The sequence below is a fragment of the Methylomonas sp. MS20 genome, assembly GCF_050275925.1.
Classification (GTDB): Bacteria; Pseudomonadota; Gammaproteobacteria; order Methylococcales; family Methylomonadaceae; genus Methylomonas; species Methylomonas koyamae_A.
Map to the genome: position 1 here is coordinate 1 of NZ_CP189962.1, position 57671 is coordinate 57671.

Annotated in this window: 45 protein-coding genes (1 of these 45 running past the window's edge); 39 read left to right on the top strand and 6 right to left on the bottom strand. The window is 49.5% G+C overall.

All coding sequences use genetic code 11. The features are described 5' to 3' along the window. From dnaA to ACQE3D_RS00100, 20 genes are all read left to right on the top strand, one after another. Positions 1-1317, top strand: coding sequence for a chromosomal replication initiator protein DnaA (gene dnaA / locus ACQE3D_RS00005; RefSeq protein ID WP_168033534.1), 1317 nt, complete (start codon positions 1-3; stop codon positions 1315-1317). A 918-nt stretch (positions 1318-2235) separates the two neighbouring features. Continuing rightward, positions 2236-3339, top strand: a complete 1104-nt coding sequence (gene dnaN / locus ACQE3D_RS00010) for a DNA polymerase III subunit beta (protein WP_313730906.1) — start codon at positions 2236-2238, stop codon at positions 3337-3339. A gap of 8 nt (positions 3340-3347) precedes the next feature. Next, a complete protein-coding gene (recF, locus tag ACQE3D_RS00015; RefSeq protein WP_313730905.1) occupies positions 3348-4421 on the top strand; it encodes a DNA replication/repair protein RecF in 1074 nt (357 codons plus the stop codon). Positions 4422-4536: 115 nt separating this feature from the next. Then, positions 4537-6942 carry a DNA topoisomerase (ATP-hydrolyzing) subunit B gene (gene gyrB, locus ACQE3D_RS00020; RefSeq protein ID WP_313730904.1) on the top strand — a complete coding sequence of 802 codons (2406 nt, stop codon included), beginning with the start codon at positions 4537-4539 and terminating at the stop codon, positions 6940-6942. A 268-nt stretch (positions 6943-7210) separates the two neighbouring features. After that, positions 7211-8707 (top strand): type I restriction-modification system subunit M, encoded by a 1497-nt coding sequence (locus tag ACQE3D_RS00025; RefSeq protein WP_313729490.1) that lies wholly within the window; start codon positions 7211-7213, stop codon positions 8705-8707. After that, positions 8704-8913, top strand: coding sequence for a hypothetical protein (locus ACQE3D_RS00030; protein WP_313729489.1), 210 nt, complete (start codon positions 8704-8706; stop codon positions 8911-8913). The genes ACQE3D_RS00025 and ACQE3D_RS00030 overlap by 4 nt, the downstream gene beginning before the upstream one ends. After that, the gene (locus ACQE3D_RS00035) at positions 8910-10430 is read left to right on the top strand and encodes a type I restriction-modification system subunit M (RefSeq protein ID WP_313729488.1); all 1521 of its coding nucleotides are present in this window, start codon (positions 8910-8912) and stop codon (positions 10428-10430) included. The genes ACQE3D_RS00030 and ACQE3D_RS00035 overlap by 4 nt, the downstream gene beginning before the upstream one ends. Continuing rightward, complete coding sequence (locus tag ACQE3D_RS00040; RefSeq protein ID WP_313729487.1) at positions 10423-12306, top strand: ATP-binding protein; 1884 nt, start codon at positions 10423-10425, stop codon at positions 12304-12306. The genes ACQE3D_RS00035 and ACQE3D_RS00040 overlap by 8 nt, the downstream gene beginning before the upstream one ends. Next, entirely contained in the window at positions 12290-12706 is a 417-nt protein-coding gene (locus tag ACQE3D_RS00045; RefSeq protein WP_313729486.1) for a hypothetical protein, read from the top strand. Before ACQE3D_RS00040 ends, ACQE3D_RS00045 begins: the two co-directional genes overlap by 17 nt. Continuing rightward, positions 12699-13856 carry a restriction endonuclease subunit S gene (locus tag ACQE3D_RS00050; protein ID WP_313729485.1) on the top strand — a complete coding sequence of 386 codons (1158 nt, stop codon included), beginning with the start codon at positions 12699-12701 and terminating at the stop codon, positions 13854-13856. Before ACQE3D_RS00045 ends, ACQE3D_RS00050 begins: the two co-directional genes overlap by 8 nt. Beyond that, complete coding sequence (locus tag ACQE3D_RS00055; protein WP_313729484.1) at positions 13853-16837, top strand: type I restriction endonuclease subunit R; 2985 nt, start codon at positions 13853-13855, stop codon at positions 16835-16837. The genes ACQE3D_RS00050 and ACQE3D_RS00055 overlap by 4 nt, the downstream gene beginning before the upstream one ends. A gap of 181 nt (positions 16838-17018) precedes the next feature. Then, positions 17019-17441, top strand: coding sequence for a helix-turn-helix domain-containing protein (locus ACQE3D_RS00060; protein ID WP_313729483.1), 423 nt, complete (start codon positions 17019-17021; stop codon positions 17439-17441). Positions 17442-17682: 241 nt separating this feature from the next. Beyond that, positions 17683-18465, top strand: a complete 783-nt coding sequence (locus ACQE3D_RS00065; RefSeq protein WP_313729482.1) for a TnsA endonuclease N-terminal domain-containing protein — start codon at positions 17683-17685, stop codon at positions 18463-18465. After that, positions 18389-20332 (top strand): Mu transposase C-terminal domain-containing protein, encoded by a 1944-nt coding sequence (locus tag ACQE3D_RS00070; protein ID WP_313729481.1) that lies wholly within the window; start codon positions 18389-18391, stop codon positions 20330-20332. The genes ACQE3D_RS00065 and ACQE3D_RS00070 overlap by 77 nt, the downstream gene beginning before the upstream one ends. Continuing rightward, positions 20325-21299: a TniB family NTP-binding protein gene (locus tag ACQE3D_RS00075; RefSeq protein WP_427551351.1), complete on the top strand. Its 975-nt coding sequence runs from the start codon at positions 20325-20327 to the stop codon at positions 21297-21299. Before ACQE3D_RS00070 ends, ACQE3D_RS00075 begins: the two co-directional genes overlap by 8 nt. Next, the gene (locus ACQE3D_RS00080) at positions 21296-23302 is read left to right on the top strand and encodes a TniQ family protein (RefSeq protein WP_313729479.1); all 2007 of its coding nucleotides are present in this window, start codon (positions 21296-21298) and stop codon (positions 23300-23302) included. The genes ACQE3D_RS00075 and ACQE3D_RS00080 overlap by 4 nt, the downstream gene beginning before the upstream one ends. After that, entirely contained in the window at positions 23296-23958 is a 663-nt protein-coding gene (locus tag ACQE3D_RS00085) for a TniQ family protein (RefSeq protein ID WP_409521107.1), read from the top strand. Before ACQE3D_RS00080 ends, ACQE3D_RS00085 begins: the two co-directional genes overlap by 7 nt. Before the next feature lie 515 nt (positions 23959-24473). Beyond that, positions 24474-25301, top strand: coding sequence for a BglII/BstYI family type II restriction endonuclease (locus tag ACQE3D_RS00090; RefSeq protein ID WP_313729478.1), 828 nt, complete (start codon positions 24474-24476; stop codon positions 25299-25301). Between the two features lie 330 nt (positions 25302-25631). Then, positions 25632-26222, top strand: coding sequence for an excalibur calcium-binding domain-containing protein (locus ACQE3D_RS00095; protein ID WP_313729477.1), 591 nt, complete (start codon positions 25632-25634; stop codon positions 26220-26222). Positions 26223-26246: 24 nt separating this feature from the next. After that, on the top strand, positions 26247-26546 hold the full coding sequence (locus tag ACQE3D_RS00100; RefSeq protein ID WP_409521106.1) for a YceK/YidQ family lipoprotein: 300 nt from the start codon (positions 26247-26249) through the stop codon (positions 26544-26546). Positions 26547-26913: 367 nt separating this feature from the next. Here the strand turns inward: ACQE3D_RS00100 and tnpC are convergent, their stop codons facing one another. Genes tnpC through ACQE3D_RS00115 form a run of 3 tightly spaced genes read right to left on the bottom strand, consistent with a single transcriptional unit; the run spans position 26914 to position 29247 of the window. Then, positions 26914-28479, bottom strand: a complete 1566-nt coding sequence (tnpC, locus tag ACQE3D_RS00105) for an IS66 family transposase (protein ID WP_313728783.1) — start codon at positions 28477-28479, stop codon at positions 26914-26916. A gap of 31 nt (positions 28480-28510) precedes the next feature. Further along, entirely contained in the window at positions 28511-28861 is a 351-nt protein-coding gene (gene tnpB / locus ACQE3D_RS00110; protein ID WP_313728782.1) for an IS66 family insertion sequence element accessory protein TnpB, read from the bottom strand. Beyond that, positions 28837-29247 carry a transposase gene (locus tag ACQE3D_RS00115; RefSeq protein WP_313728781.1) on the bottom strand — a complete coding sequence of 137 codons (411 nt, stop codon included), beginning with the start codon at positions 29245-29247 and terminating at the stop codon, positions 28837-28839. Before ACQE3D_RS00115 ends, tnpB begins: the two co-directional genes overlap by 25 nt. A gap of 195 nt (positions 29248-29442) precedes the next feature. On the opposite strand from ACQE3D_RS00115, the gene ACQE3D_RS00120 reads away from it, so the two are divergent. Further along, positions 29443-29733, top strand: a complete 291-nt coding sequence (locus ACQE3D_RS00120) for a nucleotidyltransferase family protein (protein WP_313730903.1) — start codon at positions 29443-29445, stop codon at positions 29731-29733. 97 nt (positions 29734-29830) lie between these two features. Here ACQE3D_RS00120 and ACQE3D_RS00125 read toward each other — a convergent pair whose 3' ends face one another. Next, the gene (locus ACQE3D_RS00125; RefSeq protein ID WP_427551355.1) at positions 29831-29956 is read right to left on the bottom strand and encodes a hypothetical protein; all 126 of its coding nucleotides are present in this window, start codon (positions 29954-29956) and stop codon (positions 29831-29833) included. 262 nt (positions 29957-30218) lie between these two features. Further along, positions 30219-31688 carry a metallophosphoesterase family protein gene (locus ACQE3D_RS00130; protein ID WP_313730902.1) on the bottom strand — a complete coding sequence of 490 codons (1470 nt, stop codon included), beginning with the start codon at positions 31686-31688 and terminating at the stop codon, positions 30219-30221. 671 nt (positions 31689-32359) lie between these two features. Between ACQE3D_RS00130 and ACQE3D_RS00135 the strand changes: the two genes are divergently transcribed. The 9 genes from ACQE3D_RS00135 to ACQE3D_RS00175 all read left to right on the top strand — a co-directional run bounded on the left by ACQE3D_RS00135 (position 32360) and on the right by ACQE3D_RS00175 (position 44587). Then, complete coding sequence (locus tag ACQE3D_RS00135; RefSeq protein WP_313730901.1) at positions 32360-32494, top strand: hypothetical protein; 135 nt, start codon at positions 32360-32362, stop codon at positions 32492-32494. 233 nt (positions 32495-32727) lie between these two features. Further along, complete coding sequence (locus tag ACQE3D_RS00140; protein ID WP_313730900.1) at positions 32728-33642, top strand: hypothetical protein; 915 nt, start codon at positions 32728-32730, stop codon at positions 33640-33642. Between the two features lie 100 nt (positions 33643-33742). Further along, on the top strand, positions 33743-34681 hold the full coding sequence (locus ACQE3D_RS00145) for a lipase family protein (RefSeq protein ID WP_313730899.1): 939 nt from the start codon (positions 33743-33745) through the stop codon (positions 34679-34681). Positions 34682-34695: 14 nt separating this feature from the next. Next, entirely contained in the window at positions 34696-35907 is a 1212-nt protein-coding gene (locus ACQE3D_RS00150; RefSeq protein ID WP_313730898.1) for a hypothetical protein, read from the top strand. A 452-nt stretch (positions 35908-36359) separates the two neighbouring features. Next, positions 36360-37235 carry a tyrosine-type recombinase/integrase gene (locus tag ACQE3D_RS00155; protein WP_313729441.1) on the top strand — a complete coding sequence of 292 codons (876 nt, stop codon included), beginning with the start codon at positions 36360-36362 and terminating at the stop codon, positions 37233-37235. Positions 37236-37247: 12 nt separating this feature from the next. Next, complete coding sequence (locus ACQE3D_RS00160; RefSeq protein ID WP_313729440.1) at positions 37248-38447, top strand: IS91 family transposase; 1200 nt, start codon at positions 37248-37250, stop codon at positions 38445-38447. Positions 38448-39303: 856 nt separating this feature from the next. Continuing rightward, the gene (locus ACQE3D_RS00165) at positions 39304-42003 is read left to right on the top strand and encodes an ATP-dependent DNA helicase (protein ID WP_313729439.1); all 2700 of its coding nucleotides are present in this window, start codon (positions 39304-39306) and stop codon (positions 42001-42003) included. A gap of 214 nt (positions 42004-42217) precedes the next feature. After that, the gene (locus ACQE3D_RS00170; RefSeq protein ID WP_313729438.1) at positions 42218-43285 is read left to right on the top strand and encodes a nucleoid-associated protein; all 1068 of its coding nucleotides are present in this window, start codon (positions 42218-42220) and stop codon (positions 43283-43285) included. Beyond that, a complete protein-coding gene (locus ACQE3D_RS00175) occupies positions 43286-44587 on the top strand; it encodes a hypothetical protein (RefSeq protein ID WP_313729437.1) in 1302 nt (433 codons plus the stop codon). Positions 44588-44971: 384 nt separating this feature from the next. Here ACQE3D_RS00175 and ACQE3D_RS00180 read toward each other — a convergent pair whose 3' ends face one another. Next, on the bottom strand, positions 44972-45862 hold the full coding sequence (locus tag ACQE3D_RS00180; protein ID WP_313729436.1) for a LysR family transcriptional regulator: 891 nt from the start codon (positions 45860-45862) through the stop codon (positions 44972-44974). 165 nt (positions 45863-46027) lie between these two features. On the opposite strand from ACQE3D_RS00180, the gene ACQE3D_RS00185 reads away from it, so the two are divergent. From ACQE3D_RS00185 to ACQE3D_RS00225, 9 genes are all read left to right on the top strand, one after another. Next, positions 46028-46747, top strand: coding sequence for a pirin family protein (locus tag ACQE3D_RS00185; protein ID WP_313729435.1), 720 nt, complete (start codon positions 46028-46030; stop codon positions 46745-46747). A gap of 6 nt (positions 46748-46753) precedes the next feature. Continuing rightward, positions 46754-47332, top strand: a complete 579-nt coding sequence (locus tag ACQE3D_RS00190; protein WP_313729434.1) for an antibiotic biosynthesis monooxygenase — start codon at positions 46754-46756, stop codon at positions 47330-47332. Positions 47333-47442: 110 nt separating this feature from the next. Further along, positions 47443-48267, top strand: a complete 825-nt coding sequence (locus tag ACQE3D_RS00195; RefSeq protein ID WP_313729433.1) for a helix-turn-helix transcriptional regulator — start codon at positions 47443-47445, stop codon at positions 48265-48267. A gap of 251 nt (positions 48268-48518) precedes the next feature. Next, positions 48519-49184, top strand: coding sequence for a hydrolase (locus ACQE3D_RS00200; RefSeq protein WP_313729432.1), 666 nt, complete (start codon positions 48519-48521; stop codon positions 49182-49184). A 57-nt stretch (positions 49185-49241) separates the two neighbouring features. After that, entirely contained in the window at positions 49242-51119 is a 1878-nt protein-coding gene (locus tag ACQE3D_RS00205; RefSeq protein ID WP_313729431.1) for an amidohydrolase, read from the top strand. 44 nt (positions 51120-51163) lie between these two features. Continuing rightward, entirely contained in the window at positions 51164-52522 is a 1359-nt protein-coding gene (locus ACQE3D_RS00210) for an alginate export family protein (protein WP_313729430.1), read from the top strand. Between the two features lie 93 nt (positions 52523-52615). Beyond that, on the top strand, positions 52616-54037 hold the full coding sequence (locus ACQE3D_RS00215; RefSeq protein WP_313729429.1) for a mechanosensitive ion channel domain-containing protein: 1422 nt from the start codon (positions 52616-52618) through the stop codon (positions 54035-54037). A gap of 945 nt (positions 54038-54982) precedes the next feature. Next, positions 54983-56998 carry an AIPR family protein gene (locus tag ACQE3D_RS00220; protein ID WP_313729428.1) on the top strand — a complete coding sequence of 672 codons (2016 nt, stop codon included), beginning with the start codon at positions 54983-54985 and terminating at the stop codon, positions 56996-56998. A 219-nt stretch (positions 56999-57217) separates the two neighbouring features. Continuing rightward, on the top strand, positions 57218-57671 hold the 5' portion of the coding sequence (locus ACQE3D_RS00225) for a hypothetical protein (protein ID WP_313729427.1). 347 nt of this gene lie beyond the right edge of the window; 454 of the gene's 801 nt are visible here — the first part of the coding sequence; its start codon is at positions 57218-57220; its stop codon lies off the right edge, out of view.

The window sequence follows — 57671 nt, forward strand, 5'->3', positions numbered from 1 at the left end:
ATGAGTGTGATTTGGAACAACTGCCTGGCCAAGCTGGAACATGAAATTCCCGGCGCCGACCTGAATACGTGGATCCGGCCACTGCAAGCGGTGGAAACCGACAGCCAGTTAAAACTGCTCGCGCCCAATCGCTTCATCATTGATCATATCAAGCAACATTTTCTGACCCGCATCGAAGACGCGGTCAACGAATTTTCCAACGCCACGCTAGCGGTGCATTTCGAAATCGGCAGCAAGAAAGCGTCGGCGATCAAAACGCAAACGCTGAACAAAAGTCCGGTTCAGAAAAAAAACCAGCCCAACTTTTTAAATAAGGCGTTCACCTTCGAAAGCTTCGTCGAGGGTAAATCCAACCAATTGGCGCGCGCCGCGTCGGTCACGGTTTCCGACAACATCGGCAAGGTATACAACCCGCTCTTTGTTTACGGCAGTTCCGGCTTGGGCAAAACCCATTTGATGCACGCTATCGGCAATGCAGTGCTGCAGAAAAAACCGGACGCCAACATCGTCTACCTGCACTCGGAAAAATTCGTGCAGGATATGGTCAAGGCCTTGCAACAAAACCAGATCAATCATTTCAAGGATTACTATCGCAACATCGATGTTTTGTTGATGGACGATATTCAATTTCTGGCCGGCAAGGAACGTTCGCAGGAAGAGTTTTTCCACACCTTTAATAATCTGCTCGACCAAAAACATCAGGTGGTACTAACTTGCGATAAGTACCCAAAAGAAATCGAGGGCCTGGAAGACCGTTTGAAGTCCCGCTTCAGTTGGGGTTTGCCGGTGGCGATAGAACCGCCCGATTTGGAAACGCGCACCGCTATTTTAATCAAGAAAGCCCAACAGGTTGGCGTGGATCTTAGCCACGACGTGGCGTTTTTCATCGCCAAGCGCATTCCGTCCAATGTTCGAGATTTAGAAGGCGCATTGCGCCGGGTGGTCGCGAATTCGCAATTCACCGGCCGCGACATCACCGTCGAATTTACCAAGGAAGCCTTGCACGATTTGATCAGCTTGCAGGATAAACTGGTCAGCATCGACAACATCCAAAAAACCGTCGCCGAATACTTCAAAATCCGGGTCGCCGACTTATCGTCGAAAAACCGCAAGCAGTCGATTACCCGCCCTAGACAAATCGCCATGACTTTAGCCAGGGAACTGACTTCGCACAGCTACCCGGAAATCGGCGATGCTTTCGGCGGCCGCGACCACACCACCGTCATCAATGCTTGCAAACGGGTCGCCGAACTCAAGGACGAAGACGTCAAAATGGCGGAAGATTACAAAAACCTGCTGCGCACGCTGTCGCACTAAGCCTTGCAGCGGGCGATATCGCTCGCTGCCGCCAATTCCGGGCGCTTTCCGCCCAAAGCCACCACGCCGGCTCAAACACTAAACCTCGAAGTTCAGGCATCGACCGCTCTTCCTGTTACTCGGTCGTATCCCCATTCGCGCGGAAAGACCGGTCATTCCGACATCAATCTTTCGAATTACCCGCTTGACCGAAACGCGAACGATGTTTGTCGCAAACTTCTTATTTCTCCAATCCCTAAAAATTAGTCCTTCCCGCTCGAACAGCCGCCAATCAAACGGGTATCTTAGGCCTAATTCATTGCCTACACCGTCGATTCGCGCGTCGAGAAACCGTCATTTCTGCTGTTGACTATCCTGTCTTTATCCCACCGAGTAGATTGTGGTTCAGCTGTGCATAACTTCAAGACTCGAAGTTGTCCACAATTGCCGCACAGGCGTTACCTACCCGAAAAGACAAGATTCGCCAGACACTAAGACTATGAAAGCACTTCTAAAATTGGGCTTACCCACAACCAAAGGGCTTGCTAATAGCAGTAATAAACTATATTTCTTTTACATTGTTATTGATTAATTCGACGCGAGACGGTCGAAACGAAAAGTCGGTAAACAGACAGACAAAGCCCGTGGAACTCGTTTTTCGAGATTTGCGCGGGTGACGAAAACCGTCAAGCACGCACTAGCTTTTTCCACGATAATACGCCGACCAATTGTGGAAAACCCTGTCATTAGGACCTGGCGCTCTTGGCACGAAACTTGTGGATAAAGTTGCCATCTCTCGTTGTCCACAAATCGTCAACAGGCTATGGGCCGGGATCGCCGCCTTGTTACGTACAAGACAATCGTTTGTTTTATATTACGTAAATCGGGTTTTCCACAGCTTTGCGACTTGTTAATAGTAAAAATAAAAAATAGATATCTATGAAATTTGTTATTAGCCGAGATCTGATTCTGCCATCGTTGCAGCAAATCGTCAGTGTTATAGAAAAGCGCCAGACCATGCCTATTCTTTCCAACGTGCTGTTGTGGGCGGATGAAAGTTCTCTGGTGATGACCGGTACCGATACCGAAATCCAAATCGTCAGCAAGGTCTATTGTGAATCGATAGAAAACCCTGGCGTCATCACGGTACCGGCTCGCAAGTTTTTAGATATTTGCCGGTTGTTGCCTGGCGGTGCGGAGCTCAAGTTCGAGTTGCACGAAGACAAGGTAAAACTATCATCGGGCCGTAGCCGATTTTCGTTGAGCACCTTGCCGGCGGAGCATTATCCGGAGTTCAACGAATCGGAATACGAATACCGGTTTGCGTTAAATGCCGGCAAATTTAAGAAGGGCCTGGATAAAACCCTGTTTTGCATGGCCAACCAGGATGTCAGGTATTACCTGAACGGTTTATTGCTTCACGTCAGTAATTCGAAGATGAAACTGGTGGCGTCCGACGGCCATCGCTTGGCGATTTTCGAGGACGACATCGGTTTCGCCACCGGCTACGAATCGCGCATCATCATTCCCCGCAAAGCGGTTCAAGAGCTAAACCGTTTGCTGGACGATCCCGAAGCGGAATTGGATGTACAGTTCTCGGCCAACCATATCAAGGTCCAATTCAAAGATGTGGTATTCTCCTCAAAGCTGATAGATGCCAAGTTTCCCGACTTCAGTAAAGTCTTCAACCAATCTTTCATGACGCCGTTGCTGATTCAAAAGCAGGTGTTGCGCGACGCCCTGACTCGGGTGGCGATCTTGTCCAACGAAAAATACAAAGGCGTGACCTTCGATATCGGCGGCGACGTTCTTAAACTGAGCACGCATAACCCGGAACACGACGAAGCGGAAGAAGAACTGATCATCGATTATCACGGTCAGACGCTGAGTATTTCCTTCAACTCGCAATACATGCTGGATGCGGTTTCGAATCTTGATTCCGAATTGGCGGTGCTGACGATAGCGGGCAATGCCAGCAGTTGTTTTATCGAAGAACCCGAACAACCCTTATTTAAATTCATTGTCATGCCGATGCGCCTGTAAGCGGGACAATGACCTTGATCGCACTGGATGTTTTTTCGGTTCGAAACATCCGTGAAGCCAGCCTTACTCCTTCGCCGGCAATCAACCTGATTACCGGCGCCAATGCCAGCGGCAAAAGTTCGTTGCTGGAAGCCATTTTCATTCTTGGGCGCGCCCGGTCCTTTCGCACCACGCATATCAAGCAAGCCATTGCCTTCGACCAAACCCACCTGGTGGTGTCCGCGCAAAATCGCCAGCAAGGCCAATCGCTAAGTCGGATTGGGATTCAAATCGACGTCAAGCAATGCGAAATTCGCATCGACGGCGAGAATCGGCAAAAGTCGGATTTGGCCTATGCACTGCCGGTACAGTTGATCGACCCAAAGAGTTACCGCCTGCTTGATGCCGGTCCGCAAGTTCGCCGCGAGTTTTTGGACTGGGGGATTTTTAATCAACACAAACAGTTTCTGGGTCATTGGCGGAAATACGCCAAGGCACTGCAGCAACGTAATAGTCTGTTGAAGTCTCGCCAACTCAGGCAAATTCCGGCGTGGGACCGAGAGTTGGCCGAGCACGGCAAGGTCATCAACCAATTTCGACAAGCCTATGTTGACGAACTGTTGCCGGTGTTTAACGAAACCGCACGGCAATTTTTAACGGACGTTCAAGCGGATGTTCGTTTTCATCCGGGATGGCCTGATGAAAACGAATTGGAACATTACCTGAAACAGGATTTGGATAGAGATCTGCGTTACGGATTTACCCATAGCGGGCCGCATCGCGCAGACTTCATTTGTTATTGCGACAAACGCCCAGCCAAGGACTTCCTATCCAGAGGACAGCAAAAGCTCTATGTACTGGCTTTACTGATGGCGCAAGTAACGTTGTTGAACCGGATTAGCCCGAATGCCTGCTGCATTTTGATCGACGACTTGGCGGCGGAATTGGATACAGAAAACAAGGCAAAATTGTTAAAATATCTGGCTGAACTGAACTGCCAAGTCTTTATCACCAGTACCGATTTTTCCGACTTCGGCGATTTGGCGCCTCTCAAAACTTATAAAAGGTTTCACGTGGAACACGGAAGAATTCAAACGCCGTGATCGCAACGCGAACAAGACAACACAATAACTATAACTCTCACCAGCAGAAGCAACGATGCAGGAATAGATCCCCTCTGGCGTCAATGCGGCAAAACCCTACATTACGGAACACACCATGAGTGAACAATACGACAGTTCGAACATCACAGTACTGAAAGGCCTGGATGCGGTCAGAAAACGTCCCGGCATGTACATAGGCGATACCGACGACGGTTCCGGCTTGCATCACATGGTGTTCGAAGTAGTCGACAATTCCATTGACGAAGCCTTGGCCGGCTACTGTAAAGGTGTCGATGTGGTGATACACGAAAACGGTTCGGTATCGGTCTACGACGACGGTCGCGGTATCCCGGTCGATATTCACAAGGAAGAAGGCCGTTCCGCCGCCGAAGTCATCATGACCGTCTTGCACGCCGGCGGTAAATTCGACGACAACGCCTACAAGGTGTCAGGCGGCTTGCACGGCGTCGGGGTTTCGGTCGTGAATGCGTTATCCGAAGAGCTGACATTGAAGGTGCGCAAGAACGGTAAATTGCACATGCAAAAATATGTGCTCGGCGAACCGGTCGCACCGCTGGCCATCGTTGGTGATGCCGAAGGTAGCGGCACCTACATCAACTTCAAGCCCAGCCCGACCATCTTCACCAACATCGAATTCCACTACGACATACTCGCCAAACGGCTGCGCGAATTATCCTTCCTCAACTCCGGCGTCAGAATCTCGCTACGCGACGAACGCAGCGGCAAGGAAGACGTGTTCGAATTCGAAGGCGGCATCAGCGCCTTTGTTCAACACTTGAACAAGAACAAAACCCCGCTGTTCGAAAAAGTGTTTCACTTCCAGGCCGAGAAAGAAGGCGTCACTGTTGAAGTTGCGATGCAATGGAACGATTCCTATCAGGAAAATGTGTTCTGCTACACCAACAATATTCCGCAACGCGATGGCGGTACCCACTTGGCCGGCTTCCGGGCCGCGCTGACTCGCACCATCAACCAATACATCGAAAGCAACGGTCTGGCTAAAAAGGAAAAGGTCGCCACCACCGGCGACGATGCTCGCGAAGGTTTGACCGCCGTATTGTCGGTGAAAGTCCCCGATCCCAAGTTCTCGTCGCAAACCAAGGACAAACTGGTGTCCTCGGAAGTCAAACCGCTGGTCGAATCGACGATGAACGAGAAACTCCAGGAATTTCTGCTGGAGCAGCCTCAAGTTGCTAAAGCAATCGCCGGCAAGATTATCGACGCCGCCCGCGCCCGCGAAGCGGCCCGCAAGGCCCGCGAAATGACTCGCCGCAAAACCACGCTGGATATCGCCGGCCTGCCCGGTAAATTGGCCGACTGTCAGGAAAAAGACCCGGCCTTGTCCGAACTGTTCATCGTGGAAGGGGACTCGGCCGGCGGTTCCGCCAAACAAGGCCGCGACCGCCGCACCCAGGCCATCCTGCCGCTGAAAGGTAAAATTCTGAACGTGGAACGCGCCCGCTTCGACAGAATGATTTCATCGGAAGAAGTCGGCACCTTGATTACCGCGCTGGGCTGCGGCATCGGCAAGGACGAATACAACGTCGACAAACTGCGCTACCACCGCATCATCATCATGACCGACGCCGACGTCGACGGCTCGCACATCCGCACCCTGCTGCTGACCTTCTTCTATCGGCAATTGCCGGAGCTGGTCGAACGCGGCCATATCTACATCGCCCAACCGCCGCTGTATAAAGTCAAAAAAGGCAAACAAGAACATTACGTCAAGGACGACAGCGCCTTGAATCAATACCTGATCCAATTGGCGCTGGACAAGGCCCAACTGCAAACCGACGCCGATACGCCGATCATCCAGGGCCAGGGCCTGGAAAAGCTGGCAACCGAATTCGCCGAGGTCATGGCGGTCATAAATCGCCTGTCCAGACGCTACGACGATCTGTACCTGGAACAAATGACCTATTTACAGCCCCTGGACGCCACCGCCAAGGCCGACGAAGCGAAACTAAGCGCCTGGTTTGTCGATTTGGAGCAGAAGCTCAACAGCGGCGACCACAAGGCCGTATTCAGCACCGAGGTTAAATATCACGGTGCCGACGACTTCGACATCACCGTCAACAAGCGCCTGCACGGCATCACCAAAAGCTTCGTGCTGCACTCCACCTTCTTTACAGGCATGGACTATCAAAAAATAGCCCGCTACGCCGAGCAAACCCTGAGCCTGTTCGGTCCGGATTCAGTGATGCGGATGGGCGAGCGCGAGCAAAGCGTCGCCAATTTCAAGGAAGCCTTCGAATGGATGATGAAGGAAGTCAAAAAAGGCCAACACATCCAGCGCTACAAAGGTCTAGGCGAAATGAACCCCGAGCAACTCTGGGAAACCACGCTGGACAGCAACAGCCGCCGCCTGCTGCAAGTCACCATCAACGACGTGATCGCCGCCGACGAAATCTTCACCACGCTAATGGGCGACGTCGTTGAACCGCGGCGGGATTTCATCGTCAAGAACGCGCTGGATGTGGCGAATTTGGATGTGTAGAGATGTATCGGTGTCAGATCTCAAAATAGATGAAAAAAATCTCATAATTGTGAAATGAAATCTCATAAATCATGAAATGGGCTATTGGGATATGTATTTGAGAAATATTCTTATTTAATCGTGATTAGCTAACGGGAGAGTAAAAATTACTGCTCCCGTGGCTAAACAGTTTTTGAATAGCCGATGCACTTTTGATCCAGTTCTATCAATGAAGCGGGACAAAAAGTAGTAGCCGTCAACAATAACTATATTCAGTGTGGATGAATGCTTGGACGCAAAACTTACAACTCTGAACCAGCTTGAAAGCCACCTCTGGGAATCCGCCAATATTTTGCGCGGCCCGGTGGATGCGGCAGATTTCAAGACCTACATCTTCCCGCTACTGTTCTTCAAACGCATTTGTGATGTGTGGGACGAAGAGTATGCCGACATCGTGGCCGAAACCGGTGATGCGGAATTAGCGCTATTTCCGGAATCTCACCGCTTCCAGATCCCCAATGATTGTCATTGGAACGATGTCCGATCAGTTGCCAGCAATGTCGGCACCGCCTTGCAGCGCGCGATGCGTGAGATCGAAAAAGCCAACCCCGATACCTTGTATGGCGTTTTCGGTGATGCCCAATGGACCAACAAAGAACGCTTGTCGGATGCGCTGCTCAAGGATTTGATCGAGCACTTTTCCAAACTCCCCTTGGGCAATCACAGTGCCACCTCCGATGTGGTCGGCGATGCCTACGAATACCTGATCAAGAAATTCGCCGACGCCACCAACAAGAAAGCCGGTGAGTTCTATACCCCGCGCAGTGTCGTGCGTTTGATGATCGATATGCTTGATCCGAAAGAAGGCGAAACCATTTACGACCCGGCTTGCGGCACCGGTGGTATGTTGCTCGCAGCCGTGCAACATGTCAGCGAAATGCACGGTGACGTCAAACGCTTATGGGGTAAGTTGTTCGGTCAGGAGAAGAATCTGACTACCTCGTCCATCGCGCGCATGAACCTGTTTCTGCACGGTATTGAAGATTTTCAGATCGTGCGTGGTGACACGTTACGCAGTCCCGCTTTTTTCGACGGCGACCGGCTGGCGACGTTCGATTGCGTGATCGCCAATCCGCCATTCTCTTTAGAAAAATGGGGCGAAGAGCTTTGGCTTAACGATCCCTTCGGTCGGAACTTTGCTGGCTTGCCGCCCTCAAGTTCTGGCGACTTTGCCTGGGTCCAGCACATGGTCAAGTCTATGGCGGATGTCAGCGGTCGGATGGCTGTGGTTCTGCCGCAGGGCGCACTGTTTCGCAAAGGCGCGGAGGGTTCAATCCGGCAAAAGCTGCTTGAATTGGATTTGATAGAAGCCGTGATTGGCTTGGCGCCGAATCTGTTTTACGGCACCGGTTTGGCGGCCTGTATTCTGGTGCTTCGTAAGAAGAAGCCGGCAGAGCGTCAACACAAGGTCCTGATTGCCGATGCCTCGCGGCTATTCCGTCGCAGTCGGGCTCAAAACTATCTGGAACCCGAACATGCCCAGCAAATTCAGGGTTGGTTCCAGAACTACCAGGATGTGCAGGACGCCGTCCGTATTGTCAGTCTGGACGAAATCAAAGCTGAAGACTGGACCCTCAACATCTCGCGTTACGTGTTGCCACCACTCACGGAAGACATTCCACCGTTACCAGAAGCCATCGCGGCTTTCAAAGATGCGTTAGCCCGTTGCCGAGAAGCCGAAGAACGACTGGCTAACGTCATGAGTGAGGGCGGCTGGTTACAATGAGTTCTAGAAAATACATCTGTCCAAACTGCCGGCAGAAAGCCGGGGTGGATATTCTTTACGGTGAGCCGACCGAACTGGCTTTTGAAATGGCGGGTCGTGGTGAAGTTGTGCTTGGTGGTTGTTGTGTCGATTTGGAAGGTCCTGAGAGGGAATGCACCGCTTGCGGTTATCAATGGCGCATTAAACGCCAGGGAGATGAAGCTTGATTAGTCGCATCAGCCAACAAGAACTCGAATCCTACCTCTGGGGTGCCGCCGTCCTGTTGCGCGGCCTAATCGACGCCGGCGATTACAAGCAATTCATTTTCCCGTTGCTGTTTTTCAAACGGATCTCAGATGTCTGGGATGAAGAATACTACTTGGCTATAGCCGATTCGGATGGTGATTTGTCCTATGCCGAGTTTGCCGAAAATCACCGCTTCCAGATTCCCGACGGTGCTCACTGGAACGATGTACGGCAAACGCCCAAAAATGTCGGCATGGTAATTCAAACCGCCTTGCGTCAACTGGAAGCCGCCAATCCTGATTTGCTGACCGGCATTTTCGGTGATGCGCCCTGGACCAATCGCGAGCGCCTGCCGGACGAAACACTGAAAAACCTGATCGAGCATTTCTCGACCCAAACCCTATCGGTCGCCAACGTTCCCGAGGACGAGCTGGGCAACGCCTATGAGTTTCTGATCAAAAAGTTCGCCGATGATTCCGGTCATACCGCCGCCGAGTTTTACACTAACCGTACCGTCGTGCATCTGATGACGCAATTGCTGGCACCGCAGGCCGGCGAGTCGATCTACGATCCTACTTGCGGCACCGGTGGCATGCTGATTTCGGCCTTGACCGAGGTCAAACGTAGCGGCGGCGAATATCGCACCCTCAAACTTTATGGGCAGGAACGCAATCTGATCACCTCCGGTATCGCCCGGATGAATCTGTTCCTGCATGGTGTCGAGGACTTTCAAATCATTCGCGGCGACACGCTGGCCGATCCCAAACACATCGAAGGTGATCGCTTGCGCCAGTTCGATGTGATCCTTGCCAATCCGCCGTATTCCATCAAACAATGGGATCGCACGGCCTTCGAGCAGGACAAATGGGGGCGTAACTTTCTCGGCACGCCGCCGCAAGGTCGCGCCGACTATGCCTTCCAGCAACATATTCTCGCCAGCCTCAGTAATAAGGGTCGTTGCGCCATCCTCTGGCCGCACGGCGTGTTGTTCCGCAACGAGGAACAAACCATGCGAACCAAGATGGTTGAGCAGGACTGGGTCGAGGCGGTTATAGGTCTGGGGCCAAACCTGTTCTACAACTCGCCGATGGAATCTTGCATCGTGGTCTGTAACCGCAACAAATCCACAGCCCGCAAACACCAGGTGCTGTTTATCGACGCGCTTAATGAAGTCACGCGGGAACGCGCGCAAAGCTTCCTGAAACCCGAACACCAACAGCGCATCCTCGACGCTTTCCAAACCTTTGCCGACCAACCCGGTTTCGCCAAAGTGGTTACTCTGGGCGAGTTACAAGCCCAGGACTGTAATCTTTCGATCCCGCTTTACGTCAAACGTCAGACCAGTAATACCAAAAGCGCCGATAATAACGAGCAACCTTCCAGCCTGAAAGAAGCCTGGGAAAACTGGCAAACCAACGGCCGAGCTTTTTGGCAGCAAATGGATAATCTGGTAGAAACTCTCGATCAACTGGTTTCGGAGACCGAGTCCGATGCGTAGCGCCATCGAACTGTTCGAAGAACTTAACGCCGTTGATGAGTCGTCGCGCATAGAAGCTAAGCGGGCCAGCGAGTTAGGTAAATCGGTGATGCAAACCGTCATCGCCTTTGCCAACGAACCCGGCCTGGACGGTGGTTATTTATTACTCGGAGCCAACTGGAAAACCAACGACAAAGGCGATGTCGTTTACTGGGCAGAAGGCTTATCGGACTTGGACAAAGTACAAAAGGATTTAGCGACCCAATGCGCTAACATGCTTAACGTCGTGGTTCGCCCGGAAATGCAGATCGAAACAGTGGATGGCAAATTGGTACTGGTTGTTTATGTACCGGAGTCCGATGTCAGTCAAAAGCCTATTTACATTAAAGCCACCGGCCTGCCTCGTGGTGCCTACCGGCGTATTGGTTCCACCGATCAGCATTGTGTTGATGAAGACCTTTGGGTACTGCGCGGCGATCCGCAACCACAAACAGGCCCCGATATGGTCGTTATCCGCGAAGCCAATCGTGACGACATCGATCCCTTAGCGGTTGCCGAATACCGCCGTCTGCGAGCGGAGGCAAACCCGGAAGCGGAAGAACTTGCTTACGGTGATGACGATTTGCTGGAAGCGATTTGCGCGTTGAAACGTGCGGACGGGGAATTGTGTCCTACCTTGGCCGGCATCGTGTTGTTTGGTAAATCGCTGGCATTGCGACGGCTAATGCCTGCCCTGCGAATTGATTACATTCGTGTTCCCGGCATGCAATGGGTCGAAGACCCGGATGATCGCTTTGTCACCACGCTGGATTTGCGCAAACCCTTGATGTTGGCCCTGCGGCAAATGCAGAACACCATCCTAGACGAGCTGCCCAAAGGCTTTAGATTGGATGACGGCGAAATGCAAAGCCGCCAGGAGCCGTTATTACCGCGCAAAGTCATCCGCGAAGCGTTGGCCAATGCCGCCATGCACCGGAGTTATCAGATTCACAGCCCGGTACAGATCATTCGTTACAGCAATCGCATCGAAGTCATCAATCCCGGCTTCTCGCTCAAAGATATGGCCGACTTGGGTAAGCCTGGCTCAAGACTACGTAATCCGGCGATTGCTGCCGTATTGCATGACTTGCACTGGGCAGAAACCAAAGGCTCCGGTATCCGTACCATGCGCCGCCTGTCCGCCGATGCGGGTTTGCCCTTGCCGGAATTCAACTCGGACCGGCAGAAAAATGAATTCAAAGCCACGCTATTTCTGCACCACCTGTTAACCGAAGACGATTACCGCTGGCTCAAGTCCCTAGCTGGAGATACGCTTAATGCAGAAGAAGCCAAGGTTCTGATCTACGCTCGCGAAACGGGTGCGGTCGATAATACCGCCTGCCGGGATTTTTCCGGTCTAGATACTTTAACGGCCAGCCAAGTATTGCGCCGTTTGCGGGACCGAGGCCTATTAGTCAAACAAGGTAGTGGTAGTCGCACCTATTACACGCTGCAGTCGCCAGTTGTCGAGCCTGATCTTCATCCTGAACAGACGCGCTTACCCTTCGAGAATGAACCAGTGCTGGTTAAAGGTGGTAAGCTCAATGTCGAAGGTGGTAAGCTCAACCGTGCTGACTTACCACCTGAGCTTGCAACCTGTCTGCCTCAACCCGGCCAGCGATTGAGTGCTGAAGCACTGCGCGCGCTGATTTGTGAACTTTGTAGGTGGCAAGCACTTCGTGGCGAAGAGCTTGCCACCTTACTGGATAAAGATCTCAAATACCTGCGCAATAAACATTTGACGGACATGGTGCAAAGCGGGCAATTGACTCTGCTTTATCCGGAATCCCCTAATCATCCACATCAGGCTTACGTCGCGTCGGCACAAGACAAGGAAGAAAATGAACCGGGCGAATGATCGTCGTGAATTGGCTTGCCTGAGGATTACGCCGAGCGGGTACTTCCAACCCGCAGCAACGCATAAATTGACCTTGGTGCAACAAGGCGATAACTGCTGGATAGAAACCACCGAACAACTTGGACGTAAACGTAAGCAATCGCGAACCAGCGTAGCCCCGGAAGCGGTTGTCCAACAACTCGAACGGCTCCGCAACGCCACCATCCCAGCATTCCCGATCAGTCCGTTAGTGTGTGACGGCGAATATGAGGAACTGACCCTACATGGCGAATATTCAACTCTGACCCTGGGCTGGTGGACTATGCCGCCGTTTGGCGCCGATGCGTTGGCCGATTTTGCCGGCTGGCTGCGCGGTTTGGGATTGCCGGATGAAGACGATCAGGACGATGACAATGGATAAAAGCGTGTTGAAACCGGGTTGGCGCAAGGTGAAGTTTGGCGAGGTGGTGCGGTTGTCCAAGGCGCGTTGCGCCGATCCGCTGGCGGAAGGTGTCGAGCGGTATGTCGGGCTGGAGCATTTGGAGCCGGGCGATTTGCGGATTCGTAGCTGGGGTAATGTGGCGGAGGGTACGACTTTTACCAGCGTGTTCAAGCCGGGACAGGTGTTGTTTGGCAAGCGCCGGGCCTATCAACGCAAGGTGGCGGTAGCGGATTTCTCCGGGGTTTGCTCCGGCGACATCTATGTGCTGGAAAGCCGGGATGCCAATGTGCTGTTACCAGACCTGTTGCCGTTTATTTGTCAGACTGATGCGTTTTTCGAGCATGCGGTCGGCACCTCGGCAGGTAGTTTGAGCCCGCGAACTAACTGGTCGAGTTTGGCGGATTTTGAGTTTGCGTTGCCGCCTATAAGTGAGCAGCGACGAATCTTGGTATTGATGCGTGAGATCGATGAGACTATCGAATCATACATCGAAGCCCTCAAAAAGCATGAAACTGCAAGGCTTGCAGTGCTTGACGACTTGATCACTGATGGAGGAAAGGAGCTTGAAATAGGGTGGAGTAGTCAATGCCTTGGGGATGTTTGTGATCTCGTCAACGGCTATGGGTTTAAACCGCAAGACTGGCAGGAAGAGGGACTTCCAATTATCCGAATACAGAATCTTAACGGCTCACAACAATTCAATTACTTCAACGGCCAAGTAGACAAAAAATTTCATGTCTCAGCCGGGGACTTGCTTTTCGCTTGGGCTGGCGTCCCAGGTGTGTCGTTTGGTGCTCGCATTTGGCAAGGAACGAATGCAGTGTTGAATCAGCATATTTTTCGAGTTGTTCCGAAATCTGGTTTTAACCAACAATGGTTGTTTGAGGTGCTAAACCACATTACGCCTATGATTGAACGTCGCGCCCATGGATTTAAGACATCGCTTCTTCACATAAAGCGATCTGAGCTGATCAAGATGGCTGTAAGAGTTCCTCCACTAGAAGTACAGCATCAGATAGAGATTGTATCCAAAACAATGCAGCAGGGGCGCGATAGCATTAATGAACGATTACAGACGCTACGCACCTTGCGGCGTACTGTAATGTTTGGAAATGGAGAGCACCTATGAGTTCTATTTTTACCGAATCAAACACCGTCGAGGCCTACCTCTACGATTTGCTGTCAGGCTCGATCAAACCCGTTCCAACCAACGTCGCTAAAGAGCCGCAAACCGCCTATGGCCGCTCCTCGAAAGGCCTAGGCTGGCAACGCATCGCCAGCGCCGACATTCCCCGTCAACCCCAGGAAGTGCTGGTCGAGCCTTGGCTGCGCGAAGCACTGATCCGCCTCAATCCGGAAATTGCCGCCCAACCCGATCGCGCCGACGAAGTTCTGTACAAACTGCGCGCGATCATTCTTTCGGTACGTTCCGACGGATTGATTCGCGCCAACGAGGAAATGACCGCCTGGCTGCGCGGTGAGCGTTCCATGCCGTTCGGCGACAACAACCAGCATGTGCCGGTGCGGCTGATCGATTTCGACGATCTCGACCAAAACCAGTACGTCGCCACCCAGCAATTTACCTACCGCGCCGGCAGCGCCGAACGCCGTGCCGATCTGATGTTGCTGGTCAATGGGTTGCCGCTGGTGTTAATCGAAGCCAAAACCCCGACTCGCTCGGCTATCAGTTGGGTCGATGGCGCCGTGCAGGTGCATGACGATTACGAAAAATTCGTGCCGGAATTGTTTACTTGCAACGTGTTTTCAGTCGCTACCGAGGGCAAGGCCTATCACTACGGTTCGCTCGGTCTACCGATCAAAGACTGGGGGCCGTGGAATCTGGATGAGGATAACGGCGATGCCCGCCACCATCCGCTGAAGACTTTGCAGCTGGCCGCTGAAAGCATGCTGCGGCCGCATGTGGTGCTGGACATTCTCGCCAGCTTTACCTTGTTCGCCACCGACAAGAAGAAACGCCGTATCAAGATCATCTGCCGTTACCAGCAATACGAAGCGACCAACAAGATTGTCGAGCGAGTGCTGGCCGGCTATCCGAAAAAGGGTCTGATCTGGCATTTTCAAGGGTCCGGCAAATCGCTGCTGATGGTGTTTGCCGCGCAAAAGCTGCGCCTGCATCCGCATCTAAAAAACCCGACCGTGTTGATTGTGGTGGACCGCATCGACCTGGATACCCAAATCACCGGCACCTTTACCGGCGCCGACATTCCCAATCTGGAAAAAGCGGAGACGCGGGACAAGCTGCAGCAACTGCTGGCCCAGGATGTCCGCAAGATCATCATCACCACCATCTTCAAGTTCGGCGAAGCCGAGGGCACACTCAACCCGCGCAGCAACATCATCGCGCTGGTCGACGAAGCCCACCGCACCCAGGAAGGCGACCTGGGCCGCAAAATGCGCGATGCGCTGCCTAATGCGTTTTTGTTTGGCCTGACCGGCACGCCGATCAACCGTTTCGACCGTAATACCTTTTATGCCTTTGGTGCCGAGGAAGATGACAAGGGTTATCTGAGCCGCTACGGTTTTGAAGAATCCATCCGCGACGGCGCCACATTGAAGCTGCACTTCGAGCCGCGTCTGCTGGAATTACATATCGACAAACCCGCCATCGACGCCGCTTTCAAGGAAATGACCGGAGCGCTGTCCGACCTGGATCGCGACAACCTTGGCAAAACTGCTGCCAAAATGGCAGTGCTGGTGAAAACGCCGGAACGTATTCGTCGGGTGACGGAAGACATCGTTCAGCATTTCCAGAACAAAGTCGAGCCCAATGGCTTCAAAGGTCAGATCGTGGCATTCGACCGCGAATCCTGTCTGCTCTACAAACAGGCGCTGGACAAGTTGCTGCCGACCGAAGCATCGGAAGTGGTGATGACGGTCAACGGCAACGAGACGGAATACAAGCCATTTGCCCGCAGCAAGGATGAAGAAGAACGCTTGCTGGATCGGTTTCGCGATCCCAACGATCCGCTGAAACTGTTGATCGTCACCGCCAAACTGCTCACCGGCTTCGATGCGCCAATTTTGCAGGTCATGTATCTGGATAAACCGCTACGCGACCATACCTTGCTGCAAGCCATCTGCCGGGTGAACCGGACCTTTTCCGAATTGAAAACCCACGGATTGATCGTCGATTACTTGGGCATTTTCGACGACGTGGCCAAGGCGCTGGAGTTTGACGATAAAAGCATGCTGGCCGTGGTGTCGAATATCCAGGAACTGAAAGACAAGTTTCCGGAAGCGATGCAGAAATGCCTGGCGTTTTTTGCCGGTGTCGATCGTACAATCGAAGGTTACGAGGGTTTGATCGCCGCTCAGCAATGTCTGCCCAACAACGAAGTCCGCGACAATTTCGGCGCCGAATACAGTTTGCTCGGCAAACTCTGGGAAGCCATATCGCCCGATACCTTCCTTGGGCAATACGAGAAGGACTACAAGTGGCTGTCGCAGGTGTACCAGTCGGTGCAACCATCCAGCGGTCACGGCAAACTGATTTGGCATTCGCTCGGTGCCAAAACCATCGAACTGATCCATCAAAACGTGCATGTCGATGCGGTGCGTGACGACCTGGATACCTTGGTGCTGGATGCCGATTTACTGGAAGCGGTGTTGTCCAATCCCGACCCGAAAAAGGTCAAGCAAATCGAAATCAAGGTCGCGCGGCGCTTGCGTAATCATCTTGGCAATCCAAAATTCAAGGAACTCTCCGAACGGCTGGATGCCTTGCGCGACCGTTTTGAAAACGGCGTACTGAACAGCGTCGAGTTTTTGAAGCAACTGCTGCAAATCGCCAAGGAAGTCTTACAGGCCGAGAAGGAAACACCGCCGGAAGAAGAGGAAGATCGCGGCAAATCGGCACTGACCGAGTTATTCAACGAAGTGAAAACCGCCGATACTCCGATCATTGTCGAGCGCGTGGTGGCAGACATCGACGAAATCGTCCGGCTTGTACGCTTCCCCGGTTGGCAAAATACCCTGGCCGGCGAGCGCGAGGTCAAGAAGGCGCTACGCAAATCCTTGTTCAAATACAAACTGCATGCCGATGAGGAGCTGTTTGAGAAGGCTTACAGCTACATCCGACAATATTATTAGCTAAATTTTTTTGGCATTTTGCCGTGAAAAATTAAGCTAGATATCGCGAATATTTTGCCAAAAACAGTCACTTACAACGATAAGTACGTTATTTTTTCCTTAATTTTCAATGATTTGATATTTTTTGAGCTTAGAGTATCATCGTTATCAGTATTAATTTCTCTAATGCCTTTTTATAAAAGTGAGTCCATTTTCTCATCTGCTACAAGCTATCAGAGCCTCCAGAGGCATCTGCCAGTCAGAGCTCTCTGACTTGATCGGCTATGAGCAAACTTACATATCGTCTTTAGAAACGGGGAGAAAAGGCCCTCCTCCCCAAGCGTTTATCGATCGTTTGGCGAAAGTTCTTAATTTATCAGCGGATGAACACGCACAGCTAGTTGAAGCGGCTGATGCTTCTAATCGAAAGTTTATTATCGAAAAAGAAGTACCGCTGGACGTTTATTGGTTATTCAGCGATCTGAGGAAGCATCAGCTAGACCTATCCCCATTTCAAGTACGGATGATCCGAGAATTCATCTTATTGAAAGAGACCTTGGCGGCTCAACCAGAATATCCGGTTCAGAAAATAAGGCGTCGAAAAAATCGGGAGGTTCACATGTAAAAACGGGACAAACCTTGCGGCTTGCCCCGCTGGTGTAAGAATCATTGATTGATACCTACGTTTGGCGACTTCAGTATCATCAAAGTTCCCATCAGCGTCAAGCCCCTTCATCTTCTAAATTCCTGTTGATTATCGAGTTTTACTACTCGATATAGGCATTCTTTTGCCCAAAAACAGGCGTATTCAACATCACAGCTTAAGTTGTGAGGATTTGCCGCATCTAATGCGGTAAGGAATCGTTATGTCTATTGAATTTGATGACCCGCGCCAAAATGCTGGTCGGAGGCCAGATTTGCGTCTCATTATTACGCCTCAGCCCAAAGCTGAGCGAGCAAGGGAGCCAGTGACGCGATCTCGTGGCGAGGTTCGGGGGGGAGTTCCTTCGACAAAAATAAATCGCTCGATTGCCTGGGAATCACAGAATGAACAAAAAGCTTGTTACCACTTTGAATTTTCCCCAGTGGTCAAGGCATATAGAGAGCAGCCGCAAACCTTCTACCTACCAGCATCAAAGGGAATGTTCCGATATACGCCGGATTTTGAGCTGAGGTTGCGTAACGGTGAGATTTGCTATGTGGAAGTGAAGCCTTTAGCCAAGTTGTTTTTACCGAAGGTGCTGGAGAGACTACAGGCAGCCCACCGGTTTCTGGCTGATGAGGGTTACCACTTCATCGTTCTGACGGATGAAGAACTAAATTTCCCTAATCGAATCCGGAATTTTTCAATTCTAAGACCGTATCTGCGTTTCCAGATTCCCCCTCATATTTCCGAACAAGCCAAGGCTTGGGTGGAACAGGCAACTGATCCAACCTTGGAGGCTTTAAGTCGATTTTTGGGTTTCCGGTCTACGGCCTTTGCCCTTATTGCGCAATTGCATATCGGCTTTGACTTTGACCAACCGCTCGACAACACCAGCCCACTTTTTACCTCAACTATTGGAGATCATCATGAAACTTGCTTCTTTACATACCGGACAGGACCTGATTTTAAACAATGTGCCGTACCGTCTAATCCGCATGCTTGAGGATGGTCAATGCCAGCTAGAGCGGAAAAGTGATTTGTCATTAGTCAGTTATACCAAAACCACGCTGCTAGGTTTTATCAGTTCTGGAGAACTGATATTAGGCGGTCAGCAGATCATAACAACGACACTGGAAAGTAAGCAGCGGATTGAGCCGGACTTATCTTCTTATCCTGAGTCGATACAGCAACAAGTCTATTATCGGCTGAAATACTTGAAAAAAGCCGATGAATTATTGGGTGAAGCAATCACATGTTCCGGATTATCCAGAGTCATAAAGTTAGTATCGGATGAGATTGGTGACTGTGCTCCTCCTTCAACAATCAGTCTATATCGCTGGCGGAAACGCTGGATAAAAGCAGATCGCTCAATTACCGCTTTAGTGAGTTATGAGAAGGGACCAAAGAATAAACGCAGAATCATCAAGGATCTGGAGAATTTGGTTCAACAACTCGTCGAAGAAATCTATCTCAAACCCGAAGGTAATAGTGTTAATGATGTCTATGAGGCATTGGCACTTAAAATTAAGGCATTAAACGTCAACCGAAATATCCCTCTCGCTATTCCCAGCCGAGCAACCATCTACCGCTACATTGGCACCTATGATGAATACTTGGTCATGGCGGCTCGAAAAGGCAAGCAAGCCGCCGACAAGCATTTCCGCGTAACGGGTCGAGGCCCGGAACCCAAATATATCTTGGAGCGGGCGGAAGTTGACCATACGCCATTGGATTTATTGATCGTCGATGATCTGACCGGATTAACCATCGGTCGACCCACAGTGACATTTATTCTCGATCGTTTTTCCCGTTTACCGTTGGGGTTTGAAATCGGATTTGAGCCACCGTCAGAGTTAGCTGTCATGCGTGCGCTGCGGCATGCCATTCTGCCCAAAAACTATGTGGCCCAGCAGTATCCAGACGTCGAATGCCAATGGCTTGCATACGGCATCATGGTCACACTCGTCTGCGATAACGGTCTGGAATTCCATTCGGAGCAATTGAAACGGATGTGCGCTGAGTTGAATATCGAAATCATCTACTGCCCGAAAAAACAGCCGCATTACAAAGGCGCTATTGAGCGATTCTTAGGGACGTTTAACCGGCAACTGAGCCACAAAATTGCCGGAACCACGTTCTCTAATATTACCGAGCGCGGAGATTATGACTCCGAAAATTCAGCGAACATGACCCTGGCCGAGTTTAAAAAGCTGCTCCATGTCTGGATCATTGATGTCTATTGCCAAGCCACCCACAGAAGCCTGGGTATTAGCCCGGCGCTGGCTTGGCAAGACGGCCTGAAAATCATCGAGCCCATACTGCCGGAAAGTAAGGAAAAGTTGGATTTGATTTTGGCGGTTCAGAAAACCCGGAAGCTGAATCATGAGGGCGTGCAATTCAAAGGTCTGATGTATAACTCGGCGGAACTGGCGGTGTTGCGCAAGCGCGGTGTTGGATCGGTCACCATCCGCATCAACCCTGAAGATTTGGGTGCCATTTGGGTATTTGATGAGCACCAGGGCGATTATTTCACCGTGCCCTGTACCTACACGGAGTACGCCGATAATCTCACCCTGGCGCAACATCTATTGATTCGTCAGCACGCTAACCAAACTAGTGCTGAGCGTGTCGATGTGAGCCTTTACCAGCGCGGTAAGGAAAAGTTGCGTCAGCTCATCGCGATGGCTAACACCAGCAAAAAACTCAGCCAGCGTAAAAAAGCGGCTCGCTACGATACCAAGGCCCTGCAACAAACGCCATTCTCATCCAACACATTGCCGGAAAAAATCAATCAACCCTCCGACGAAAACTATCAAGTGATCGACATCCCGGATTTTGACGTGGATAGTAAGGGGGCTGATCATGATTGAACAGCATGAATTGAACCAGACCTGGGCCAACTTATCACGCCTGATCATTAAACATCCGGGTTTTAACCAAGCCTATCAGGCGCTTAGGAATGCCTATCTATTTAACCAGCAAACCGGGCTATCCAAGAACTACTGGCTGGTCGGTCCAGCGGGGACCGGTAAAACCACCTTGAAGGATATGCTGGTCAAAGAATTTCCAGCGGTTGATCGGGGAGACCGCCTTACTATTCCGGTACTGGCCATTGATATTCCGGCATTGCCTACTATCAAAAATCTTGCCGAGGAAATCTTGGTCCATTTGGGTGATCCGCTGTTTAATCGTGGATCGGCGATCGATAAAACCACTCGCATTCTGCATCTGATCAAGGTTTGTGACGTCAAACTGATCGTGTTCGACGAGATGCAGCATTTCATCGACCGAGGCCACAAGCGAGCGCCGGCCGAAGTGGCCGACTGGCTCAAGACCTTGATCGATAAAGCTCAGATTTCTACGGTGATCATGGGCTTGGAGCGCACTCAAATTATTCTGGACTCCAACGAGCAGCTTCGCCGCCGTTTTAGTCGTCGAATCGACCTGAAGCCTTTCGATCTTGAATGCACTACCAGCCGTAGTCACTTTCTGGGTGTCATCAAAAAAATCGACGCCACCCTCGGCCTACCGAGCCCGCTGGACTTGCAGCTGGACGGCATTGCGCGGCAATTGCATTTTGCGACCAATGGCATCATGGACTATATGATCAAGCTGATGCTAGGCGCTTATCAGATTGCAGTGAACCTTGAGCTGCCGGGCATTGACCGCAATTGTTTGCAAGCGGCGTTTAGCGAATCGATCTGGGTTGAAGGCGTAGGCAAGTTGAATCCCTTTCATGCTGATTTTTTCGGTCAACGCTTAGATCAGCGTGGCATGGTGTTCTACAAAGCCCCGGCCGTGGAATTGGCAAAGGCAAAAAAAGGGGAACTACTATGACTGGCACGCCGCTTACTTTGATTTGTCCACCGATTCGCACCATTGGCTACCCCGATGAAAATCCGATAGGCTACCTCATGCGTTTGGCCGCCAAGAATACTTATCCGTCTTACCGGTGGTTGTTGGAAGGTAAAGGGGTTGAAACCGTCGATTATGCAAAGTTATATCAAACCTTCCTAAAGGCGGATTGGACAGGTTTTCAAAACGTTGATCATGGCCTTGATCAGATCTGCGCCCTACCCACTATTCATCTGAATGCCACACGACTGCGTTATTGCCCGCTTTGTCTTCAGGAGGGTCACTATTGGCGAATTGGCTGGCAACTTAAATTGGCATCCGCCTGTATTCACCACCGAGTTTGGTTGCACGATGTCTGTCCGGTTTGCTATCAGGAACAAAGCTTTATCAAAGCGCCAGATAAGGACTGTGGCTGTTTGGCGCAATTATCCAGTGCGCAAGCCATTATTGCGCCGTCGTCGGTGGTTCAAATGCAGCAATTTTTGGAGAATGGAGCTCTGGAGGCCGGCAATCACTGGTTCGAGGCCAAACAGCTGCCAACACTGCGTCAGGGCGTTGACTTGCTGGCGTTCTTGATGAAGTGGTTGGCGATCGGTGATGAGTTAGCCAAACCCGGCAGGCGGCAGTTTCAGCACGTTAGTGACTTTCAGGTAATCGCTACGCAATGTGCTGACGCCCTATTTTCCGACGACGGGGGATTTTGGCGCTATTTGCAAGCCATTCATTTTAGTCGTGCCAGCCAGATCGGCATCCAACAGAAACGACTGGTATATTTTTACCGGCAGTTTTTCAAAGAATTTCCCGAGTCTTTGTTTGAGCCGCTAAAAGCCGTGGTCGAAGAATATGTCACATTGAATTTGATACGGGATATTACCCAAAAACACACCCTGTTCAGTAAAGATGCCAAGAGAGTTCAGCCTTGGGTTTCGTTTAACAGGGCCTGCAAGCAATACAATCTAGCCGCTTCGGTGTTGAGTCGAGCGATTACTGACAAACACGTTGCTGCTCATCATCAAACTACCTCAGCAAATTACACCCAATGCTCGATTTATCGACCGGATTTGGAAAAGATTTTGCCGCATTTGAAAAGCTTGATTTCGGCACAGGATGCAGCTGAGATTCTGGGGGCCACGAAAGCACAGTTTGCCCAGTTGCAAAACAGTGGATGCTTTAAATTCGAAATCCCACCTCGCGAGGGCTATTGTTCAACCTGGCAATATTCCAGGCTGGAGTTGGCAACCCTTATCGATATGATCAATCGAGGTGCGGCACCGCTCACTGACGATTGTGTTCTCTTGGCAGCTACCCTGCAAAATCGAATTCGAGGCAGCATCGAGATGCCGTTCTTGCAACTGTTTAAAGCCATTGTATCGGGACAACTCATCGTCAGGAAACCCGATGACCGACCACGGCAATTCCGCAATCTATGGCTGGATAAAGCGGAGATTTGCCGATGGTTAAAGCAGTTGCGGCCTCAGGTAGAGGCGTTGACAGTAACAAACGCCGCGAAGGTCCTGGGGATTAACGAAGAGTTTGCCTATCAGTTGGTCAATCGAGGTTATCTGAACTACCAGCTCGACTCACGAAACGCCAAGCGGATATGTCCAGACCATATTAGCCAGTTCAGGCAGGACTACGTCATGTTATCCAAGCTGTCCGAAGCGTCTGGCCTCAGTTCTGCAAGACTGGTCGATATGTTGGAGTCGTCGGAAATATTCCCTGTCGACCACAACGTTGCAGACAAGCTCAGGCAAAAGCTTTATCGGCGCGCCGATGTGTTGAAGACAAGCGCACTTTCTCTGTATGTTGAACAATTACCCGCACATCCTGTGCTTGAAAATCAAGTTGGAGACATAGGGCTGGCGAGCGTTGGAAAGCCAAACGCTTTTAATTCAGCATCTGAGTTTGATCGTCTGGATAACGCACCATTTGAGAAGGCCCTCTTCAACACCCCGCCTAAATTTCGGAAGGGGGAAGGATGTTGATTCCTTTTGACGACTATCCGATTCGCCCAGAGATGAAGCACGGAGAAAGCCTATTAGGTTATGTTTACCGCTTTTATGCGGCTAACGGGCATAGCATACCTGCAGACGTCTGTAAGTGGGTATGTAGATTATCACTGGGACTGGAACGAGAATTCGATGAGTCGCTAAAGGTGAGCCAATCGGTGTTCGGCCGTAGCTTGGCACTGGAAAATATTTGGTGGGTTCGATCTCGCCTGGAGGCTCGTGCAGGTCGACATCAGGATCGGAAATTTAGGATCAGACGTGGTCATATTCCAGTCCATTTTTGCACGATGTGTCTGAGTGAGTCGGGTTTCCACTATGATGTATTTGAGCATATGATGGGCGACGTATGTCCGCTCCATCGCCGAAACTTAATCAGTAGTTGTCCAAAGTGTTTTAGGCGCTTCTCATGGCGTACGATTAAATCTGATTGGCGATGCCATTGCGAAACACCGATTAAATCCATGGAAATGGGATACGCAACGCGAAATGGGATTTATATCTCCAATACATCGGCATTTGCGAGCTTTGAAGAATTGCCGTTTAGTTTCCAGTTTAAATTGAGACGGGAAGTAAATCCATCTGCTGTAGATCAATATATTCAGGGGCTGATGGCTCGGCTAGCAAGTCGGTAAAGCACTTATTCAGTACTCTGCCAAGACCAACAATGACCGGAAATAGGCGTGTATCAGTCTACATTGGCAATTTGCCCATGACATTGAAACGAATGTGTGAAGGGTTGGGAAAATTAGGGGGAATAGGTCGCGGGTCGATGTAGGTTTTAAGTTGAGAGGCTATTTACCTAGCCAAATTCCGGCCTTTTTGATCGAAATCCCCGGTTATTTACATCTTTTATAACCCAGTTAACAGGTCCGTCGGCTGGTTGGGCACAAAAACCTCACAAGGGGGGAATAGCTCGCGCTTTCAATTATGCAATCAGTTTTTAGATGTGATTGGGGCGATAACTAGGGTCTGTGTACACAACAAAAATTGATCGAAGGTTGATAGACCGGCAAAAACTGACGGTTGGAAACTAGTAACCATCTTTAACATGAGAAAAGGGCGGCAAGCTTACCGGAGGCACCCGGAAAGCTTGCCTAACCAAAACCAGCCTCACTAGGAGGCAAAGCAATGGCTAACAATACTCTATATGGAAAACGGACAAGATCCAGAATTGGATAACGAAAACGAACTTGAAGAACAAGAATTCGACGCGAACGATTCGGATGATGTAATGCTCTATCCCGGCCTTAATGCCGACAACCCGGCAGATGTTGACCGATATATTAGCGGCGAAGTACGTGCGCTGTATGACGTGTATAGCTACCGACATGCGGCGGCTATTTTGGCTAATTCCTTTCCCGAGGAACTCAAAGAAATAGAAGCGGCCTTGCTGGTTTTCCGTATTACGAAGCGAGACTTAGGAACGCCAGGTGGAAACAAATCCGATATACCCCAGAAATTTTCGCGTACTTTACGCCCTAGTGGATGGGTCGAATCGCGGATTCAAGGAGACCTTATAGTGAGGCTTCATGAGTACGATGAACAGGTTTTGTCTGATGGAAAAGTCCAAAAAGTGAAACGCCCTGACACTAAAACTCAGCTGATCGAGGCCTTTACTGATAGGCATAAAATCGACTATGTAAAAGGTCGTGTTGCCTTTGCTTTTGAATGGAACTCAACCAAAGAAAAGTTCGACCGGGATTTGCATGCCTTTCGGGCGTTCCACGAATTTGGACTGATTAGCTCAGTGGTCATCGTGACACGTAGCGATAATCTGAATCTCGTTTTGAACAAGGTGCCTCAGCTCAATAAATCGGGCGAGGAAACCGTTGAAATCGGAAAAGCGAAATACGGCGCCAGTAAAAACTGGATGAACAAGCTCCTATACCGGCTCAATGCAGGATTACATGAAGGTTGTCCTGTTTTAGTATTCGGCATAACGCCAAAATTGATTGAAGATTGGGAACGAACATGACGATCATATGATCCACTTGCGTCATACCGTCTTCTGTCGGTAGCGTGACGTTTTTGAATAGGCGATAGATAGACCATTACCGGGATTTGCTGAATAAATCAGCCGGGGAAGATGACATGTTTCGACTCCTGGATAATCATGCTTACGCTGATATGACTACAACACCGATTAGCGATTATGTGAATAATCCAAGGCATGATGACGAGCGGTGCTTAATTTGAGTGTGGTTATACTTATGCGAAGGAGGTGCTTGATTTGTTGAAGTACCGATTTGTAATTGGAAGGCATTTGACTAGGCTAGTTAATCTTATAATGGCAAATAACTAGGCTATGGAAACCGAAAGAGGCAAGCTGGTTCGCTGGATAGACGATAAAGGTTTTGGATTCATAAAACCGGAGTCAGGCGGTACCGATATTTTTATCCACATATCAGCATTAAAAGCTATGAGTCGTCCACCTATAGTTGGTGACATCATAACTTACGAAACCAGTCTGGATGACAAAGGCAAGCTACGCGCGATCAACGCAAAAATCGAAGGCGTATCTCAGGTTTTGACAGTTGCACCGATAGACAGGAAGCCAAAAACACAAAAATCAAGCGCTCCGCAGCAAAGGCCTCCCAGAGGCTATAACACCTATAGACCACCGTATAAGAAATCTGGATATAGATTTATTCCAGTGCTGCTTGTAGTTGCTGTTGTTTCAATCCTCAGCAAGTTTGGTAGTCAAAATCTATCTAGTGGCCAGCCAGTATTACCAATAGCTGAACCACCAAAACCAACTCAGACTTTTCAGTGTCGCGGCAAGGTATATTGCTCTGAAATGACCTCGTATGAAGAAGCTGAATTTTATCTACAAAATTGCCCTGGTACGAAGATGGATGGTGACAATGACGGCATTCCCTGCGAACAACAGTTCTAGCTCAAAGCAAGTCATGCACTTAGCATGTTCGTGGCCATAGGACAGAGGATAAGGTTGAAGAAACTCATAGGTGGGATTGTTTGCGTCTTATTTCTATCGGGATGCGCAACGTTCAAAAGCTTAAATGCCGAGGTGCCCTTGTATGAGCGCGTATTCGTCTATAGCGGAACCAGGCTCGATTGGGCGGCGTTAGAAAACGACGATGTGACTATCGGAAAACTCAAGGCTGAACCTCCGAGCTATCCTTTAGTGGACTTGCCATTCAGTTTTGCAATGGATTCTCTGTTTTTACCGTTAGCTATTAGTGCGGAGATTTTTCACTGATCGCAATTTTTAAAGGCCGTATCGGTAGTAGGAATAATATGAGCAATGGTTTTGCCAAGATCAGTATGATAATTTCTTCGCCTTACTGCGCTTGTCTGAGCCAATCCGGTAAGAGCTGATGTAGTTTGGTGGCATTATCGAATTCATCGCTACTCCGATTTTGTTCAGGCGCTTTGGGCATTTTAGGTTTTCGGCTATGGAATGTAATATTTCCTCATCTTCGAGTAATTGGCGCCACAGAAAACTACCTGGCTGAGCTAATTTTTCAATTCATACCTGCATGGGACTGGAATTTCCAATGAAACTTTTGTATGCGCCCTTTAAACCACGCGATTGATTTTTTAAACAAAGCCAGGACTGTATCAATTTATGCGGTTTTTGGCTCGACGAGTTGCCAAGGCAGCAATGCCTCGAAGTCTTCGACGGTTTTGGCCAGAGGTAACTGACGGAACAACGCCACCAGATAGGTGTAGGGTTCGATGCCGTTAGCTTTGCAGGTTTCAATAAGCGAGTAGAGATTCGCGCTGGCATGGGCACCGGCCACTGTGTCGCAGAACAACCAGTTGCGGCGACCAACGACAAACGGGCGAATAGCGTTTTCGCAGAGGTTGTTATCAATAGGCCAAGTACCGTTTTCAACAAAACGGATCAGCTTCGGCCACTGCGACGACAGATAATGCAAGGCCTTGCCCAGCAAACTGCCGGGAGTGACCCCATGCAAATGCTCTACCAGCAAGCCTTCGATCTTGGCCAATACCGGTTGACTTAACAGTTGTCGTTGTTGTCCACGCTGTTCGGCGCTCAGGTCTTTGGCCTTGGCTTCAATGGCGTACAGTTCGCCGATCGCCGCAATAAACTGTGTCGCCAGTGATTCCGGTCCACGCGCGGCTTTGGGAATGGCCGTTTCCGCTTCGACAAAATAACGGCGCGCATGCGCCCAGCAGCCGAGGTGAATGGCACCGCGCACCGCCGCAATGGCGTTATACACCTCATAACCGTCGCTCATTAATACCGCGCCGGGTTTGAGGCCTTCATACAATGGTTGCGCATGCGTGCCGCCGCGCCCTGGCGTGTAGCTGAACAGTCGGATCGGCGGGCCGGAACCGGTCATCTGTGCCCATAAATAACTTTTAGTTTGCGCAGCTCGCCCGGATTCCTTGAGCACCTGAACCACGGTTTCGTCGCCCAGAATCAGATCGGCTTCCAGCAGATGATCGCGCAGTAAATTGATGATGGGCTGCACCGCCTGCCCGACCCGTACCATGCTGGCGGCCAGCGTAGTGCGCGACAGATCGCCGCCGAATCGGCCGAGTAATGCGGCTTGTCGGTACAGCGGCAGACCATCTTGGTATTTGGCAGTGACGATCCAGGCCAATGCGGCTTCGGTGAATAAGCCTTTAGGAATGATGCGCGCCGGTGCCGGCGTCACCCGAATGCTGTTGTCGCAGCAGGGGCAGGCATATTTGATACGGTGATGCTGAATCACCCGAACCTGTTGCGGCACGATATCGAGTTGTTCGCTGATCTCCGCACAGATCTCCACCAGACGGGCACCGTCATGCGTACACACACGTTCGGCTTCCGGTAGTTCATGGCGCACGATCTCGCGCGGCAGATGGGGATCGAGCGGTTTGCGACCGCGCTTCTTGCGGCTGTGACCGGCGACTTCGATGGCTTGGGGCTCGCCGGTTTCCTCAGCAATGGGAGCGCCGTTCGGGGCTAAGGCTTCGGCTTCGTTCAAAAACAGATCACGCTGCGCCGGATTAGCACGCGCTTCGGACTTCGCGGCATAGAGACGATGCAAAAAGGCATCCACGCGTTCTTTCAACAGATCACGCTCGACCGTCACCAAGCGCAGTTGCTGAGCCAGCCGTTGTTGCTCGGTCAGCAAAGCCTGATAGTCTTCGGTGGACAGCGTGATGATGGTCGTCATGCCGCCATTTTACGAGATTTAAGTCATTGTTTCAGCTGGTTTTTGTATACATTCGCACCGGATGCGGCTGCATCGCCGCCAGGTCAATACCGGCTAACAACCAATGGAGTTGCTCGACGGTCAAGGTCACAACGGCCGCGTCTTTCGGCCAGCAAAATCGATCGGCTTCCAGTCGCTTGATCATCAGCCAGAAACCCGTGCGGTCCCACAACAACAATTTGATCCGATCCCGGCGGCGATTGCTGAATACATAGATGGCCGGCTCAAAGGGGTTTAGGCCTAATGCCTGCTCCACCAGCAAAGCCAAACCGTTGATCGCCTTGCGGCCATCGACTGGCTCGCGGTGCAGATAGACTTTTAATCCCGGTTCGAAACGGAACATGGCAGCTCAGCCAACGCATTCAAAAGCAACGGCAAATCGCTTAATGCAACAGACAGCAGTTCAAGCCTGATGCCGTTGGGTAAGGTTATGTTTAGCGCTGGCTTAGCCGGCTGCTCCGCACCCAGCGCTAAAACGGGTGCAAAAGTCGGCAACGCTAATGCGCCGTTCCGGACAGCGGAGCCTGCTTCTTGGTATAAGCCTATCCATTTACGCAGCAGATTGGCATTGATGCCGTGTTCTAGCGCGACCTTGGCAACCGATATACCCGGTTGCAAACAGATTCGGACCAACTCCCGTTTGGCTTCCGGATCATAAAGACATCGGCCATCTCGCCCGTGTCCTGTAATCAATGGGCGCGATAAGCGGCGAGTAGTGTGCTCCTTCATAAGTGTCCACCTGATTATAAGTGGACACTATCTTCGCTTCTTTCGAGGAACTGACATAGACGCTGTCTATAGATCGCTTACAAACTTTTTCATTTTCTAAGACCACTTTACAATGGGCTGCGACATTGGAGATGAGCAACTCATTTGAATTGAAAGACCCAGTGATGTGGTGTTTGGTATGACAAAGTTATACTCGTGAGACCATCAGAAGCGCTGGAATTGCATCGCATCGAGATACGCCAGTTGGTTGAAAGCTTTCGCGCGACCAATCCACGAGTTTTTGGCTCGGTAGTACATGGAACTGACCGCGAAGACAGTGATCTTGATTTATTGGTCGATACTTTGGACGGTACGACTTTATTTGATCTTGGCGGTCTGCAGGTCGAATTGCAAGACTTACTCACTGTAAGAGTCGATCTTGTGACTCCTGGCGACCTTCCGCCCAAATGGCGCCATCGGATACTATCCGAAGCCCAACCAATATAACATTTTGATTATGTCGTAGATGAATTTTGGTTTCGGTATCTAGCGAATTGGTCCTATCGACCCAAACTTGACGGCCGCACTCCTCCAAAGCGGTCAGTCAACCAAATCCGCATTCTGCGAACTGGTTGCCCAGAAAGCTGCCTTTGGCGATTTCAACCAATCGGCCAAAAGCGGTCACTTGCTCGCTGCCAAAATCAGTAAAGTGCTCGTCTTCAGTTATCAAGGTAGCTGACGATCGTAAAATTATAATGATTTATCTCAAGTGACCAAAGCTGACTGTCGCGGGCTTAGTGATTCCCCATTCCCATAAACGTCAGCTTTTGATTACTCCCCTATGGTACTTAATGCCATGAGCCGATTTTCAATACTGCGAAGAGGGGAAATTTCAGTCGTTACTGGTAGGTTAACCCTTTCTGCATTTGGCCCACCGATTTATCAGAGCTTCCCTGGCTCTTTAGGACCAGACCAAACAGCCAAGACATTCGTTACCTTACTTCTGGAAGCCACTCTTCGACTCCCAGGCGCTGGAGACCAATACGCAACTGTTCGAGTGCCTCATGCTTTTTCTTGCGACCTTCGCTGCACGTCTTTTCAGTGCTACGCCGAGGCATCTTGCCGTCGTAGGCGCGGCGATTGAATATGTGCTTGCGCAGATCATCAAAAAGCGCCCCCTTAACGTCAAGGGCTACTGCTGACGCGTCCTGGAGTAAGAGAAGCGCGTTGAACACATCGTTACCGGCATCGACGTCATCTTTCTCCTTTAGCCGCCTCACGACCTCACTCCAAGCGTTGGCTGTAGCGGTATAAACGTAGAGTGCCTCGGCCCAGTCTTCCTCATCGATTCTTTGAAACGCACGACGCCTGAAGAGTGAGGAGGCCATCGACAAAAGGTCGTTGCGCCAAATATCTTCGCGGATCGCACTCACCTTCCAAAACACAGTGATGGCAAAATCGCGCTGTACGTCCTCTCCCAACGGCAACCTTATACAGTTGCTTACTCCTCGTTTGTCCAATGGTTTAAATGCGAAAGCATTTAGGGGGCGGGTAAAGCGGTAGAGTTTAAGTTCTGGACGGTAGCTATTTAGACCGTCCTTCTCTACGAACTCAAGAATATTGAATCCTGCGTCGTCACCACTTACCCCGGTAGATGAGGGACACGAAAGGACATAAATTGTCGACCACGCCTCGTCCTCGGAAAGATAGTCACGAGTGAATATTCCATCATTGGGAATAGAATAGCGTGCAAGTCCAGACACATGTCGATGCCCATGCAAGATAACGTGGCAATCAAAAGACATCGCCGCACCGAGAAATGTTGCAGGACTTTGGAGGTACATGAACCCTTCGTCAGGAATAAACCCGAGTTCCTTGAATCCTTCTCCTGCTGCAAGAGGAAGCGGATGATGATGGAGCGCGAGTATGCGAAGCTCACCTGCTTCTTCATCGGTTCGGGCGGCCTTGGCATCACGAATCTTCCTTGCTAACTCATTTGACGACTTAAGGAGACCGTTGTAAGAATTTTGGTTCAATTTACCACGCGCGAAATTCGCTTTGCCGTTTGAATCGAGACCTATTACCTCAAGACCATCGGTCACGAATGATTTGTGCCATACTCCTAAACTCGAAGGAAAAGCGTCAAAGAAGGACTGATCGTCTTTCCAAATAGAACCGCCCATTTTCTTGACATCATGGTTGCCAGGCACAATCAATGGTGGATGGCTCAGTGGCAACTCTTTCTCAAGGGATTCAACATAATTCTTGGCGGTGGTTATGGCCTTGGTCGTTGGAGCACTAACAAGATCGCCAGTAATAATAAGGTAGACTGCACTTCCGGTCTTCATACGTACGTTATCCAGTTCCTTGCTTACAGCGCTGGTTAGCGTACACAGAGCATCTTCGGCTTCCGGTCCTGTGATGTGCAAGTCCGAAAGATGAACTAGGAAAAATCGCCGCATGTAATCCTCCAATTGCGAATTAGGCGCATACTAACTTTATCAAAGAGATCATCACCGGACCAGACTATTAGTAAGTCCTTCAATAGTGAATTACTTCCATCGCTAGTTGAGTGTATGGGGAGCCGATAATTTAAGTGAACACTTTCAAGCGTGTCAATCACTATCAGCAACTGGTTTTGTGCTGAAAATATGGTGATTGACGATAGCCGCCATTTAAACGGAATTGACGCGAACCACCGATGACCACCTTGGAGGATAGAGCGGTCATTGCCTTTACATTGAACACTATGGATTCGGCAACTTGAAGTTTTAACTTATCTAATACTGGTATTGCCAAAGCCAGCGTATTTATTGGCTTTCTGATAATACCGAGGCAAAAATTTTCAAACTTCAGAGGGCCGGATCAATAAGACACATCCATTCCATTTCAAACAATGTTCACAATTGGCTACAAAGCGGATATACAATTTAATCGATTCGTGTGTTTTTATATTGTTTTTGATTCACGATTCGATAATTCAAAGCAATTAAAGATATTCTCTGTTGTGCTGTGGGCGGCCCATAATTCGAAATGAAGAGTTAATAATTGAAATATTTATGAATCAGCTATAAGGTTAGACCCTGATCTTCAAAGTTCGTAGATCCAAAAAACAATAACTCAGGAGGTGCGTATGAGTGATAAAACTTTTGAACTAGGATTAGCAGGTGCCGATGCCATTTCTGCTGGTTCCTATACCTTCGGCGTCATCGATTTTCTAATTCAAGCATTAGATGCTTGGTACGCAAAGCACTACCGCACTACCTAAAATTATCAGTTTTTCAGGCGGATCCGCTGGAACAAGCACCGCAACTCTTGCCGCCGGTTATATCTGCTCAGATCAAAAAGCCGTAAGCACTCAAGAGGAAAGCAGAACAGTCTTTTCGATTCTTGGGTTAATTGGATTGATATCAAAAGACAGCTTGGTTACTTTTCACTAATCGGACGACCAGTATTCAAGCGACACACATCATCGCGTTAATAAATCATGTGGAGAAAACAATGAAAACAACTTTTCTAATAGCTGGTTTTACGGTTGGTTTTGTCTTAACGGGTTGCTCTTCTTTTGGCATCGATGGCTGGATGCAAAACAGCATGACGCTTGAGGCGGATGAACGCATGCTGCTGGTGACCGATAAAGCGAATATTCTGGATAAAGACAACAAACCTATTGAATTAATGCAAAAAAGAGTCGTCTGCGCGGAGCCAAGTCCCGATGCGATGGCCGCTGTTGCTGTTGGCGCAGCCTTAAAAGCCCCTTTAGCAGAAGGCAAAAACATCGAAGTATCAGGTCACTATGCCAAATCCGTTGCCGAACTTGGTGAAAGAACATCTGTGATTCAGATGCTACGGGATTCGATGTACCGCGCGTGCGAAGCGCATATGAACGGTCTACTCACCAAAAACGAGTATTACGACATCTTGGCATTTTTCGATATTTACAGCTTGACGTTGTTGAGCATCGAGGACTTAACCTATGTACATCGGGCACTGGCAAGCGTTTCGGCGCCGATTAACGTCAATATCGATGGTCAGGTCGGTCAGAAAAAAGTGGATACCGCAGAGGATGGCGCAAAATCAGCCCCAACGACTGAAAAACCAAGCATTTTACCCGACAAAGCTATTCAAGAAGCAGCGGCAAAAGCACAAGATGCAGGCGCTCATATTACCAATATTCTTCAAAACTATTACCAAGCGAAAAGCATGCTGTTTTGCATGATGGAAGTGAAAAAAGCCTATTCCAGGGTTCAAGTTACACCAGACAACCTAGGGTGTTATCAAGAAAAGCTGAAGTCTTGCCGTATTCCAGACACCGTCGAAAGCCAACAAGCCGCCAATCAAAATAAACCGGAGTTGGTCAAAAGTGCGTGCTCCGCAGCAACCAATGTCAAACCAAATGCCGAGCCAAACAACTGAATCATTATTTTGGCGACCGATAAAAATTTAGCCGGTATTTTTACTTCGCTAGCGACCGGGATACAAAATCAACACCGTTTATTGATATAGAGGAATGATTATGCGAACAGAACTTCCCCCAGCCACATTCGCCAATGTGCTCCCACCCAATAAAGACCACGACTATTTTCTCTATAAAAACCAATACCCCTTTCAGCCCCGCAGTCAGGCTTTTTCGCTAAGTAACGCTTGGTGGCTGGCCGAATCGGCTTTGCTGTCCTATGCGGAACCCGATTTTGCTATTGGCAAATTCAATGACGCGGGCTTTACGGTATATGACAACGATGTCATTCAGGGAGATGGCACTCAATGCTACGTGGTTTATACCGATAACGTCATCATTGTGGCGTTTCGCGGCACTCAGGTAGTGAAACCGGGCGAAACCAACGGATCGCTCAAGGAGGCATTAAATGAGGTCATCAAGGATGTCGTGACCGATGCCAAGGTGATTCCGGTATATTCAAAACAAGGCGGCAATGTGCATAAAGGCTTTATGGACGCACTGGATCAAATTTGGGACGAGCAGTTACTGCCTTGCCTTAAAAACTTATTGAGTGAGACAGGCAAAAACAGAACAGTGTGGATGACAGGCCATAGCCTGGGTGCGGCGCTGGCGACCTTGGCCGCCGATCGTTTCGGCCATGTCCAAGGCGTATATAACTTTGGTTCACCGCGCGTCGGCGACCAGTCTTTCGCCGATGACTATTTTGTCAATACCTATCGCTTCGTCAATAACAACGACATCGTGCCACGCGTGCCGTGGCGCCCCTATGTGCATGTCGGTCAGCTCAAATATATCGATAGCGACGGCCAATTGATCGACGACATCACTGTTTGGCAGTCGGTTTCTGAACAGTTTGTTGGCCGCTGGAAGCATCTCATCAATGCCCTGGGTGGATTGCGCAGTGGATGGGTTTTTCAATTGCCGGAAGATGGTTTCAACGATCATTCTCCAATGTTTTATGCGTTACATATACGCAATCTGTTATGCAACGCATAGTATCAAGTAATTTTATGAAAAACTTTATTTATATAATTTTTATCGTAATCAGTTTTTCCGCATTTTCTTTTGAAATTAAACCACAAGGGCCCGAATCAAAAAACTGGATAAGCAGTATCTCTTACAATGAAAAGCCCTGTGAAGAATGTGATGGTACATTTTATAAAGCATTTAGCGCCAAACCTCTTCATGAAATGATAACGTCCACCGCAGTTATTTCATTATGCAACACAGAATATGGAAATATTAAATATAAATTAGAAGAAGGGGTTTTTCATGGGAAATGCAATGCTTACAAAGTAAATAAATCTAGTTTTTTTCATGAGCTTTCCACTAATGATGCATTTATCAGCGGAACCGAATTTAACGACGACCCAACTGAGCTATTGATGAGGCATCAGCCATTATGGCTTCCATTACCCTATATTCAAGACAAGTTGAAGGCACAGGATTTTGAGGAGATTCTTAAAGTCGATGGGACTTTAACTTACCAGTCGCATAAAGGTGGTTTGCAGTTTTTGCACTCCATGAAGTCAACTAGTGAAGAGAAACCAAGTAAAACTATTTATAAGTCAATTGACTATATTAAAAATAATTTCAATCTCGCAAAAAAAATTGAACAATGGAAAAAACAGAAAAACTTTTGTAAATTGCAGGAATTCCCAGACGAGCTAGTTCCAACAAACAACTATTACCGTATATTTTTAGGTCATAAACGCCAATGCGACTACAGTGATTATAAAAAACTTAAAAAGTTTGAGTCGAGAGAAAATGTCTATTTTAAATTTGAAAGGATATTTTCTCAATGTGGCAATTTTTCGAGTTATGGTGAATATAGTGCGGAGCAATATAATGAATTGTCTAAGGAAGAGAAACCTTTCGCCCGATCTAAGGCCATAGCATTACTATCGCTAGGATCGGCATTGCATGTCATACAAGACTCATACTCAAGCTCACATGTTCGTCGATCAGCCGATTGGAAAATTGAAGAGTTTTATAATTACAACGACAACAAAGATAACGTCTCAGAAGCATATCCTCAGCACTGCGAACACGACCAAGCTAGTTTAAATAATAAAAGGCAAATCGAAAAGGCCGTTGCAATGACTTATATGTTTTTAAGGCTGTTTATCACTTCCGACTGTAATCCATCAGATGACGCTGCCCAGAATACCTGTTCACCCTTAGTTGATAAGTGGTTAAGAGACTATGTTTTTTTAATGTAGTCAACCCGAACTATTCTTCTTAAGTCAGCAGGTTTTAACCCAGTCTGAATCCGCCGAATGTGGTATCGGTCTAACGATTTTTCTCTAATGGAAAATACATCTGTATGGCGTATATAAGCCGTGTCATTCGGCGGATTCGCGAAGCAATCAACCACTGATGCCTTTCCATCTGAATGCGTTCGTTGACTCGGGGCATGGCGGATGCCTCTGGAGCCGAATTCGCCTTTGAAAACATCAGCAACGATAGATTTCTATCAAACTCAATGGCAGCAATAAGGTCACTTGCAGCCGTATAGCGAAGTTGATGCTTCGGCAGCTTTTGGCCAAAGGACTAAACCGCTACGCGTTAGGGAGTCTGTGTAGCAAAGCCCGAGGATAATTGGCAGCAAATCATGTGTTTCCCTATCCAAGAGACGAGGCAATTTGCCTTGTTTCGAGATAGGAGACGTGTCATGAGTTCCACAGACAAACCCATCAGCCCGTTGCGCCAACGCATGCTCGACGACATGCGGATGCGTAAGTTATCCCCCAAAACCCAAGCCAGTTATATCCGTGTTGTGAAGCGATTCGCGAAGTTTCTGGGTCGCTCACCGGATACGGCGAGCACGGAAGATCTACGCCGCTATCAGTTGCACTTGGTCGACTCTGGTATTTCGGCGATTTCACTGAATGCCAATCTCACCGGCCTGAAGTTTCTGTTCGAGACCACGCTGGATCACCCCGAGTTAATGGCCAAGATGCGCGCGGTGCATGAGCCACGTAAACTGCCGGTGGTCTTGAGTCGCGAAGAGGTGGCTCGCTTGCTAGCCGCAGCTGACAATCTCAAACATCAAACGGCCTTATCGGTCGCTTACGGCGCGGGCTTGCGGGCCAGCGAGGTCGTGTCGCTGAAGATCAGTGACGTCGATAGCCAGCGCATGACCTTGCGCGTCGAACAGGGCAAAGGCAGCAAGGATCGTTATGCGATGTTGTCACCGGTGTTGCTGGAACGCTTGCGTACCTGGTGGAAGTTTGCGCATGCCCAAGGCAAAATGCTGCCAGGCGGCTGGCTATTTCCAGGCTTGGACCCTATCGACCCGCTCAGCACCCGTCAACTCACCCGCGCAGTCCATGCCGCCGCCGAGGCCGCAGGGATAGACAAGCGGGTATCGATGCATACGCTGAGGCACAGTTTTGCCACTCATTTGCTGGAGCAAAAGGTGGATATCCGCGTCATCCAGGTATTGCTCGGCCATAAGAAGCTGGAGACCACGGCGCTGTATGCGCAGGTCGCCACCGATATTCTGCGGGAGGTCGTCAGTCCGATCGAGACCTTGCAGCCCCTGTAGTGCTGCCAACCCATGGCACGCCTCGCGCTCGAGGTCGCGGATATTTTCCGCGCCCACGGATCTGCTTGGCGAGACGCTCAGCATGATCACTTGAGCCTGGGTCAGCTGAAAGTCATGTCCGCCATCGAACAGTGTCGTACCGCGACATTGGGTGGTCATGTGCTGTGTTGCCCGGCCTGCCAGCATCAAGATATCGCCTACAACTCGTGCCGTAACCGACATTGCCCGAAGTGCCAGGCCAGCGCGGCCAAACGCTGGCTCGAAGCCCGCCAGGCCGATCTGTTGCCGATCGAGTATTACCACGTGGTGTTTACTCTGCCGGCGCCGATCAGCGCCATCGCTTATTACAACAAGGCGGTGATCTATGCTTTTCTGTTCGAAATAGCGGCCGAGACCCTACGGACGATAGCCGCCGATCCGAAACATCTGGGTGCGCAGATCGGCGCCACCCTGGTGCTGCATACCTGGGGCTCGGCCTTAACCCATCATCCGCACGTGCATGGCATCGTGCCGGGCGGTGGCTTGTCGCTGGACGGTGAGCGCTGGGTTAACTGCAAGCGCGGCTTCTTTTTATCGGTCAGAGTGCTGTCGCGGCTGTTTCGACGCCGATTTCTGGAGGCACTGAGCCAAGCGCATGCGGCTAAGCAACTACAGTTCTTCGGCGAGTATACCCATCTCTCCGATGCGACGGCCTTTGCCGATTGGCTTGCGCCGCTGAGAAAATGCGAATGGGTGGTTTACGCCAAACGCCCTTTTGCCGGCCCCGAAGCGGTATTGGCGTATCTATCGCGCTATACCCATCGTGTGGCCATTGCCAATTCACGACTGCTGGCCATGGATGAACGTGGTGTCACCTTCCGCTGGAAAGACTATCGGGCTAAAGGCAGAACGCGGCATAAAGCCATGACCCTCAGCCCAGATGAGTTCATTCGCCGCTTTCTGCTTCATGTGCTGCCCAGTGGCTTTCACCGTATCCGGCATTATGGGCTGCTTGCCAATGCCAGGCGGCGTGATCATATGAACCACGTGCGCGAACTGCTAAAGGTTGGACCTGCTCAGGTCGAATCCAAGGAGGCTATGGCTGATGCGCCTGAAAAAGCAGCTCAGCCTACCTTCGTCTGCCCAGATTGCGGAGCGGCGATGATGATCATCGAAATCTTAGCGCGCAAACCGCAGATTCGGGGGCCACCTGCACCGGGAGGTACGCCATGATGATATCCACTTGGCGAAGGCGAATCACGGCATCTTTACTGCGTTGGTTTTCACCCACTTCGGGTACGCTTGGCTTGCTGGCAGAAAACCCTCAATTCACCCACGGTGAGCCGGCTAAAAATTGCCCACATCTGCATAACGTCACGGCATTTGCTCGACGCCGGTTGCCCCTGCGTGAGACTTTTAATCGGATCAACGACCCACGTTATCCTCAAATCCCCATAGACGGTTACCCTTCCTAGCTCTCCGCTGCGTGGCCCGCGGTTTCCTCCCTCGGGGCTTGTCCGACGCCTGCCCTCGGCGATTTGTCCCAGCAACACGGTCTGCAATGAAGGGCAGGCATCCGACAACCCTTAACATAGTGGCGCAGTGATATAGTGAATTTGCTTGCCGAATACCGGACATTCAACTGGGTCACTGGGTACCTTAACTATTGAAATTGGATAGTGACCCCGACGGTCGGGTAATGGCCGTAGTGGTGAGTTGACAATGCCAATTTGCCAGCCGAATACCGGACATTCGGCTGGGTTACTGGTTGCCTTACCTATTGAAATTGGATGGTTACCCCGACCGGCGGGTTTTGGCCGAACTTGCTCTGTCGGAATTGAAAGAGGAAAATCAACTCGTTGTGGTCTATCGCCTAATCTAACTCAATCGCTGCAATTCGATCATTACCGGCTATTACCAACTGTCACTAAATGATATACAGAAACTTTTTCATTACTAGTTAAGCTTGAGCAGAACCCGAATTACTGGGATGTTCATTGACCGCTCGAAGAGGAGATAACAGCAGGATGGCTATAAGTAAGAAGAGGACGCCCATGACTTTCTTTTATCAAGCGGAACTTGACAGTTAATGGCTACGGTCAGAAAGCAGATACAGAGCGCTGACGAAGCGATCTGTCGAAATATCGAATTGCTCGCTGACCAGCGGGCATTGCTCTCCCAAAACGTGCTTTCTCAGCTCCGGAATCTAGTCGAGGGCGTAGCGGTTCGTCTGTACACGGGCTCACCAGATGCCGAATTCAACTACGACGTGATAGAACAGGGGCTCACCTTCGTCAAGAGCAAGGCGAAATTGAACTTCCTAGGCAAGTTCCACAAACTTATTCAGAAAAGTGCATCCCACTACACCCTGGATGGAGATGCTTCCGAGCGGTTAATGCTCAAGTACTACGAGTACCTTCTCCGTATCCGCAGCTTGCTTCGAGACAGCTGTGGGGTCTCGGTGTTGGCAAATCTAGAGGAATTCCCTGTCGATCTGGATCCGTCCCTGAGGGAGTACCACGAGAAGATCGCAGCAAGAATTGAGGTGGCCCGTTCATCTCGACCGGACGGTAGTCCGCGCGACAGATACTATATTCACAAAACTCGGCCGTTCTTCGTTGGCCGGCGCATCTACTACGAAGTCACCTTCTACCGCGCCGCTAACAAGGTAAGCAAGTTCGACCGCATCATCGCCTTCACCGATATCGATATAACTGAAAAGTACGCGGCCATGTTGACGCTCCGGCGAGACGCTATCGAAGTACTCGACCAAACAATGCCGATTACAATCATACTTGAGTGGGAGGTGTCGATTCGACCGTGCGAATTCAATAACTTCGCACGTCTCTTGGGGGGCACCATAGAAACACGGACCAACTCGGAAGAGTATCGCTTTCTGATGCGCAGGCTGACGGCGGACTCTGACAGTCTACTCGATCTAGTTGATATGCCCGACGACAAGTACACGACGGTGAGGGCGGAAGGTATGAGTGCTGTCACTAAGTTACATATTTTCCCCATACTTGACGAAGTGCGTCGCATCGTGAGGACCGCAGCTCCTGGGCACAACGTCCTCAGATATCTCATGCTGCGGATGCAAAATCAGATACTCAAGTCGCAGTATGACGGGCGAGGCTGTGATTTTCTCTCCGGAATGAAGCTTAAATTCGGCTGCATCCCTTTCGATACCATGCCGTTTTGTACATCGTTGCCGGGGCACAATCCCCGGTACTGGGACCTTGTCGAGAGCCTCGATACGAACGGGCGTAATCACGAACTGCTGGCTCGACGCGTGAAAAACAACGTGGAGCATCACGGAATCCTCTACACGCCAGTGGTTGACCTCGAAAAATTCGGAGATATCCCGGGCTTGATCTCCATTTACAATAGCAAGCTCTACCATAAGCATACTGAGCGTCGTCTCGTGCACGACAAAGGGCACGTTTTCATCTGCGGGTATGAGAACGAAACTGTCTCCATCGTTCAGAAGCTGCAGGAGTATGCATCGTCAAGGATCGACGGCTACACCCAAGCCGTCGAGCGCTGGCTCGATGAAACACCTCGTAACATTGATGACCCGGACAAGAGGGATGCGCTCAAGCAGTTGTTCAGCCAGTCGCGCATCGCCCTGATCTACGGGGCGGCGGGCACTGGCAAATCAACGATGGTGGATCACATCGCGCACTACTTCAACGACAAGCAGAAGCTTTTCCTCGCGCACACTAACCCAGCGATAGACAACCTAAAGCGCAAGGTAACGGCGCAGAACTCGGACTTTCGGACGATCAGCAGCCAGATTGGCAGGAGAACTTCCGGTCAGGAGTACGACCTCCTAATCATTGATGAGTGCAGCACCGTTAGCAACGAGGACCTGCTCAAGGTTCTGGATAAGACCTCCTTCAAGCTGCTCGTACTCGTCGGTGATGTCTATCAGATCGAGTCGATCCAGTTCGGCAATTGGTTCGGAATCATTCGCTCATTCATCCCGAGCATGTCCGTGTTCGAGCTGACGACGCCTTTCAGAACCAAGAATAACTCACTTTTGGGTTTCTGGAACAAAGTTCGGGCCATCGAAGACGACATCGCCGAGGTCATGGTCCGCAACGGGTACTCGACCGTGCTTGATAAGACACTATTCGAGACCCAAGGACAGGACGAGATCATCCTGTGTCTGAACTATGACGGCCTCTATGGTATAAACAACATCAACCGATTCCTGCAGAGCAGCAACCCGGGCGCCGCGACCACTTGGCGGGTCTCCACGTACAAGATCGGTGATCCGGTTCTCTTCAACGAGACCGAGCGGTTCCGACCGGTGATCTACAACAACCTGAAGGGGCGAATCGTCGGCATCGAGCATGCCCCTGGTCGGATTCAGTTCGATGTCGAGCTTGATCTACCACTCAGCGAGTTCGACGTCGTCGGTGATGAGCTCGAATGGATAGGTGGTTCGACTGTGCGCTTCTCCGTCTTTGAATACGATACCAGCGATGAGGACGACGATTCACTGAATACCACTGTGCCATTCCAGGTGGCCTACGCCGTGTCGATCCACAAGGCGCAGGGCCTCGAGTATGACTCCGTCAAGATCGTAATCACCGATGCTAATGAAGATGACATCACACACAGTATCTTCTACACAGCCGTAACTCGGGCACGTGAGCGTCTGCGAATATTCTGGACGCCTGAGACGCAGCAGGGTGTTTTGAAGAGCTTCAACCGCAACGCTAATCAAAAAGACGTCGCGCTAATCACTAGTCGGCGTGGCCTTGTGCCGGCCAAGGGATGAACTAAAAGAACATGGCGTATCAAAGACTATTTTCGAGTGGCTCGATACCATTATCTCGCAGGTAGATATGAAGATGCTTTGAAATGGTTGTAAAAAGGTGGGTATGTAAAAGTTTCTGAAGAAATCCGCAGTATATCACGCAAGCTAATAGCTGCTGAAATTCATTTATTAAATAAACGGCAAGAAAAATCATTTAGTTTAAATGGAAAAAACGATGACAATAAATCATGCAATCATTCATCAGCTACTTAAAAATTCTGGCTCTAATGAAGCCGAGATAAAGCCCGCAAATGCTGTTTTAGATGTCACCGATGATCTAGTAATAAAGCTGGTAAATGATCTCAGTAAGATTTATGGAACCAAAGAGAACGGTGCTATCTACGGTACTTTCTCAGAATCCAACGTAACTAATCAGTTCCCGCAGACCATTAAAGACTACTTAAATGAGGAAAACGTTGAAAACTTTATGGCATTAAGCAGTCGATGCATGATTGAGCTTAAGCGTGAAGCGGAAGCAAAACAATCCTCTACTGGCGGTTATATAGTATTTGTGCAGTACAACCGCTTTCTGCTGATTGCTATGATCAAAGACAAGCAAGGATTAAAAGTTGATGAAAATCTCAAACCGATAAGTAGCACTTCAATTGACCTGGCTAAAATTCACCAAGCGGCGCGCATTAATTTATCTACCTATCAGGCAAATACAGAACCTAGAGAAGATGATGAGGCAGATGACGAAAAAGCATACTTGAGCTTCATAAGCCCAAGAACTAATCAGGATGTTTCGGGCTATTTTATTAAAGCTTTGAATTGTACAGACGGGGTTCCGAGCTCACGCGCAACCAAAGCCATTTTTTCTGCAGTGGATGAGTATTTTCAGGCTAATGAAAATTTAAAGCCCTTCAGAAAAAGGGCGCGAGATAACCTTGTTAAGTATCTCGAAAAATGCCTAGAAGACAATAAGCCTGCGCATTTGGACGAGGTTGATCATGAAGTTCGCAAGGTGGTTCCTGCAGATCATCATCAGGCATTAAATGATTTTACTCGTGTTGCAAACAGCGAGAAGTTTCAAGTCCCTATCACGTTTGGCGTGAATAAAACCAAACTGAAAGACTACGTACGAATTCGTGAATCAACGTCAACTTGGGAATTAAATTTTGATAAAAAGGCAGTCGGCATAGATCGAAATGCCGAATTGTTTTACAACAAGGAATCGGGCACACTGACGATCAAATGCCCACCAAGGCTAATACAAGCCATTGATAAGACATTAAGCGAATAAATGTCCATAACACCCCAATTCCAAAAACTGGTAGACCTATATCGGCTGCTTCAACGGCCACCTATAGAACATACCAAATTCTGTGCTCAAGTAAATTACAACGATGAGCATGGAAGGCTTTTGTCTGGATTATGGGGGGAAAATTGCTGCAACTTAACTATTACCGTTAATGGAACAGACTATTCAACGGATATGGAGGAGGAAATTCCCGACCTGGTGGTGGGGCAGTCGATTGGGATTGAGGTTTCGGCCCCCCGTACCGAACGTTGTTTTTTTTATGCCGATACGAACGATTGGCTCAACTCTGCGAGTCCGTTACCAAAAGGCAATTTGCCGAATAATACGTATTTATGCAAAGAAGACACGGTCGTTGCGGATGATGCGAATCTACCTGAGATCGTCCTGGTGAGAACAGTTTGTTCTTTGATTCGGTTATTGGGAGAAATTGCGCATTATCGGGACGGAAGTCCAGATAGTAATGAAAGCTATCGTTTAGTTTATGTGATACCCGATAAAGACAATAAAATTTATCACCCGGTTACCCTTCAGACACAATTTACATCTGATCTTTTAAAGTATGCTGCACCCGATATTTCTGTTCTGGAGAGCATTTTAAATGAGCGGAACCAAGCTCGTTCAATACACGCCAGCGAGCGTGTCAGCATTTTTCAGATAGCTCTAGCTGAGTTTATTGAGCACATTCCTAATAATGAACCTGCATTTTTATATTTAATCGAGCATTGGAATGATGTGATTGAAAGCTTTAACAAATCTTGGGATCGCTATTTAAGCGGTTTTACATTTGATAAGCTAAAGGCTGAACTTGCTGATCAACAAGCAGCGGCTTCTCAAAAACTCAGCGATATTGTAAGCAGCTTAAGTGGACGCCTATTCAGTTTACCAATCGCAATTTCAGGTATTGGTATCCTTGAAAAAGCGGATTCTGATGTAGCGAATTGGTTTTATTTACTGAGTAACCTTTTGGTTTCCTATATGGTTTACAGTGCTGTAGGCATTCAGAAAGACAACTTGGCAAATGCACAGTCTAGCTACCAGATGTCATTGAGTAAATTCAAAAGGGATAAGGGGATCGATCAGCGGGACAATGAAATCATTCAGATTCTACAAAATGTCATTAAAACCCTAGACGCTACTTTTTCTAGGTTAAGCTGCAGGCTGAAATTTTTTGCCTGGATTGCTTGGTTACCATTAATCGCTTCATTAACGTATATGTTAATAAAAGCCAATGATTCTTTTTGGCTGGATTTGATTCAAGTAGTTAAAAAAATTTATCCCTGCTAAGGGAATTACCAGCGCTAAACCCCGTCATGCTAGATTTTTAGTTCGCATCGCCACGGTTTACCTTTCCTTATGTAGAGTAAGCCCCGGTTAAACTTTATTGTATAAGCTGTTGAATTTAAAGTATTTTAATTCTTTTATCACAAATTGTGAGATTTTGTTAGGTTTTTGCCGTTAATTATGAGATTTTTTTAAGTATTGGAAGTCTCATAATTTATGCAACTCGTTGATTTTTATTGGGGTCAATTTTTCATTAATTATGAGATCCGACAATCGGAATTACCCAAATGGGTGGTGCTGGGCATTAGTATTTCCAAATGAGATCGAAACTACTCGGATAACCGGTAAAGCCGACGCTAAAGCTGGGTAATGGTATGCGCCGATATTTCAAACGTCGCTTAACAGCGGCCGGCTTAATGTTTGGTACCACCAATTGGCCGCTTCACCTTTATTTGCGGTACGCATTGCCAGCCACACCGGTTCCGACGGACGCGCTTCTGCAACCTGCAACTCCATCAGCGATCCGGTTTCCAGATCTTGGGCAACTAATCGTCGCGGTAAAAAGCCAAAGCCCAATCCGGCCCGTTGAAATTGGATTTTGGTGTCGATATTCGGCACCGTAATGCGTTTTTGTCCAGACAATAAGCCTACCGTTTTTGCCGGTAGCGACCGGGCGCTGTCGGCGACGGCGATAACCGTATGCATATGCAGGATGTCGGTTTTAATTGGCTGATTCGCCGCAGCCAACGGGTGGACGGGCGCGACGCAAAATGCAAAATCCACGGTATCGATTTGCCTGACTTGATAGCCGCTCCAATTCGGGCAATCGCCGACGGCTATGACGATATCCGCCCGTTCCTCACGTAATGCCTCCCATACCCCACTCATCACTTCCGTGGTGAAGCGAATGCGGGTTCCGCATTCCAGGGTATTAAACTCATGCAAATCGTTAATAAACACCCTGCTGGGTATCAGTGAATCAAACACCACGGTCAGCTCGGCTTCATATCCCGACGCGATTTTATATAGCCGAGATTCGAGATCGCCAAAGGCGTGCAATAACAAACGCCCTTCGTTTAACAAGGCATTTCCGGCCGGAGTTAGCGAAAGCTTGGGGCCATTGCGTTCGAATAATTTCAGATTCAATTGTTCTTCCAATTTGCCGACGGCATAGGAAATGGTGGAGGGTACGCGATGCAGCAGTTCAGCCGCGCCCGACATCGATCCGGTGCGGTCGATCGCATCGATAATTTGAATAGCTTCCAGCGATAACTTCATTAGATCTCCAAAACCACTTTCGAAAAAATCGAATATTAAAAGCAAAATAACTCGTTTTAAATACTAAAAACTCAGGAGTATTCTAATTTCACTCGCTTAAAACCCCAAGATTTCAGACAAAAGCTGAGTGAATGTTAATTCGAAATTTTTGAAAGGAGCTAGATCATGCTGGAAATTCGTCCCGCCCACCGCCGAGGTAGCGCTCAGTTCGACTGGCTATTCTCAAGACACACTTTTTCCTTTGGCAATTACTACGATCCGCAGCAAAGCGGATTTTCCGATTTGTTGGTGATCAACGAAGATATTGTGCAGCCGGGTAAAGGCTTTGGCACGCATCCGCATCGGGACATGGAAATTTTTACCTATGTCATCGACGGTGCGCTGGCGCACAAAGATTCGATGGACAACGGCTCGGTGATCGAAACCGGAGACGTTCAGTTAATGACTGCCGGAACCGGCGTGACTCATAGCGAGTTCAATCATTCGCAGAGCGAGTTGGTGCATTTTCTGCAAATTTGGCTGGTGCCGAGTAGCAAAGGCGTCGAGCCGCGCTATCAGCAAAGTCATTTTAGCCCCGCGCAAAAACAAGGCCGGCTGGCGCTGATTATTTCGCCGGACGGTGCGGAAGGATCATTGTCGGTTTACCAAGATGTGCGGGTTTACGCCGGCTGTTTCGATGTCGGCGAACAGGCGCAGTTAACGCTCGCGGATAACCGTTATGCTTACGTGCATCTGGTACGCGGCACCTTGACCGCGAACGGTACCGTGCTGCACGCTGGCGATGGCGCCCGCATCCGCGGCGAGAGCCTAATCGATATACAACAGGGCCACAATGCCGAAGTGTTGGTGTTTGATTTACGCCCGCATGAGAAACCCAGCCGGTAGTGCGCCATGAACGAAATCAGCCAAACGCCGCCCAACAACGAACAAGTTTTTTTCGCCATCCGCCATCGGCTGAAAAAAGGTAAGCGCAACCTTCAGCAGTATGAGCGTTGGTTAAGCAAAATCATGCCGATCGCGGCGAGCTTTCCGGGGCATTTGGGGGTACAAGTCGTCCGGCCGCCGGACGGCCACAACGAGTATCTGATCGTGGTGCGCTTTGCCGGAATCCAGGCCTTGGAATTCTGGCAGCGGTCTCCGGAACGCCAGCAGTTGCTTCAGGAAATTACCGGGATTCTGGACAGCGAAGAAGCGATCGACATCAAAACCGGCATCGATTACTGGTTTACCCCGCCGGCGGTGGGTAAGCATCCGCGGCGTTGGAAGCAATGGCTGGTGACGACGTCGGTGATCTGGCCGTTGACGATGTATGTGCCGCCAGCGATGGAACCCCTGTTTGTAAAGTATCCGCAGCTGGGGGAGTTCGGCATTCGCCAGGGTGTATTGGCTTTGGTTATCGTCGGTTTGGTGGTGTATTTGATTATGCCGCTCTATGTCCGGCTAATCGCGAAATGGTTTTTTAAAAGTTAGCGTCCGAATTATGCCTAGGGCGAAAGTCAACGGCAGCGGACTGTGGCAATCGTTACCGCAGTCCTGGCAAAGCCTATTAAGACCACTTTAATAACGGGACAGACTGAATTATGGGACAAACTCCTTCCAGCAAAATACTGAACTGGCAGATTGAAGGTTGCCATTTTTCTCGCTTCGATATATCGCCCGAGCAGTCGATTTCATTGGAAAAAATCTTTCACGATGAAATTGCCATTATCGGTTTTTCCGGTGCGGTTTGGAAAAGCCGGCAAAATGGTCAGAACTATCTTGAAACGCCAAATTGTCTAGTGATGCGCGATGCGGGGCAAATATTCTCCCTGAAATCGGCTTTTATAAACAAGGACGGTGCAATTTGTCGCGAAATCAAAATCAGCCCTCGGCAACTGATCGATTATTGCGAAAAGCATGAGTTAAGCAAGTTTGTATTGGATTTTAAAAATCCGATCATTGATAACCTGTATTTACGGAATTACTTTGCCGATACGCATAGAGTTTTAGAAGCCAGCCAATGTGCCCTGGAACAATCGACTTGTCTGGCTTTGTTTGTGAATCGGTTTTTGCAGCAAGTGACAGGCAATCATTACGCTTGCCCGCAACTATTAAAGCCTTCGAAAGTGAAAATATCCATTGAATATTTGCGGACTTTTTATAATCGAAACATTTCTCTGAACGAGCTTTCGGAAGTCACTAAATCGAATCCGTTTGTGCTATTAAGGAATTTTAAAAAATGCTTGGGAATTACGCCCCACGAATATTTGCAAGCGTATCGAATTATTCAAGCCAAAAAGTTTATTTCTACCGGAATTGCATTAACCGACGTTGCGATATTGTGCGGTTTTGCCGATCAAAGTCATCTAAATCGCGTGTTTAAAAGAAAAGTTGGAGTAACACCGGGCCAATTTCGAAACGTTTAATCGAGATTGTTTACCCGCCGAATTACTGTCATTTGTACGGTAAAACTGTCATGGGTTTTGTAGCACTTTTCCTACCGGCTCCTCCATGTTTCGCTTTGCCTTTTGTTTACAGGAGAGATATTAAACCATTTTATTTATACGTTAATTTTTAAGAAAAAAAGTCAATATTGTTCAATACCCAAGCCACAGAGCTTGGTCAAATACAAGTCCGTGAATTCGGACTTAATCAATTTAGTTTAAAGGAGCAATCAATGAGCGCAGCCACCGAAAAACTTATTACCCCCGATAATTGTGCGTTTATTTTTATCGACCATCAACCGCAAATGGCTTTTGGCGTGACCAATATCGACCGCCAATTACTCAAGAACAACGCTGTCGCGATGGCCAAAACGGCCAAGTTGTTCAATATTCCTACCGTTCTCACCGCCGTCGAAACCGAATCATTCAGCGGCTATATTTGGCCCGAGTTGATGGATGTGTTGCAGCAAGACCCGATCGAACGTACCAGCATGAATAGCTGGGAAGACGAGGCCTTCGTCGCCGCCGTTAAAAAAACCGGACGGAAAAAATTGGTGATGGCTGCGTTATGGACGGAAGCTTGTCTGATCTTCCCAACCATCTGCGCGCTGGCGGAAGGCTATGAAGTCATCATGAATACCGATGCCTCGGGCGGTACTTCTGTAGAAGCGCACAATGCCGCCATCAGGCGCGCCGAACAACATGGTGCGGAGTCGATCACCTCGCTGCAGGTGCTTTTGGAACTGCAACGCGATTGGAGTCGTAAAGAAACCTATGTCGGCACAACGGATATTGCCCGCGAACATTTTGGCGCGTACGGCATGGGTATCGACTATGCGGCCAGCCTGGTGCACGACTATGGGCAACGCGCCAAATATCCGCACAAAGTTAATCAATAAACGGCGGCGAATTGAATGCGTTTCCCTGATAAATACAGTTGATGAGGTGCGTGGCATATGAATCCTTCTAGCCCGGAGACCATTTTATTTAATGGCAAAATCACGACACTGGATCCAGTACAGCCGGAGGTCAGCGCGATCGCCATCGCCGCCGGCAAAGTTCTTGCGTTAGGCTCGGATGCACAGATCCAGGCGCTGGCGACCGCCGATACCGTCGCCATTGATTTGCACGGTAAACGGGTCCTGCCGGGCTTGAACGACTCGCACCTGCATTTGATTCGCGGCGGCTTGAATTACAACATGGAGCTGCGCTGGGAAGGCGTTGGCAGCATCGCCGATGCCTTGGCGATGCTGCAGCTGCAAGCGGCCAGAACGCCGGCGCCGCAATGGGTGCGGGTGGTTGGCGGTTGGAGCGAGTTTCAATTTAAAGAAAGGCGGATGCCGACCCTGGCGGAAATCAACGCCGTTTCGCCGGATACGCCGGTGTTTATCCTGCATCTCTATGATCGGGCGTTATTGAACGGCGCCGCGTTGCGCGCCGCCGGCATCGGTAAAGACACGCCCGATCCGCCCGGCGGCAAAGTTCAGCGCGACGCCAACGGCAATCCGACCGGGATGTTGATTGCCGAACCCAATGCGATGATTTTGTATTCGACCTTGGCCAAGGGGCCGAAATTGCCGCTGGACGATCAGATCAACTCCACCCGGCATTTCATGCGCGAGTTGAATCGTTTGGGCGTGACCAGTTGCATCGATGCCGGCGGCGGTTTTCAAAATTACCCGGAAGACTACCAGGTGATCGAACAACTGCATGCAGACGGACAGATGACCGTCCGCATCGCCTACAACTTGTTTACCCAAAACAAGGGCGGTGAGCTGGCGGATTTTCAGAAATGGGCCGGCGTTGTCAAACCCTACAGCGGCGACAGTTACTTTCGCCAGAATGGCGCGGGCGAGATGCTGGTATTTTCCGCCGCCGATTTCGAAGATTTTCTGCAACCCCGCCCGGATATGGCGGCCAGCATGGAAAAAGAGCTGGGCGACGTGGTTCGGTTTTTGGTGGAGAATCGCTGGCCGTTCCGGTTGCATGCTACTTACGACGAAACCATAGACCGGGCGCTGGATGTGTTCGAGGCGATTGATCGCGACACCCGTTTCGACGATTTGCGCTGGTTTTTCGACCATGCCGAAACCGTCAGCGAAATAAATCTGGCGCGGATCAAGCAGTTGGGTGGCGGCATTGCGGTACAGCACCGCATGGCCTTTCAAGGCGAATATTTTGTAGACCGCTACGGTAAAAAGGCAGCCGAGCATACTCCGCCGCTGCGAAAAATGTTGGAAATGGGCATCCCGGTAGGCGGCGGCACCGATGCCACCCGGGTTGCCAGTTTTAATCCCTGGGTCTCTTTGTATTGGCTGGTAACAGGCAGAACGGTCGGCGGGTTGCCGCTCTACGGCGAGAGCAATTGCCTGGAACGCGAAGAGGCCTTGCGTCTGTGGACCGCCGGCAGCGCCTATAAATCGAACGAAGAGACGGTAAAAGGCGCGTTGTCGCCAGGCATGTATGCCGACCTGATCGTGACATCGCACGATTTCATGACCGTCGCCGACGAGACCATCAAGGCCATTAGCTCGCTGCTGACCATGGTAGGCGGGAGGATTGTTTACGCGGCGGATGATTTCAGCCGGTTCGATACGCCGTTGCCGCCAGCCAGTCCGGATTGGTCTCCAGTGCGCTATTTTGGCGGCCATCAAACACCGCAAACGCATTATGCGTTACCTGCCGCTTCATGCGCAGCGCACACCTGTGCGATTCACGGTCATCACCCAGGCCACGACGGCAAGCTCTCTCGCTGGTTGGGGCTGGACAATGCTGGAAAACAAGCACAGTTTGACAATCCGTGGGCACTGGGCTGCGGCTGTTTTGCCTACTAGTAGCGGCTCGCCTTCATGCAAAACCGCGAATGAGGTCATTGCCAATGAAACCCGGACTCATGCCATTGGCCTTATTGCTGGTTAGCACCGTAGGGATCGCGCAAGAGACCGAGCCGGGTTTTAACAGCAACCGCTGGCAGGAAAATTACCAATACCTTGCCAAGCACACTCGGCGGAGCAGCTATGAATCGCTCAAATACCTGCCGCTGACCGCCGACCGCGAGGACGTGTATTTATCCTTGGGCGGAAATTTTCGGGAACGTTTCAATAGCTACGACAACGATTTGTTCGGCCTGAAAACACACGCCGACGGCCAGCAATTTTTGCATCGCTTTTTGCTGCATGCCGATCTCCATGTCACCGAACACTTGAGGGCCTTTGTGCAATTGGGCAGCTATCTGTCTAATAACCTGGGGTTGCGGAAAGGGCCATTGGATAACGATAGCGCGGATTTACAGCAGGGTTTTATCGACTTGCATTTTCAAGCCGTGACCGCTCGAGTGGGGAGGCAAGAGTTTGCGCTGGGTTCGTCCCGTTTAATCAGCGCACGTGAAGGCCAAAATGCGCGGCGAGCTTTCGATGGCATGCGGCTTTCGCTAAAGAACGACTATCTGGACCTGGATGCGTTCGGTTTTGAAGAAGTGGCGATAACACCGGCGACTTTCGACGACCAGGGAAATACCCAAGAAAAACTCTGGGGGTTGAACAGCAAATGGTCGTTCAAGCCAACCGATGCCGAAATCTATTACATTGGCCTGCAACGTAAAGAAGCCCATTATCAAAACACCATCGCCGACGAATCCCGCCATTCGTTCGGCAGCCGGGTGTTCGGCAAGCGGTTTGGCTGGGACTGGAATTTTGAAGGCATTTACCAAATCGGCAGCTTCGGACCTTTGACTATCAATGCCTGGACTGCGGCATCCAACACCGGCTATACCTTTGCCACCCCAAGCTGGCGACCGCGCTTGGGTTTAAGCGCCAATATTGCCAGTGGCGACAGGAATGCCAAAGACCGGCAGCTGAATACCTTTAATCCCTTATACCCCAATCTGTCGTATTTTGAGGAAGCGGCGATACTGGCGCCGCAGAATTTTTTTAATGTGATGCCGAATCTCTCCTTGCAGCCGCTGCCGGGCATCCGGCTGTCCGTTGATTGGAATTTTTACTGGCGATTATCAAAAAACGATGCGGTATATACGCGAGGACTCAACCCATTGGAGCAGACGCTAGGGACTAACGGTCGATTTGTCACCCAAGCCCTTTCCACCAATATAGAGTGGGAAATCGATAAGCATTTTTCGCTTGGTTTTAGTTACAGCCATTTTTTTGCGGAACAGGTGATTACCGAAGCGGGAGGACGGGATACCGACTACGTCCGTACCCAATTCAACGCGGTATTCTAAAAACGGGTTCCGTTGCAGTTGGTTGATGCAATTGCCGGCGAGTTTGCCCCATAATCGGGGAAATTTTTCCGGTTTTTACGACTAAGTTAATTTATGGCTATGGATTCATCCGCCTTGCTGTCCCAACCTTTCCTATTCTTTGAAACGCCAATATTTACGCTGGGTACGCAATCGGTCAATGTCATTTGGTTGGCTAAATTCACGCTGTGTCTAGGGTTGATGCTGTTGGTCGTCCGCTGGATACGCCATATCCTGAATACGCGCTTGTTGGTCGGCCTGGTTGTCAACGAAGGCGATCGCAAACTGATCGCCAATCTCGCCGGTTTTACGCTGTTGGCGGTTGGTGTCGTAGCGATCATGCAAGTCATGGGCATCAAATTCGAGACACTGGCGCTCATTTTCGGCGGCCTGGGAGTCGCGGTCGGTTTTGGCTTGCAAGACATCACCAAGAACATTGCCAGCGGCATTACCTTGATGAGCGAACGCAAACTAAAAGTGGGCGATCTTATTTATTTTGCCGGTGGCGAAGGACGCATCCGGGATATTTTTCTGCGCTCGACCGTGATTACATCGTTCCAAGGTTCGGAACTGATCATTCCCAATGTTCAGCTCACCAACAATATCGTGGAAAAATGGGGGTATCAAGCCAAGCGTGGGCGGGTTGAAATTCCACTTGTGGTCGAACAGCACAGCAATCTGGTATTGGTAACCGAGTTGTTATTGAAAGCCGCCGGCCAGGAACCCAACGTATTAAGCGATCCGGCACCCAAAGCCTTGCTTCAGGGGTTTGGCGATATCGGGTTGAATTTCGAACTGTGGGTTTGGACCGATCATATCGATCAACGTAGCCTGATCAGAAGTGCGTTAAACTTTCGGATTGAATACTTATTTCGACTGCATGCCATTAAAATTCCCTATCATCCGACGAATAACCGGAACCTTTACCCGGTCACCGATGCGGCCACCAACCTGATCAACGGTTCGCCGGAAGCGGCAAGCATGCCGTCCATACACAATGCTCTCATTGAGCTGCCTTATTTTCAGTATTTCGATGAACTGGAAATACGCGAACTGATAGAACAGGGCTCGCCGCGTTATTTCAATCCTGGCGACATTTTGGTTAAACAGGACGAATACTTTCCATTTTTCTGCGTCATGCTCAAAGGCGAGGTCGATGCGATATTCGAGAACGAGAAAGTCAGTCAGCGCTTGTTTAGCCTGCAACATCGCGATTTTTTCGGCGAACTGCCCTTGCTTTTGAAGATTCCCTATCCGACATCGATGCGCGCCGTCGGCGAAGTTGTTTTGTTTACAATACCTGAGGATTGCTTTGCGGACCTGTTAAGCCGTTATCCGCAAATCAAGGCCGCCGTAAGCGAAGAAATGCTGAAGCGGCAGGAATACATTCAACTCTGTCAATCGTCGTTGAAAAAAATGGGTTTGCTCCCTGAAGAATTCGACAATAATCCGGTCACATGGCTAAAAAGCCGGCTCATGAAGCTGTGGGGGAATTGATCTCTTTCATTTTTTACAGACAAGCCGTAATCTCGGTTGTTGGGGAGACTAGGATCATGCAATATGCCTAACCCCCGGGCCGGATAGAATAGGTTTAAGAGGATGAGCGCGCCTGGGATCTTCTGGAGGTTGGCTGACCAGAATCTGAAAGAGAGAAACTCCAATGAGTGGCAAGGCTTGATCTCGATTGAATGTCACTATAAGTACAACTTTAGTGTGTTCAAAATCCGTTTTGCTAGTCCTGTAAGCTATTGAATTCAATGGGGGTAAATTCCCGCCATCACAAATTATGAGATCTGACATGCCGATTGAAAATCATGAAACCGTCGGAAGCGCTCAAATCCAAACGCATGGCGATACGCCAGATCGTTGGCCGGTTTCGAGCTGTCGAGTGACACAAAAAGTGAAAACTGTGCCAAATGAGTGAAAAACTAATGACACAAAAAATGAAAAAATCCGACAGTACTTGCTCATTTATTTCAAACTGAGCACTCGCGAGGCAGGTGCCCTTTCTTGGGATGGTACCTGCTCTCCTAAATTGATTTTGATTGTCAGGATTTTTGGTTTGATAGGGAAAAATCTAAGGGAATGGAAAAAATGCACATAGTGTGTCGGTCAATTCTGGCAAAAGCAGTCTACAGCAGCCATATTGATTCAATTGTGCACTGAATGCCACTGCATATTCCCGGCCTATACCAGCGCAATATTCCACCCCAAACCATCCCCAATTCCAATATGTTTGCGACAGTACAGAGCGAGGATTTTTGATAACTCGAACTGTCGCTATCGACCCGTTGCGGCCTGTCTTCCGAAGTGATTCAATGGCAGCAACTTGACCGTCACCAGTCATAAATGCAAAAAATAAATTCTCGCTCAGCTGTGCATTTTTAGATTGGATATGCAGTTAACGAATTCATTGGTAACTTATTCATCAAAATCCGCAGCATGGCAAAGAACGACCGACTTCTATTAGATGGAATTATTGACGATCGTGTTGTAAGCAAACAACCATCGGAAAAGCGTGATGAGGCGTTTGAGTACCTCGCATTGGAGCAAATCCTAAAAGAATTCGATCTCTCGACTGATGAGATTCTTTACGGATCAATTGACGGAAGGGGGGACGGTGGAATCGATGGTTTTTTCATCCTAGTAAATGGTCATCTGCTACAGGATGTCGAATCTTTTGTATGGCCCCGCTCCAACTCAGAGCTTAAGCTAGTTCTGATTAGCTGCAAGCATCACGATACCTTTAAGCAAGCAACATTAGACTCACTTATTGCAACTCTTACAGAGTTGCTAGATTTTTCAATTGATGACGTAGAGCTAAAAGGAGGGTATTCCGAAGACCTGCTGCGTATGCGTGGAAACCTGAAGTTCGCATATAGAAAGCTCTCGCCACGACTCGCAAACTTTACAGTTAATGTGTACTACGCATCGCGTGGGGACACTGGTGAAATTGGTGACGAGGTTGCAGCCCGCGGACGACAAATAGCATTGCTTGCAGAAGATAGCTTTCGATCCTGTACATCCAATTTCACCTTCGTCGGCGCTACTGAGCTTGTAGAACTCCATCGAAAATTTCCAAACTACTCGTTGGAGTTACCATTCGTCGAGGCACTGTCAAAAGGCGAACGTTATGTGGTTCTTGCACGACTTTCCGACTACTATAAATTCATTTCCGATGGAGGAAAGCTCCGGCGCTACCTATTTGAGTCCAATGTCAGAGACTTCATGGGTCTCAATCGCGTGAATGAAGACATAAAGGTAACGCTCGATAACAAGAATTCGCCTGATTTCTGGTGGCTAAACAATGGTGTGACTGTTCTGGCTACTTCTGCTGCGATTACAGGCAAATCAATCCAAGTAAGTGATATTCAAATCGTTAATGGCCTTCAAACAACGGAGTCAATTTTTAGACACTTTGAGCAAGAACCGGGGAGTCTTGATGATCGTTGTGTCCTGGTAAAGGTGATTGTCACAAAAGACGAAGCCATACGTGACGCCATTATTCGCGCAACAAACAACCAAACAGACGTCGAGTTGGCTTCGCTCCACGCTACTGACAAAATTCAACGAGATATTGAGGATGTCTTTTTGCGGCATGGACTGTTCTACGAGCGAAGGAAAAACTTTTACGCAAACCAAGGGCACCCTCCTGCCGAGTTGGTGACTCCACTATATGCAGCCGCCGGCTATGTCGCTCTCATGCTCAAGAAACCACACATTGCGGCTTCACTCAGATCCAAGTTCATGAGATCAACGGAAACTTACGAGGCTGTCTTTGATGAGGCAGTACAGCTCGATGTCTGGCCTAGGATTGTTCAGCTCCTGAAGAAAGTCGATATCGAGTTGGAGATTCTGCGACCACAAGGGAAAGCAACAGACAGGTTCCTTAAAGGTTGGCGCTATGTGACGGCATTTTTGGTTTTGGCACAACACTTTCGCAAGTTTACGTATTCGGCCACAGAGCTTGCCACCTTAGATGTCTCCCAAATTACGCCCCAAGCAATCGAGCAGGTTTGGCATCAACTGAATGCCCAAGAATCCGCGAGCGCTCGAATGGGAGGCTGGACATCGCGTAAGAATGTGCTTGCAGCATGTGAAAAGGCGGCAAGCACGTTTGGTATAACGGGCGGGAAGGCGCTCTCGAACACCCAACCTGTAATTTACCAGCCGTCGTGCCGAACTCCGTTACGCCCCGTTATTACTAGCGAATTTGTTGAAAGGGTACGAGCTTTGCTACCACCTCAACCCTGGAAGCCGGGAATAAATAAAAAGGTATGTGCAGAATTGGGGTGTGAAACCTCGGCCTACTTTGCCGCTGTCGAGATGTTGATCGAAGATGGTGTATTTCTTAGGCAACGAGATGGTGTTCTTTACGATCCCGAAGGCAATGTAGTTGCTTTCGATACAGAACGAGTGGATCCGGATACCCTTGAACTACTAACGAACAAAACCTAATACTGCGCTCAGCCTGAACGTTACCGCATGCTGTTTCAATGCACCGAGGGCGTTGGTCGGGCCATATTTGGCCATTATTTCTGATCACCGAATGATATACCGTGTAGGAAGTTCTATACCAACCAATCAGTTATCGCTCAAATGAGATTTTGCTTGGTAATTTACTGAAACACTTCTTTATTGGTTAGCTGTCAAACCCATGATCGTACCTTGAGGTCTATGTCTCTTATAAAAATTGTCTTCGCTATTGCGGCCTTTGTGCTCGCCTCTTTCTCGGTGTGTGCTGAAGAAGCCAAGGCTTGTCCTTCACGCCCCCAAGCACGGAAGAATGTAACAGCCTCTTCAGCGAAACCAAACGTCCATGAAGTGACCGTTTTTTGCGGTTCGGCAACAGTGACTCAATATGTCGGTGACCCCATGGTCGAAAAGTCTGCGACGGATGGGCATTCCGAACCAACGTCTCTTGAAAAGTTACTCGAAGCGATAGCAAAAATTCTTTCCAGCATTGCTTGGCCCATCGCCGCAGTCTTTATTGCCCATTATTTCAAGAAAGAACTGGCAATTCTCCTGGCTCGTCTTAAGCGTCTCAAAGCTGGCGCAGCGGAAGCAGAGTTTGCTGATCAGTTGAGAGAAACTGAAGAGGAAGTTGAGATTGAGCGAACACCCGATGCTC

What these genes read in the sequence shown, in the direction of transcription:
- ACQE3D_RS00165 (WP_313729439.1), top strand. Translation starts at nt 39,304, where the DNA reads ATGGCTACGGTCAGAAAGCAGATACAGAGCGCTGACGAAGCGATCTGT.
- ACQE3D_RS00065 (WP_313729482.1), top strand. Translation starts at nt 17,683, where the DNA reads ATGTCTATTGAATTTGATGACCCGCGCCAAAATGCTGGTCGGAGGCCA.
- ACQE3D_RS00050 (WP_313729485.1), top strand. Translation starts at nt 12,699, where the DNA reads ATGGATAAAAGCGTGTTGAAACCGGGTTGGCGCAAGGTGAAGTTTGGC.
- ACQE3D_RS00150 (WP_313730898.1), top strand. Translation starts at nt 34,696, where the DNA reads ATGAAAAACTTTATTTATATAATTTTTATCGTAATCAGTTTTTCCGCA.
- ACQE3D_RS00205 (WP_313729431.1), top strand. Translation starts at nt 49,242, where the DNA reads ATGAATCCTTCTAGCCCGGAGACCATTTTATTTAATGGCAAAATCACG.
- ACQE3D_RS00090 (WP_313729478.1), top strand. Translation starts at nt 24,474, where the DNA reads ATGGAAAACGGACAAGATCCAGAATTGGATAACGAAAACGAACTTGAA.
- ACQE3D_RS00195 (WP_313729433.1), top strand. Translation starts at nt 47,443, where the DNA reads ATGGGACAAACTCCTTCCAGCAAAATACTGAACTGGCAGATTGAAGGT.
- ACQE3D_RS00220 (WP_313729428.1), top strand. Translation starts at nt 54,983, where the DNA reads ATGGCAAAGAACGACCGACTTCTATTAGATGGAATTATTGACGATCGT.
- ACQE3D_RS00070 (WP_313729481.1), top strand. Translation starts at nt 18,389, where the DNA reads ATGAAACTTGCTTCTTTACATACCGGACAGGACCTGATTTTAAACAAT.
- ACQE3D_RS00210 (WP_313729430.1), top strand. Translation starts at nt 51,164, where the DNA reads ATGAAACCCGGACTCATGCCATTGGCCTTATTGCTGGTTAGCACCGTA.
- ACQE3D_RS00075 (WP_427551351.1), top strand. Translation starts at nt 20,325, where the DNA reads ATGATTGAACAGCATGAATTGAACCAGACCTGGGCCAACTTATCACGC.
- ACQE3D_RS00170 (WP_313729438.1), top strand. Translation starts at nt 42,218, where the DNA reads ATGACAATAAATCATGCAATCATTCATCAGCTACTTAAAAATTCTGGC.
- ACQE3D_RS00175 (WP_313729437.1), top strand. Translation starts at nt 43,286, where the DNA reads ATGTCCATAACACCCCAATTCCAAAAACTGGTAGACCTATATCGGCTG.
- ACQE3D_RS00080 (WP_313729479.1), top strand. Translation starts at nt 21,296, where the DNA reads ATGACTGGCACGCCGCTTACTTTGATTTGTCCACCGATTCGCACCATT.
- tnpB (WP_313728782.1), bottom strand. Translation starts at nt 28,861, where the DNA reads ATGTTCCGTTTCGAACCGGGATTAAAAGTCTATCTGCACCGCGAGCCA.
- dnaA (WP_168033534.1), top strand. Translation starts at nt 1, where the DNA reads ATGAGTGTGATTTGGAACAACTGCCTGGCCAAGCTGGAACATGAAATT.
- tnpC (WP_313728783.1), bottom strand. Translation starts at nt 28,479, where the DNA reads ATGACGACCATCATCACGCTGTCCACCGAAGACTATCAGGCTTTGCTG.
- ACQE3D_RS00145 (WP_313730899.1), top strand. Translation starts at nt 33,743, where the DNA reads ATGCGAACAGAACTTCCCCCAGCCACATTCGCCAATGTGCTCCCACCC.
- ACQE3D_RS00180 (WP_313729436.1), bottom strand. Translation starts at nt 45,862, where the DNA reads ATGAAGTTATCGCTGGAAGCTATTCAAATTATCGATGCGATCGACCGC.
- ACQE3D_RS00185 (WP_313729435.1), top strand. Translation starts at nt 46,028, where the DNA reads ATGCTGGAAATTCGTCCCGCCCACCGCCGAGGTAGCGCTCAGTTCGAC.
- ACQE3D_RS00215 (WP_313729429.1), top strand. Translation starts at nt 52,616, where the DNA reads ATGGCTATGGATTCATCCGCCTTGCTGTCCCAACCTTTCCTATTCTTT.
- ACQE3D_RS00100 (WP_409521106.1), top strand. Translation starts at nt 26,247, where the DNA reads ATGTTCGTGGCCATAGGACAGAGGATAAGGTTGAAGAAACTCATAGGT.
- ACQE3D_RS00130 (WP_313730902.1), bottom strand. Translation starts at nt 31,688, where the DNA reads ATGCGGCGATTTTTCCTAGTTCATCTTTCGGACTTGCACATCACAGGA.
- ACQE3D_RS00155 (WP_313729441.1), top strand. Translation starts at nt 36,360, where the DNA reads ATGAGTTCCACAGACAAACCCATCAGCCCGTTGCGCCAACGCATGCTC.
- ACQE3D_RS00140 (WP_313730900.1), top strand. Translation starts at nt 32,728, where the DNA reads ATGAAAACAACTTTTCTAATAGCTGGTTTTACGGTTGGTTTTGTCTTA.
- ACQE3D_RS00085 (WP_409521107.1), top strand. Translation starts at nt 23,296, where the DNA reads ATGTTGATTCCTTTTGACGACTATCCGATTCGCCCAGAGATGAAGCAC.
- ACQE3D_RS00040 (WP_313729487.1), top strand. Translation starts at nt 10,423, where the DNA reads ATGCGTAGCGCCATCGAACTGTTCGAAGAACTTAACGCCGTTGATGAG.
- ACQE3D_RS00030 (WP_313729489.1), top strand. Translation starts at nt 8,704, where the DNA reads ATGAGTTCTAGAAAATACATCTGTCCAAACTGCCGGCAGAAAGCCGGG.
- gyrB (WP_313730904.1), top strand. Translation starts at nt 4,537, where the DNA reads ATGAGTGAACAATACGACAGTTCGAACATCACAGTACTGAAAGGCCTG.
- ACQE3D_RS00095 (WP_313729477.1), top strand. Translation starts at nt 25,632, where the DNA reads ATGGAAACCGAAAGAGGCAAGCTGGTTCGCTGGATAGACGATAAAGGT.
- ACQE3D_RS00045 (WP_313729486.1), top strand. Translation starts at nt 12,290, where the DNA reads ATGAACCGGGCGAATGATCGTCGTGAATTGGCTTGCCTGAGGATTACG.
- dnaN (WP_313730906.1), top strand. Translation starts at nt 2,236, where the DNA reads ATGAAATTTGTTATTAGCCGAGATCTGATTCTGCCATCGTTGCAGCAA.
- ACQE3D_RS00135 (WP_313730901.1), top strand. Translation starts at nt 32,360, where the DNA reads ATGAGTGATAAAACTTTTGAACTAGGATTAGCAGGTGCCGATGCCATT.
- ACQE3D_RS00190 (WP_313729434.1), top strand. Translation starts at nt 46,754, where the DNA reads ATGAACGAAATCAGCCAAACGCCGCCCAACAACGAACAAGTTTTTTTC.
- ACQE3D_RS00115 (WP_313728781.1), bottom strand. Translation starts at nt 29,247, where the DNA reads ATGAAGGAGCACACTACTCGCCGCTTATCGCGCCCATTGATTACAGGA.
- ACQE3D_RS00055 (WP_313729484.1), top strand. Translation starts at nt 13,853, where the DNA reads ATGAGTTCTATTTTTACCGAATCAAACACCGTCGAGGCCTACCTCTAC.
- ACQE3D_RS00200 (WP_313729432.1), top strand. Translation starts at nt 48,519, where the DNA reads ATGAGCGCAGCCACCGAAAAACTTATTACCCCCGATAATTGTGCGTTT.
- recF (WP_313730905.1), top strand. Translation starts at nt 3,348, where the DNA reads ATGACCTTGATCGCACTGGATGTTTTTTCGGTTCGAAACATCCGTGAA.
- ACQE3D_RS00160 (WP_313729440.1), top strand. Translation starts at nt 37,248, where the DNA reads ATGGCACGCCTCGCGCTCGAGGTCGCGGATATTTTCCGCGCCCACGGA.